This is a genomic window from Paenirhizobium cremeum, assembly GCF_047553425.1.
Taxonomy (GTDB): Bacteria; Pseudomonadota; Alphaproteobacteria; order Rhizobiales; family Rhizobiaceae; genus Allorhizobium; species Allorhizobium cremeum.
Map to the genome: position 1 here is coordinate 1,663,976 of NZ_CP180217.1, position 55,582 is coordinate 1,719,557.

Sequence of the window (55,582 nt, forward strand, 5' to 3'; positions counted from 1 at the left end):
TCATCGAAGCTTTCGAGAAGATCCTCTCGGGAGAAGGCCCGGCCGCGCGCAAGACCATGCACCAGCTTGCCGATGCCTTGAGCGGCAAGGACCGCGACGTCGCCTTCGGTTTCTTTTCTGAACATCTGAGCGAATACCTGGTGGAAACCGCTCGGCGGCTGGCGCTTGCCGGCGATCTTGGCCGGGCGGAACGCTATGCGCGCCTGTCGACCTCGATCAACGAGCAGTTCGCAACGGCCGGCGCCTACAATCTCGACCGCAAGCAGACCATCCTCGATGCGCTGACCGCGATTTCAGGGGCTTGAATTCCAGGGGATCGCCGCGACATATGCGCGGGCGCCACGCCTGCCGTTCGCAAAACTTGCTGTTTCTAAAGGCGCAAGAATGCTCTAAGAGCGGCATGATTTCATAAAAGCGCAATCGACGCGGACAACAAGATCAGCCATGACCGAAAAGTTCTACATCACCACCGCCATCGCCTATCCGAACGGCAAGCCGCATATCGGCCACGCCTACGAGCTGATCGCGACCGACGCCATTGCGCGGTTCCAGCGGCTCGACGGAAAGGATGTCTTCTTCCTGACCGGAACGGACGAACACGGCCAGAAGATGCAGCAGACGGCAAAGGCAGAGGGTATCTCGACCGAAGAACTGGCCGAACGGAATTCCAACGAATTCCGGGCGATGGGCAGGATGCTGAACTCGTCTAACGATGATTTCATCCGCACGACCGAGGCCCGCCACCACGAGGCATCGCAGGAAATCTGGAAACGGATGGCCGCCAGCGGCGACATCTACAAGGACAGCTATGCCGGCTGGTACTCCGTTCGCGACGAGGCTTATTACGCCGAGGACGAAACCGAACTGCGCGCCGATGGCGTTCGCTACGGACCGCAGGGCACGCCGGTAGAATGGGTGGAAGAGGAGAGCTATTTCTTCAGGCTTTCCGCCTATGAGGAGAGGCTGCTGAAGCTTTACGAGGAGCAGCCCGATTTCATCGGCCCGGTCGAGCGGAAGAACGAGGTCGTTTCCTTCGTCAAGTCGGGCCTCAAGGACCTTTCGATCTCGCGCACGACGTTCGACTGGGGCATCAAGGTGCCGGACGATCCGAAGCACGTCATGTATGTCTGGGTCGATGCGCTGACCAACTATATCACGGCCACCGGCTATCTGACGGATCAGAGCGGTCCTCGGGCGAAATACTGGCCGGCCGACGTTCATATCATCGGCAAGGACATTATCCGCTTCCACGCCGTCTACTGGCCGGCCTTCCTGATGTCCGCCGGCCTGCCGCTGCCGAAGAAGGTTTTCGCCCACGGCATGGTGCTGAACAAGGGCGAGAAGATGTCCAAGTCGCTCGGCAACGTGGTCGATCCGGCGAACCTGGTGAACCATTTCGGTCTCGACCAGATGCGCTATTTCCTGCTGCGCGAAGTCTCCTTCGGACAGGACGGCAATTACAGCGAGGAAGCGATCGCGACCCGCATCAATGCTGACCTCGCCAACGGCATCGGCAACCTCGCCAGCCGTTCACTGTCGATGATCGTCAAGAACTGCGAGGCGAAGATCCCGGAGCCGGGCGAACTGACGGACGCCGACAAGGCCATGCTGGCGACCGCAGACGCGATGATCGCCACCTGCCGCGAAGAGATGAGCCGTCTTGCGCTGCATAAGATCGTTGCGACGATCATGGGCACGGTGAACGAAGCCGACCGCTATTTCGCCGCACAGGAGCCCTGGGTTTTGCGCAAGACCGACACGGCCCGCATGGCGACCGTGCTCTACGTCACGGCCGAGGTGGTGCGCCAGATCGCCATCCTGTTCCAGCCGATCATGCCGGCCTCATCGTCCAAGCTGCTCGATCTCGTCGCGGTGCCGGAAGACAGGCGCAGCTTCGCCTTCCTCGGCGAGGCAGGTCGACTGACGCCTGGAACCGCGCTGGAAGCTCCGGCACCGGTTTTCCCGCGTTACGTGGCGCCTGAGCCGGACGCGAAGGCTTGACCGCCATGCTGATCGATACCCATTGCCATCTCGACTTTGCCGACTTCGACGCGGAGCGCGATGAACTGGTTGCGCGGGCGCATGCGGCGGGCGTCGCGCAGATGGTGACGATCTCGACCCGCGTGCGGAAACTCGACACGCTACTGGCGCTTACCGAGCGTTTTCCGACCGTGTTCTGCTCGGTCGGAACCCATCCGAACAATGCGGATGAAGAACTGGATATTACCACCGAGGATCTGGTTCGGCTGTCGGCTCATCCGAAGGTGGTCGCGATCGGTGAAGCCGGCCTCGATTATTTCTACGACACCCAGAAGCCCGAGGATCAGAAGACAGGACTTCTGCGCCATATCGCGGCGGCGCGTGAAACCGGATTGCCGCTGGTCATCCATAGCCGCAGCGCCGATGACGACATGGCGGCTATCCTGACGGAGGAAACAGGGAAGGGGGCCTTCCCCTTCATCCTGCACTGCTTCTCCTCCGGCGAAGCGCTGGCGAAGACCGGCGTCGAACTCGGCGGCTACGTCTCCTTCTCGGGCATTCTGACCTTCCCGAAATCGACCGAACTGCGCGATATCGCCAAAGGATTGCCGCTCGACCGGCTGCTGGTCGAAACCGACGCACCGTATCTCGCGCCGAAGCGCTGGCGCGGCAAGCGCAACGAACCGTCATACGTGGTCAACACCGCCGAAGTGCTGGCGGAAACCATGGGTGTAAGCTTCGAAGAGATGGCCCGGATCACGACCGACAACGCATTCCGCATCTTCTCCAAGATGCCGAGGCTTGCATGACTTATCGCCAGCGCTTCACCATCCTCGGTTGCTCGTCGTCTCCGGGCGTACCGCGCATCAACGGAGACTGGGGCGCATGCGATCCGAACAACCCGCGCAACCGACGTACGCGCGCGTCTTTTCTGATTGAGCAGATCGGTCCCGACGGCGGTGTCACGACCGTGGTGGTCGACACAGGACCGGATTTCCGCGAACAGATGATCGCAGCCCGCGTCCAGCATATCGACGCCGTGTTCTATACTCACGCCCATGCCGACCACCTGCACGGCATCGATGACCTGCGCGGCTATTTCGTCACGCAGAACCGGCGGATTCCGATCCATGCCGAGCCCGAGACCATGCGACGGATTCGCCAGGGTTTCGGCTATTGCCTCGAAACGCCTGATGGCAGCAATTATCCGCCGATCGTCGAACCGGTCGAGATTGTCGATCTGGATAAACCGATCGAGATCGCCGGTGCCGGCGGCACCGTTCGCCTGCAGCCACTGGTCCAGCAACACGGTGACATCGTTTCACTCGGCCTCAGGATCGGAGATGTGGCTTATTGCTGCGACGTCAGCGCATTTCCGGAGGAAACCGTCGCAAGACTTGGCGGGCTCTCGGTGCTGATTATCGATGCCCTGCAATACCGGCACCATCCGAGCCATTTTTCGCTCGAACAGGCGCTTGGCTGGATCGAGCGCCTCAGACCCGCGCGTGCCATTCTCACGCATATGCACGTGCCGCTGGACTATGAAACTGTCCTGGCGGAGACGCCGCCGCATGTCGAACCGGCTTACGATCGGATGGCATTCGAGGTGGAGAGTACAGTTTCCGCCGGTAGTTTCGCTTGAAGTTATGAGCGCATATCACTGATTTCATTGAATTATATTTGCGAACCAGGCTTCACTCAACGTTGCTGGCTGTTGGCTGGGTACCAGGCTGAATTGTAACGCATAAGTTCCATAATCTATCTTATGCGATTTTAGTCTGTCGTCGAAACGGCGCCCGAACTTGCCCCGATCCTTCCGTCGCCGCCTCTTTGGAATTGCCAATCCGATAAGTTTCGCGATCTGGCTCAGGCCTTGCCGAATGCCGGGATTTCTTCCGTGTGGAGAATGGCAGCGTCTTCGTCGAAGAAAGTCGCGGTTGCCCGCGTCTCCTCGATTTCCACCAGCAGGAAGCCAAGTCTGGATGCGGAAAACGTGTCGTCGACATGGCTCGTGATCGGACGCGTGCGGGAACCGGCGCCCGATACCAGATAGCTGACCGGACCGCTCCTGATCGCCTCGAGATCGTGGTCGTGACCGCTCAGATAGATCTGCGCGCCGTATTTTTCCATCAGTGGCTTGACCCGCTCGATCAGGATCGCCGTGTCACCGTGCTCGCCTCCGGAGAATATCGGGTGATGCCCGACCAGGATCTTCCAGCTCGCCTTGCTTTCGGCCAGCGAGGTTTCCAGCCATTCGAGCTGTTTTGCCGGATCCCTCTCCAGATTGGTCATCCGCTCCCACCAGGATGCCTCCTTGAGCGGCTCTGTGTCGAGGAAGAAGAAGTCCGCCGACGCCGCGAGCGTCAAGGCCTTGCCGATGCTGTAATAGGCCGACGGCATATTCCAGCGCGTGCTCTTGGCGCTGTAATCGATCTCGGCCTGGATACTGCCGCCGTGATCGTGATTGCCGAGGACCACATACCAGGGACACTGAAGCGAGGGGGCGGAATAGATGTTCTCGAAAGCGTTCTGCCAAAGTGCGTCGGATACGTCCTTCACGCCTCTTTCATAGAAATTGTCGCCGGTGGAGATGACGAACGAAATCCGCGCCTGCTCCGCCACCTTGGCCATGGCACCCGCCACCTTGAGTGCGGCGGCGTGGTTGTCGGGCTCGCCCCAGTCACCCACGACGAGGAAGGAAAGCTTCCCGTCGGCGGCCAGCGTCGGTTTCGCGCGAAAAGAACCTGCTGCAAGAAGACCGGCGAAACCGGCCAGCATTGAACGACGGCTGAATTGCATGACGCCTGCCTCCGGAAAAGGCGCCTCTTCCCGCGCCCTGACGCTGCTGTTCCGCTAAGATAATGTCGAATTCGTGTTTATACGAGGCTTGCCATCTGGCGCAATCGCCGGCGACACACCAGATACAAGCGATGAGAGCCTCCGATTGCCGGCGGCCGCAACGGACCTTGAGTGGCAGCCGAGGGCAAGGACAGATGCGCGCCATTGTAATCGTCATCATCGCGTCGATATTGAGCATTCTCTTGTTCAAATATTCCAACAACCAGATCGGCCAGGCCGAACTGCTTGCCTCGCCCATGGAAGCCGCAGGCCCCCGTTAGGAAACGTTCCGTTACTCCGGAGGCGCGAAACACCTGTCCTCGCGGACTTTAAAAGCCGATTGCATTGAATTTTAGCGAGTGATTTAGCGGGGTCGGAACCGGTCCTGCGGTAATCATGGCGTTGCTCGAAGGTAAGGGGCAATGCGAGACATGAGAGCCATTTTCGTCGTGCTGATCGCTTTGGTGCTCAGCATTCTGATCTTCAAATATTCCGATAATTCGCTCGGAACCGGCGAGTTGCTCGCCTCGCCCGTCGACATTGCCACGCGCTCCTGAGTGCGCGCCGCCCTCACCCCATCAATGTCGTCAGCCATTCGGCCGACAGTCTCTCCTCCAGTTCGACGGCAACCGCATCCAGTGCCGCCTCCACCTCTTCGCGATAGTTGCCGATGCCGGCCGCAATACCGAAACTTTGGAGGAGTCGGGCACGGTAGAGGTCGCTTGAAAACAGTCCGTGCAGATAGGTGCCGCTGATCCGGCCATCGGGCGAAACGGCTCCGTCCGGCCGGCCGTCGATGACCACGCTGGGTCTCGCGCAATCCGGTCCCCGGGTGATGCCGAGATGGATTTCGTATCCGGAAAGCGGGGCGTCGTATTCGAGCGACCGCGCGGTACTGTTGCGAACCGTCTTTTCCGGTGCCATCTCCGTCTCGATGTCGAGCAGGCCGAGGCCGGCCACGGTCCGCCTTTCCCCCTCAAGGCCGAGCGGGTCCGAGACCGAGCGTCCGAGCATCTGGTAGCCGCCGCAAATGCCGATCACGCGGCCGCCCCGCCGCACATGGGCAGCAAGGTCGACATCCCAACCCTGCGCACGGAAATCCTCGAGGTCCCCGATTGTCGCTTTAGATCCCGGAATGATGACCAGGCCGGCGTCGGCAGGCAGGCGCTCTCCCGGACGAATGAAGACGAGTTCGATCTGCGGTTCGGCGGCAAGCGGATCGAAATCGTCGAAATTGGCGATGCGCGAAAGGACCGGCACCGCAATCTTCAGGGCGCCCCCCTTGCCTGCCGTCAGCCGTTCGAGCACCACTGAATCCTCCGCCGGAAGGCGGCCCGCGGCCTTCAGCCATGGCACGACACCCAGGCACGGCCAGCCGGTGAACCGGCCGATCGCCTCTATGCCGTCGGCGAAAAGCGACATGTCGCCCCGGAACTTGTTGATGATATAGCCGGCGATCTGCCGTCGGTCCTCTTCGGGAAGGATGGTGTGGGTGCCGACCAGCGAGGCAATGACGCCACCGCGATCGATGTCGCCCACGAGCACGACCGGAACCCCTGCGCGGACGGCAAAGCCCATATTGGCGATATCCCCTGCCCTCAGATTGATCTCCGCAGGTGAGCCGGCGCCTTCCACGATAACGAGATCGGCTCCGCGCCGGACATGTTCATAGCTTTCCATCACGGCATCGAGCAACTGCGGCTTGAGCCTCTGATAATCCCGCCCCTTCGCCTGCCCGAAAACCCTGCCCTGCACGATGATCTGGCTGCCCGTTTCCGACTGGGGTTTGAGAAGAACCGGGTTCATGTGCACCGAGGACGGCACCCGCGCGGCCATCGCCTGTAGCCATTGCGCACGACCGATCTCGCCGCCGTCGTCCGAAACGGCGGCGTTGTTGGACATGTTCTGTGGCTTGAATGGCCGCACCTTGAGCCCGCGATTGGCCGCAAGCCGGCAAAGTCCTGCGACCAGTATCGTCTTTCCGACATCGGAGCCGGTTCCCTGCAGCATGACAGCCTTGCTCATCGCGTTTCTTTCCTGTTTCTCGCAGATCGCAAAGTCATTGTTCTGCCATGTTTTAGCCGCGCCGTTGCGCCGAAGATTAACGTTGCGGCGATGCTGCGGCAGCTTGCCGCCGACGCTTGCAGGCCGGTTGTCATTTTGCGACATCGAGTGCCGACATCAGCCACAATCGCGTCGCGAAAGAGGATTATGAGCCTGATGGAAAAGACAACACAAGGCCGATGGCCGCATGCCCGGAGGACATCCAATGCTTTATATCCTGCACAACAAGAATGGCCTGAACATCGCCTGGAACGGCCGCGCTCCGAAGAACGCCTCGCGGCTGCACTGGGAAGAGCTTGTCCCGCGGAGGGCGATGTTCGCCGGACGCAACGGTCGATCCAAATAATCGATCCGGTTCGAGGCCTTGTCCGGACGGACGAACAAAAAAACGGCGCGACCTGACGGTTCGCGCCGTTTTTTGGAGAACTCAAGCACCCCGGTACGCAAAACCAGATCCGGGGCGCAGGCGGCAAAAACGCGCCGCGTGGGATAACAATTAGCCGCCTCGCGGTTACCCAAGCGTTATTTTTTCGCGCTTGCCGACAGTTTTTTTCGTTTTTTTGAGATGCTGCTTCAGACCGTCGGACGGCCTGGAAAATGCCGTTTGTGGAACAGATAAAGTCTCTTTTCGCAGCGCATTTTCACAGCCGTGCGTTCCTGGAGGGCCGTCCGCCTATCTCTTGTGCTGTCTGCAATGTTCTGTAACGGCAATTTGAAGCAAAATGAGGCGTTACAAGGGCTTGCGACATGTGCGGCCCGGTCCGGCCGCTGTCCCGGGAGGTTGATTTCTTCCGGGGAACCCGTAGGCTGACTGCGGTTGCCCTACGGCTGGAACGGGCTGCATCTCCATCCGATGCGCCCCAACGATAATCGCCGATGCAGCCATGCGGAAGCCCAGCCGTTCTTGACCCGGCTGTGCGGCCTGCCCTCTCGCAATTGGCCTGATCGGGAAGCGCAGTAGCCCGACATGCCCGTCCAGAATGCTGCAAGAGAATTAAGACTGGGAGGTCTTAAACCATGAAGAAGCTCCTCGCCTCCACTATCCTCGCCGCCGGCCTCTATGCGGCTGCCGGGTCCGCCCAGGCTGCCGAGTGCGGCGATGTCTCCATCGCGGAAATGAACTGGGCATCGGCGGGCGTTGCCGCCTATGTCGACAAGATGATCCTTGAAAGCGGCTATGGCTGCAACGTGACCGTTGTGACCGGCGACACCATGCCGACCTTCACTTCGATGAACGAGAAGGGCGAACCGGATATCGCTCCGGAACTTTGGGTGAACGCCGTGCGCACGCCGCTCGATGCAGCGATCGGCGAAGGCCGCCTGCTCCAGCTCGCCCCGCTTCTGAGCGACGGCGGCGTGGAAGGCTGGTGGATCCCGAAATTCCTCGCCGACGCTCATCCGGACATCAAGACCGTGCAGGATGCGCTGGCCCATCCGGAACTCTTCCCTGCACCGGAAGATCCGTCCAAGGCCGCCGTGACGAACTGCCCGTCGGGCTGGAACTGCCAGATTTCCACCGCCAATCTCTATAAGGCGCTCGGCGCCAAGGAAAAGGGATTTGAACTGATCGATACCGGCTCGGCCGCCGGTCTCGACGGCTCGATCGCCAGCGCCTTCGAAAAGAAGACCGGCTGGCTCGGCTACTACTGGGCACCGACCGCCATCCTCGGCAAGTACGAAATGGTCAAGCTGTCCTTCGGCGTTGAGCATGACAAGGCCGAATGGGACAAGTGCACTGCCGTTCCGGATTGCCCAAATCCGAAGGTCAATGCCTATCCGGTCTCTGACGTCTTCACCGTCGTCACCAAGCAGTTCGCCGATAAGAACGCCGTGGCCATCGACTATCTGAAGACCCGCAAGTGGGACAACCAGACCGTCGGCAAGGTTCTGGCCTGGATGGACGAAAACCAGGGTACCAACGAGGATGCTGCTAAGTATTTCCTCGAAAACTACGGTGACATGTGGACCACCTGGGTCAGCCCGGAAGTCGCCGAAAAGGTCAAGGCAAGCCTCTGATCGCCAGAAATCGGGACGGGTGCCGGTTGGCGCCCGTCCGGTCTTGCTTCGCAGGCGCATGGCCGCTTTACCGCCATTCAGGCGCCTGCAAGGTCGCAGACAGCACAAATTCCCGATTGGGAATGCTTTAAGGAATTGTCTGTGGTCTTTCCCGTTTTTCGCGGCGGTCGCGAAAAGGCGGTCAGGCTTCCGTTACGAGAAGCCACCCGTCGTTGGATGGGGTAAAAAAGGGGAACAAGATGGCTACAGCTATTTGCAGTTACCTCCCGGAACTGCTCTGCAAATTTCCGTCGATCGACGAAAACCTCATGCGTGAATTCAAGAAGACGGTGGATACCGGCTTCAAGGGCTTCGTGCGCAGCTATGGCGATGTTCTCGACACGGCGCTCGATCCGCTGCAATGGTTCCTGAACTGGCTTCAGAACCTTTTCGTCGACACGCCATGGTTCATCTTCCTGCTGGTGCTGACGACGATCGTCTATCTCGCCAGCCGCAATATCAGGATTACCCTGGGCACGGCGCTTTCCATGATCGTCATCGGTCTTGTCGGATTGTGGCAGGACACCATGATAACGCTTGCCATGGTCACCGTCTGCACCCTGATCTCGATCGTGATCGGCATTCCGATCGGCATCGTGATGGCGCGGTCGAACCGGGTGCAGGGTTTCATCAACCCGATCCTCGACGTCATGCAGACCATGCCGAGTTTCGTCTACCTGATCCCGGTCGTCATGATCTTCGGGATCGGCAAGGTGCCGGGTCTCATCGCCGTCGTGATCTATGCGGTTCCGCCGATGATCCGCCTCACCAATCTCGGTATCCGGCTGGTCGATAAGGAGGTCCTCGAGGCTGCAGATGCTTTCGGCTCCTCCCCCGGACAGAAGCTCAAGAACGTGCAGATCCCGTTGGCGTTGCCTACCATCATGGCCGGCATAAACCAGACGATCATGATGTCGCTCGCCATGGTCGTGGTGGCCTCGATGATCGGGGTCGGCGGCCTGGGCAAGAACGTTCTGCAGGCCATCACCAATCAGTTCTTCACCATCGGCTTCCTGAACGGCTTCGCCCTGGTTGCCATCGCCATCATCTTCGACCGGACGAGCCAGGCTTACGGCAAGCGGCTCCAGAAGCATACGGAGGTCATCCATGGCTAGTCAGGGCATAGAAATCCGCGGCCTCTACAAGATATTCGGGCCTCGTGGCGGCGACTATATCGACGCTGTCTACCGTGGCATGTCCAAGGCCGAGCTCAACGAGACCCACGGGCATGTTCTCGGTCTCAAGGACATCAATATCTCGATGCCCGGCGGCGGAATCACCGTCGTCATGGGCCTCTCCGGCTCGGGCAAGTCGACGCTTATCCGCCATATCAACAGACTGATCGATCCGACGGCCGGCGAAGTGCTCTACGACGGCGTCGATATCTGCCGGATGAGCCAGCAGGAATTGCGCGAGTTCCGTCGCCACAAGACGGCGATGGTCTTCCAGAAATTCGCGCTCCTGCCGCATCGCACCGTGCTGGAGAATACGGTCTACGGGCTCGATATCCAGGGCGTGGACCGGTCGGTCAGCGAAAAGACCGCCCGCCACTGGATCGAGCGGGTCGGTCTTGCAGGCTTCGAGCGACATTATCCCAACCAGCTCTCAGGCGGCATGCAGCAGCGTGTGGGCCTCGCCCGGGCGCTGACCAACAATGCGGATATCCTGCTGATGGACGAGGCCTATTCCGCTCTCGACCCGCTGATCCGTGTCGACATGCAGAGCGTCTTGCTCGACCTCCAGCAGGAACTGAAGAAGACCGTCGTCTTCATCACCCACGATCTCGACGAGGCTTTGCGGCTTGGCGACAAGATCGCCATCCTTCGCGATGGCGAGGTCATCCAGCAGGGAAGCGGCCAGGATATCGTCCTGTCCCCGGCGGATGATTATATCACCGCCTTCGTCAAGGAGGTGAACCGTGGCCGCGTCATCCGGGTAAGCACCATCATGGCGCCGCTCTCCGGTCCACCGCAAGGTCCTGCCCTCGACGGGGCGACGGTTCTGGAAGCCGCAGCCAAGTTGATGACCGGCGCTGGCCAGACGGTCGCCCATGTGGTCGATGCCTCGGGCCACCCCGTCGGCGCTGTCGACCTGCAGGCGATCATTTCGGCCATGGTGACGCCGAGCACTCATCTCGACCGGCCGATCGCCGCCGAATAGTCGCGGGATCGATATTCACGAACCGTAAAGCCCCGCGCGCATCCCGTGCCGGGGCTTTTTCGCGCCAGCCATTGCAGTCATATAAAGATTTCTTTATATGGTGGTGCATATGAGATCAGAGGACAGAACCATGGCGACCGCCACCAATCCGCTTTCCGCACTCCTGGCCGAGAAGGGCGTTCTGCTCGCCGACGGCGCCACCGGCACCAATCTCTTCGCTATGGGGCTGGAGGCTGGCGAGGCGCCGGAGCTCTGGAACGAGAGCCAGCCGGAAAAGATCGTCAAGCTCCATCAGGATTTCGTCGATGCGGGCGCTGATATCATCCTGACCAATTCCTTCGGCGGCACGCGCCACCGTCTGAAGCTGCACAAGGCGGAGGATCGGGTCTTCGGGCTCAACAGGAAGGCGGCCGAAATCGCCCGCTCGGTTGCCGACAAGGTGCCGCGCAAGGTGATCGTCGGCGGCTCGGTCGGGCCGACGGGTGAACTGCTGCAGCCGCTTGGCGCGCTGACCTTCGAGGATGCGGTCGCCGCCTTCGCCGAACAGATGGAAGGCTTGAAGGCCGGTGGCATCGATATCGCCTGGATCGAGACCATGTCGTCGCCGGAGGAGATCCGCGCGGCGGCCGAGGCGGCCGTCAAGGTTGGCCTGCCCTACATCTATACCGGCTCCTTCGACACCGCCGGCCGCACCATGATGGGCCTTGATCCCAAGGATATCCATGGTGTTGCAAAGGATATTGGCGATGGTCCGGTGGCTGTCGGCGCCAATTGCGGCGTAGGCGCCTCCGACATTCTGGCCAGCCTTCTGGACATGACGGCCGCCGATCCGGCAGCGACGGTCATCGTCAAGGGCAATTGCGGCATCCCGGAATTCCGTGGCTCGGAAATTCATTATTCCGGCACGCCGCCTCTAATGGCGGAATATGCAAAGCTTGCGCGCGATGCCGGGGCGAAGATCATCGGCGGCTGCTGCGGCACCTCGTGCAATCACCTTGCCGCCATGCGTTCGTCGCTCGACAGCTATACACCGGGGCCCCGTCCGACCATCGAGACCATCGTCGAGCGAATCGGACCGCTGCGCAACAAGACGGCCTCCCAATCGGGTGAGCAGGAAGGCGGCCGTCGCAGCCGCCGTCGCGGCTGATCCGCGGCACCTGGCAATGCCGGCTTTGCCGGCATCGCTCCGTCTGGCGGAGGTCCACGGCAAGGCTCGGGCAATCTTCGGATGGTCTTGAAGTGTTCAGGCCGTTGAACCAAACCGACAGCAAGGAGGGAGACAGTCCATGTCCGCCCAGCAGACACGTTTTCCGGATCGCGAAACCGTTGCCGACAAGCTTTCTGGCATGAGTGAGGCCGACCGGAACTTTCTCGCCCTTCTGTTCGAAAACCCGCAGCAGGACGATTGCCTGCTCGAAGGCCTTTACCTCTATCTGGACCGCGCATCCGAGGCCCGGTTCCTGAACAGCCTCAAGCTCGAGCGCTCGGGCGAATGGCTTGGCCAGAATGCACCCTCGCGGCTGCAGATGCGGCTGACGGAGGCCGCACGATCGAGCCAGCATCCCGCCTATATTGCTTTCCGTAACGGCCTGACACGATCCGGCGGTCTTGAGCGGGCCTATCCGAAAGCGGCGGTATAACCGTCTTCCTCTTTTCGCGCTTCGCGGGAAATCGTCGTCCGTCCCGCTCGGGTGGCGGCCCCGTTCGTGTGTCCGTCCACCATTACCAAGAATTCACTTCAAACCGGCCGACGACTGTGGGACACAGCGAGTAGGTTCGCGCAACCCGGTTGAGTGTCGATCCCCGGAAAGCAATCTTCAGGGGAAGTTGACACGGGTCAATACCGGCTGCGGTTTCATGCGGTACCGATACGCGAGACAACGAAAACGGGTCAGAAATGAGCAGCGACGACGACAGCACCAAGGCCACCCCAACCCCCGTGGACAGCGGCGACCTCGCAGCCATTCTTGCAAGCGGCGGCAAACGCGGAGGTGGCAGGCGCTGGCTGTGGCGGGGGCTTGCGGCCGCTGCGATCATCGGTGCGGGATATGGCTATTACCTCTACAGCAGCGAGGCGACGGCCTACACTTACACCACCTCTGCAGCAAAGAAGGGAGACCTCACGGTCATCGTGACGGCAACAGGTTCTGTCGAGCCGACGGTGCAGGTGGATGTATCGAGCGAGCAGTCCGGCACGGTGCGCGAAGTGCTGGCCGATTACAACAGCACTGTTCGGAAGGGCGAGGTGATCGCACGTCTCGATACCGCGAAGTTCGAGGCCGACGTCAAGAGCGCCGAAGCCGCCCTGCTCGCGTCCAAGGCGGCCGTTGCCAAGGCCGTGGCCGACATGAATTCCGCGCAGGTCTCGCTGGAACGGCAAAAAAGCCTGGTCGGCAACCGTGTGTCCACCCAGCAGGATCTCGATTCGGCCCGCTATACCTACGAGGCGGCCGTCGCGACGAAGGAAAGCGCCGAAGCCAACGTTCTCGCGGCCGAGGCGGAACTGGAACAGTCGAGGGTTACCCTCTCGAAAGCGACGATCATATCGCCGATCGACGGTATCGTCCTGTCGCGTGATGTCGATCCGGGCGCCACCGTTGCCGCGTCCCTCGAAGCGCCGACCCTTTTCAACATTGCCGGCGACCTCAAGGAAATGGAATTGCAGGTCGATATAGACGAGGCCGATGTGGGCCAGGTGGCGGTCGGTCAGAAGGCCACCTTCACTGTCGACGCCTTCCCGGACAAGCGCTTTCCCGCGGAAATCACCCAGATCCGTTATGCGTCGGAGACGGTCAATGACGTGGTCACCTATATGGGCATACTGGCGGTGCACAACAACGACCTGCTGCTCCGCCAGGGCATGACGGCCACCGCCGATATCGTGGTGCAGTCGATCAAGGATGCGCTGCTCGTGCCGAACACCGCCCTGCGCTATACGCCGCCGGAAAACCTGACGGCGAAGAGCAGCGGCGGAGGTGGTATGTTCAGCCTGTTCCGTCCGCCGCGCATGGGTTCGATCACGGCTCCGGAACCGGCCGGCGGGGAGCGTACCGTCTGGGTCATGCGCAACAATGTTCCGACCGCAATCAACATCAAAATCGGTTCCAGCGACGGACAGAATACGGTCGTGACCAAGGGTGACCTCTCCGAAGGCGATCTGCTGATTACCGACGCCACGGCGAAGAGCGGTTGAAGGCGGCCCCATGGCGACCCCTCCCCTCATCGAGTTCAAGCAGGTATCGAAGACCTACGGACGCGGAGAAGCGACGATCCGTGCGCTGGACCGCATCGACCTGACCATCGAGAAGCATGAGTTCGTGGCGATCATGGGTCCTTCCGGTTCGGGAAAGTCGACCGCCATGAACATCCTCGGCTGGCTGGACGTCCCGACGTCAGGCGAATACCTGTTCCAGGGGATCGCCACCTCGGGGCTGGATCGCAGCCAGCATACGTTGCTGCGGCGCCACATGCTGGGCTTCGTGTTCCAGGGTTTCAACCTTCTCGCCCGCACCTCGGCCGTCGAGAATGTCGAACTGCCGCTGATCTATCGCGGCATGGAGGCGCGCGAGCGTCGGCGTCTGGCGGAAGTCGCGCTGGCGCAGGTCGGCCTTGCGGGGCGCGAACACCATACGACGCAGGAGCTTTCCGGCGGCCAGCAGCAGCGCGTCGCGATCGCGAGGGCGATCGTCACCAGCCCGGCGGTCCTGCTGGCGGATGAGCCCACGGGCAACCTTGACACCAAGACCAGCCGCGAGATCATGGAACTCATCACCGGCCTTAACCGCGAGCAAGGCATCACGGTCATCATGGTGACCCATGAGGACGACATCGCCGCCTATGCCAGGCGCAACCTGCGCTTCGTCGACGGACGTCTCCAGAGCGACAGCCTGAACGGAGTTCGCGCCGATGTTTCTTGAGACCGTCAAACTGGCCCTGAGGGCGATCGGGCGAAACATGCTTCGCTCGTTCCTGACCGTTCTGGGCGTGGTGATCGGCGTTGCCGCCGTCATCGCCATGGTAACGATCGGCAATGGCACGACGGCGCAGGTCTCGGCTGAAATCTCCAAGCTCGGCACCAATCTTCTCTTCGTGCGCCCCGGGCAGTTCGGCCCGGGCCGTGCCAGCACGGAAGCGAAGAAATTCACCGAACGGGATATTCAGGCCATCGAGGACCAGGTCGGCGGGCTTCGGGCCGTGGCCGGCGTCAACCAGTCGACCCAGACCGTCATCTTCGGCGGCGAGAACCACTCGACCACGGTCACCGGCACCACCAGCGATTATTTCGTTGCGCAGGATTGGGACCTTGCCAAGGGCCGCACCTTCCTCGTTTCGGAGGAGCGCGGCGGACAGTCGGTCTGCGTGATCGGCGAAACCATCCGCAATGAGCTGTTCGGTTCGACGCCCGCGCTTGAGCAGAACATTCGCGTCGGCACGATCTCCTGCCAGGTTATCGGCATACTCGCGAAAAAGGGCCAGAGCGGCATGGGCAATGACCAGGACGATATCGTCGTCATGCCCCTCAAGGTCTTCCAGCGTCGCATCGGCGGATCGAGTGACGTGTCGAGCGTGATCCTTTCGGCGAAGGACGGCGTTTCCACATCCAAGGTGCAGGCCGATGTCGAGCGCTTGCTGCGCGAGCGGCGCAAGATCATCGCCGGTCGCGAGGACGATTTCACCGTCAACGACATGACCCAGATGGCCGCGACGCTCACCGGGACAACCACCTTGATGACCGGCCTTCTCGGCGCGGTCGCCGCCGTCAGCCTTCTCGTCGGAGGCATCGGCATCATGAACATCATGCTGGTGTCGGTGACCGAGCGGACCCGCGAGATCGGCATTCGTCTCGCCATCGGTGCGCTGGAACAGCAGGTGCTGATGCAGTTTCTCGTCGAGGCGGTGACGCTCTCGCTTGCCGGCGGGATCATCGGCATCCTGCTCGGCCTCGGCCTCGCCTATGGAGCGGTAAGCTATATGGGTGTGCCTTTCGTCACCAGCCCCTCCATTATCCTGCTGGCCTTCGCCTTCTCTGCCGCAATCGGCATGGTCTTCGGCTATTTCCCTGCGAGACGGGCGGCTCAGCTCAACCCAATCGACGCGCTGAGGCACGAATAGGCGGAAGAGTCTGGGGGCCGGCGCGTATCACGCCGATGTTGCAAGCTGCGCAAGCTGCGTCATCACCATCGCTGCGCCTGCCAGACGCTTGTCCGGCGTCGGCAGGTCGCGGGTGAGGAAGACGCTCTGGTCCGGGCGGATCTTCGCCATGGTGCCCTGCTTGGCGATGAAGCCGACGAGAGCAGCCGGGTTCGGGAATTCCTTGTTGCGGAACTGCACGACCACGCCTTTCGGACCGGCTTCCAGCTTTTCGACGTTGGCCTTGCGGCAGAGCGCTTTGATGTAGACCACCTTGAGCAGGCTCTGCACTTCGGGAGGCAGCGGTCCGAACCGGTCGATCATTTCCGCGCCGAAGGCGTCGATGTCGCCGAGTTCGGTGAGCTCGCCGAGACGACGGTAAAGGCCGAGGCGCAGATGCAGGTCCGGCACGTAATCGTCCGGGATCATCACCGACGTGCCGACGGAGATCTGCGGCGACCAGCCGGTATCGGCCACTTCATCGATACCCTTCACTTCCGCCACGGCCTCCTCCAGCATCTGCTGGTAAAGCTCGAAGCCGACTTCTTTGATGTGGCCGGACTGTTCTTCGCCCAGCAGGTTACCCGCGCCGCGAATGTCGAGGTCGTGGCTTGCAAGCTGGAATCCGGCGCCGAGCGTATCGAGCGACTGCAGGACCTTGAGGCGACGTTCGGCCGTGGTCGTCAGCACCTTGTTGACGGGAAGCGTCAGGAGCGCGAAGGCGCGCACCTTGGAACGCCCGACGCGCCCGCGCAACTGATAGAGCTGCGCCAGGCCGAACATGTCGGCGCGATGCACGATGAGAGTGTTGGCAGTCGGCACGTCAAGGCCGGACTCGACGATGGTGGTCGACAGCAGCACGTCGTACTTGCCGTCGTAGAAGGCGTTCATGATGTCTTCGAGTTCACCCGCCGGCATCTGGCCATGAGCGATGGCGACCTTCAGTTCCGGCACGTCGGACTGCAGGAAGGCCTGGATATCCGCGAGATCGGCAAGCCGCGGGCAGACGTAGAAGCTCTGGCCGCCGCGATAATGCTCGCGCATCAGGGTTTCGCGGATCACGAGCGGATCGAAGGGCGAGATGAAGGTGCGCACCGCCATGCGGTCGACCGGCGGCGTGGTAATCAACGAAAGTTCGCGCACGCCGGTCATGGCAAGCTGCAGCGTCCGCGGGATCGGGGTCGCCGAAAGCGTCAGCACATGCACGTCGGTCTTCAGTTCCTTCAGCCGCTCCTTGTGCTTGACGCCGAAGTGCTGCTCCTCGTCGATGATGAGAAGTCCGAGATTGGCAAACTGGATACCCGCGCCGAGCAGCGCATGGGTGCCGACCACGACATCGGTCTTGCCTTCCGCAACCTCCTTCTTCACGAGGTTGAGCTCCTTCGTACCCACCAGACGGGATGCCTGCTGCACCCGGATCGGCAGGCCGCGGAAGCGCTCGGAAAACGTCTTGAAATGCTGGCGGGCAAGGAGTGTCGTCGGAACGACGACGGCGACCTGTATGCCGTTCATGGCGGCGATGAAGGCGGCACGCAGCGCCACTTCGGTCTTGCCGAAACCGACATCGCCGCAGACCAGCCGGTCCATCGGCCGGCCGGCGCCGAGATCGCCCCGCACCGCCTCGATCGCGTTCAGCTGGTCTTCCGTCTCGTCATAGGGGAAACGGGCGGCGAATTCGTCGTAAAGGCCTTCCTGCGTCGTCAGAACCGGTGCGGTGCGTGTCATGCGCTCGGCAGCGACCCGGATCAGGGCGCCCGCCATGTCGAGCAGCCGCTTCTTGAGCTTGGCCTTGCGCATCTGCCATGCGCCGCCACCGAGCTTGTCGAGCTGCGCGTCACTCGCCTCGGAGCCGTACCGCGACAGAAGATCGATGTTCTCGACCGGAAGGAACAGCTTGGCGTCGTCGGCATATTGCAGTTCGAGGCAGGCATGCGGAGCGCCGGCGGCCTCGATGGTGCGAAGGCCGACGAAACGGCCGATGCCGTGTTCGGCATGAACGACGATCGAGCCCTCGTCGAGGCCCGCCACTTCCGAAATGAAGTCGGCTGCCCGCTTGCGCCGCTTGGAACGGCGCACCATGCGGTCGCCGAGAATGTCCTGTTCGCCGACGACGACGAGATCGCCGGATTCGAAACCGCCTTCCAGGCTGAGAACGGCCGTTGCCGCCTCGCCCTTCTTCAGGCCGTCAATGTCCTTGAGGGCTGCAATCTGCTTGAGATTGGCGAGCCCGTGCTCGGCGAGCACCTGCAGCAATCGGTCGAGCGAGCCTTCCGACCAGCCGGTAATCAGCACCTTGGAGCCGGAAGCCCTCTTATCGGCGATGTATTTCACCGCCTGGTCGAAGACGTTCACACGCGCCTGACCGTCAGCCTCTCCGGCCTCGACCGCATTCTTCGCCCAGCGGGGGCCCGGCCGCGCCGGTATCTCGATCACCCGGCGCGCTTCACCGTCATGTTCGGCAAAGGGTGTGAGCCGCAGGGGTTCATGTGCATCCAGCATGCGTGCGAATTCGCCGGCGCCGAGATAGAGCCGTTCGGGCGGTACCGGCTTGTAGGGCGTGCCCTGCCCCAGATGGCCCTTGCCGGGAGTCCCGGAATTCAGTCGCGCCTCGTAATAGTCGCGGATCAGCTTGGCGCGTTCTTCCGCCGCTTCCTTCACCGTATGGTCGGTGACGATGCGGAAGCCTCGAAGATAGTCGAATACCGTTTCCAGATGATCGTGGAACAGCGGCAGCCAGTGTTCCATGCCGGCGTAGCGGCGTCCTTCGGAGACGGCGGAATAAAGCGCATCGTCGCGGGTCGCCGCGCCGAACAGCGAAAGGTAGTTCTTGCGGAAACGGCTGATGCTTTCCGGGGTCAGCGTCACCTCGCTCATCGGATTGAGATCGAGGGATCGCGCCTGTCCGGTGGTGCGCTGGCTGGCCGGATCGAAGAAACGGATGCTTTCCAGCGTATCGCCGAAGAAATCGAGGCGAACCGGTTCCTCCGAGCCCGGCACGAAGACGTCGAGAATGCCGCCGCGGACGGCGAACTCGCCGACCTCGCGCACTGTCGGCACCCGGTCGAAGCCGTTGCGTTCGAGCCTTGCTGCGATATCGTCCATCCGCACCTGGTTGCCGGGCTTGGCGGAAAACGCCAGATGCTCGATCACGTCGGCCGGCGCGAGCTTCTGCAGCATGGCGTTGACAGTGACGAGGACGATGGCCGGATGCGGCTTCCTCGCATGCGCGATCAGCCCGGACAAGGCGGCGAGACGGCGTGCCGAGACATCGGCCGATGGCGATACTCGGTCATAGGGCAGGCAGTCCCAGGCGGGTAACGTCAGAACCGGAATATCCGGCGCGGCGAAGCCGAGCATCTGTTCGATATCGGCCATGCGCTGGCCGTCCGACAGCACAAAGGCGACAGGCTGCCCCTGCCGCGCAATCTCGGCGATCAGGAACGCGACCATGCCATCCGGCACATGCGAGATCGTCAGCCCGGACCTGGCGGCGGCGATCGTCTTGGCATCGAGTAGCGAGATCATTCCGGGCGTCCGGCGGTGTCCATGGTAACCGGCGAGAAATCTGGGCGACAGGCCATGATCCGCTCGAAGAGCGGGGTCTTCAGGTGATCCGGAACGGGGGCCGCTTCCGTGATCCACTTGATGAGGTCCTGATCTTCCTCGGCCATGATGCGCTCCAGCTCGTCGAGCGTCGCCTCATCCATCGTGCCGATTTCCGCTTCCGCGAACTGTCCGAGGATCAGGTCCATCTCGCGAATGCCGCGATGCCAGCAGCGAAACAGAATGCGACGGCGGCGCGGATCGAGATCGGCACTGCTGAGGGTCAATCCTGTCATGTCGAAACACCTTCCTGTTGATGCGCCTCTATAGCCGCTCGATCGGGAAATGTCAGCCTTGCCAAGGCGGTAATTCTCGGGCCATTTTGGCGCCCATCATGCGGCCAGCGCTTCTCGACCCCCTGTTTTCCTCCGTTGCCTCGCTTTCCGGCGTTGGGCCCAAGCTTGCGCAATTGCTGGCGAGCCTGCTGGGCCGGGAGGACGTCGAGGATGCGCGCGTCGTGGATCTCCTGTTTCTGGCGCCTCACCGGCTGATCGATCGCCGCAACCAGCCCGGCATCGCCCTTGCCCCGCAGGGCGCTATCGTCACCGTGACCGGCCGTGTCGACCGCCACCAGCCGCCGCCGCGCGGCAAGTCCAACATGCCCTATCGCGTCTTCCTGCACGATCCGACCGGCGAACTGGCGCTGACCTTCTTCCGCGCCAAGGGCAACTGGCTGGAAAAGGCGCTGCCGATCGATGAGGAGGTCATAGTCTCCGGCAAGATCGACTGGTTCAACGGCCGTCCCTCCATGGTGCATCCCGACGTGATGATGAAGGCGAGCGAGGCGGAGAACCTGCCGCTGGTCGAGCCGGTTTATCCGCTGACGGCCGGCCTGTCGCCCAAGGTGCTGCGCAAGGCGGTGGAGCATGCGCTGGAGCGCGTTCCCGACCTGCCGGAATGGGCCGATCCCGCCTTGACCGTCCAGCAGTCCTTCCCGACGCCGAGGGAAAGTTTCCGCCAGTTGCATCATCCCCGCGATGCGGCCGACGTCGATCCTCAGGCGCCTGCCCGTCGACGGCTCGCCTATGACGAGTTCCTTGCAGGCCAGGTATCGCTGGCGCTCGTTCGCCAGCGCCTGCGCAAGGTGCCCGGCACGCCGGTTCGTCCGAATGGAGAATTGTCGTCGAAGATATTGGCCGCCCTGCCCTTTTCCCCGACTCGCAGCCAGACGGAAGCGATGGGCGATATCCTCAAGGACATGGGTTCCGATACCCGCATGCTGCGCCTGCTGCAGGGTGATGTCGGCGCCGGCAAGACGCTGGTTGCCCTGCTTGCCATGGCGGCTGTCGTCGAAAGCGGCGGACAGGCGGTGCTGATGGCCCCGACGGAAATCCTCGCCCGTCAGCACTATGCGACGGTCTCGAAATTCGCCGCCGCAGCAGGCCTCCGTATCGAGGTCCTGACCGGCCGCACCAAGGGCCGCGAGCGCGATACGATCACCGAACGCATAGCCTCCGGTGAAGCCCAGATCGTCATCGGTACCCATGCGCTCTTTCAGGACACGGTGAGCTACAAGAACCTCATGCTGGCCGTTGTCGACGAGCAGCATCGCTTCGGCGTGCATCAGCGCCTGCGGTTGACCGCCAAGGGCATCTCGCCCCACATGCTGGTGATGACGGCAACGCCGATCCCGCGCACGCTGGTGCTGGCCGCCTTCGGCGACATGGATGTGTCCAAGCTCACGGAAAAACCCGCCGGCCGCAAGCCGATCCAGACGGTGACCGTATCGAGCGAGCGCACCGGCGAGATCGTCGACCGGCTGCGCGCTGCCATTGCCGATGGCAAGAAAGCCTACTGGATCTGCCCGCTGGTCGAGGAATCCGATGTTTCCGACCTGATGTCGGCCGAGGAGCGCCATGCGGTGCTTTCGAAAGCCATCGGCGCGCCTATCGGTCTCGTCCATGGCCGCATGAGCGGCCCGGAAAAGGATGCGGCCATGCTTGCCTTCAAGTCGGGCGAGACCCGCCTTTTGGTGGCGACCACGGTCGTCGAGGTCGGCGTGGACGTTCCCGACGCATCGATCATGGTGATCGAACACGCCGAGCGTTTCGGTCTGGCACAATTACATCAGCTCCGTGGCCGCGTCGGTCGCGGCGACGAGGCATCGACCTGCATCCTGCTCTACAAGGGACCGCTGTCGGAGAACGGCCGCGCCCGCCTCTCGGTGCTGCGTGACAGCGAGGACGGTTTTCTCATTGCAGAAGAGGACCTGAAGCTGCGGGGCGAAGGCGAATTGCTCGGCACCCGTCAGTCCGGAACGCCCGGCTTCAAGATCGCCAGCCTCGAGGCCCATGCCGATCTTCTGGACATCGCCCGCAAGGATGCGAGCTATCTTCTGGAGCGCGACCCCGATCTGGAAAGCCCCCGCGGTCAGGCAATCCGGGTACTTCTCTACCTCCATCGCAGGGACGAGGCGATAAGGTTTTTGAGGGCGGGATAGGATCTCGAAATTGCCTTTTGACTCCGGCATTACGCCGCCGGTTTCGAGACCTTCGGCGTATTGTCCCTTGACGCCGGCCATTCCGGTATCACGAGGCCGCCTGAAATCAGCAGCTTGGCCCCCTCCTCCGGCGTCATGTCGAGCATCTTGATCTTGTCGCGTGGCACGAACATCAGGAAACCTGCAGTCGGCACCGGTGTTGGCGGCAGGAAGACGGCAACCATCTCAACGCCGTCCTCGTTCAGCTTTGCGGCGATTTCTCCCTGGGCATCGGTCGCGATGAACACGAGCGCCCACATGCCCGGGCTTGGAAACTCGATCAGGCCGACCTTCTTGAACGAGGACGACTGGTCCTTCAGCACGCTTTCGAAGATCTGCTTGACACTCTTATAGATGGTGCGGACGAGCGGCGTGCGATGGAAGATCTGCTCGCCGAAATCGACGATCGACCGGCCGATCAGGTTCTTGCCGAGAAAGCCGATCAGCGTGATGACGACCAGCGCGATCAGCAGGCCGAGCCCCGGTACCGCGAATTTCAGGTAGCTTTCCGGGTTGTAGCGCTCGGGGATATAGGGCTTCACCCAGCTGTCCGCCCAGTGGATGAAGGTCCAGGTCAGCCAGATGGTGATCGTCACCGGCGCGCAGATGATGAGGCCGGTCAGGAAATTGTTTCTGAGCCGCGTTGCGACGGAGATGCGGTCGGAAGTCTCGTTCATCGCTCGCTGTCTATGTTGCGTCGCCGTAAAATCCCGGATGGAAGGCGACAATGCCGGAGGGTACTGGCCCACGCAAGGGCAATGCCAGTAAATATTCCGGTGAAACCCCCTCCACTTTCAGGGTCGGGCAGGAAGCAAAGCCGAAGCGCTTGTAATAGTCGGGATAGCCGACAAGGATGCAGCCTCGGGCATTGAGCGCCTTCAGGCGCCGCAGTCCTTCGTTGATAAGGGCGGAGCCGATGCCCTGTCTCTGTCGATCGGGTTTTACCGACACCGGTCCGAGCCCGTACCACCCGGTCTCACCGCTCGGGAACGTCACCGGCGAAAAGGCGACATGACCGACGATCTCGCCGGCCTCCTCTGCAACCAGGGAAACCGTCAGGGCACGGGCAGTGCGCAGCCGTTCGATGATCTGTGGCTCCGTCTGGTCGCTGTAGGGCATGTCGGCAAAGGCAGCCGCGGTGACGTCCCCGATCGCAGCTTCGTCACCGGCCGCCTCGTCCCGGATCATCATTCCACGGTGACCGACTTGGCGAGATTGCGTGGCTGGTCGACGTCGGTCCCCATGAAGACCGCCGTGTGATAGGCAAGCAACTGGATCGGCAGGGCGAAAACCATCGGCGAGATGATCTCGGCGACGTTGGGCAGCACGATGGTCGCCATGGTCTCAAGCTTGGAGGCTGCCGCCCCCTTCTCGTCGGTGATAAAGATGATCCGGCCACCGCGGGCCGCCACTTCCTGCATGTTGGAAACCGTCTTCTCGAAGAAGCGGTCGTAGGGCGCGATCACGATCACCGGCATGTTTTCGTCGATCAGCGCGATCGGGCCATGCTTCAGTTCCCCGGCCGCATAGCCCTCTGCGTGGATATAGGAGATTTCCTTGAGTTTCAGCGCGCCTTCCATGGCGAGCGGGAAGCTTGTGCCGCGGCCGAGATAGAGCACGTCCTTGAACTTGGACAGGTCGCGGGCGAGGCTTTCCATCTGCGGCTGGATGCTGTTCAGCACCTGGCTCATGATGCGCGGCATTTCGGAGAGGCTCTTGACCAGTTGCTTCTCTTCCTCAGGCGAAACGGTGCCGCGCGCCTTGCCGGCGGCAATTGCAAGCGAGGCGAGCACTGCGAGCTGGCAGGTGAAGGCCTTGGTCGAGGCGACGCCGATTTCCGGGCCGGCGAGGATCGGGAAGATCGCATCGGATTCCCGGGCGATGGTCGATTCCTTGACGTTGACGATCGCGCCGATCTTCAGGCCCTGCTCATGGCAGTAGCGCAAGGAAGCGAGCGTATCCGCGGTCTCGCCGGACTGCGAGATGAACAGCGCCGCCTGATCCTTGTAGAGCGGCATTTCGCGGTAACGGAATTCGGAGGCGACGTCGATCTCCACTGGCAGGCGGGCATAATGTTCGAACCAGTACTTGCCGACGAGGCCCGAGAGATAGGCCGTGCCGCAGGCCGAAACGGCAAGCCCGCGCAGGGACTTGAAGTCGATGGCCGCATCGACCGGCTTTACCGTGTGGCCGTGGAAGTCGACATAGTTCGAAAGCGCGTGGGAGATCACTTCCGGCTGTTCGTAGATTTCCTTTTCCATGAAATGCCGGTGGTTGCCCTTGTCGACGACGAAAGCGGTCGCCTGCGAGATCTGGTGCGGGCGTTCGACCGGATTGCCGGCGAAGTCGATGATCTCGGCGCCATTCCGGTGCAGGATCGCGCAGTCGCCATCGACCAGATAGGCGATCTCGTTGGTGAAGGGAGCAAGCGCAATGGCGTCGGAGCCGAGGAACATCTCGCCCTTGCCGAAGCCGACCGCCAGCGGAGGTCCGAAACGCGCGGCCATGATCGTGTCGGGATCGTCGGCGAACATCACGACCAGCGCATAGGCGCCGGTGACTTGGTTCAGCATCGCAAGCATCGCCGCACGGTTGTCGAGACCCTGCCGGCGGTACTTCGCGATCAGTTGGGCGACGACTTCCGTATCGGTCTGGGTGGAGAACACGGCGCCGTCGGCGATCAGTTCGTCCTTGAGTTCGGAGAAATTCTCGATGATGCCGTTGTGCACCACGGCGACGCCATCGACGAAATGCGGATGGGCATTGGTTTCGTTCGGCACGCCATGGGTCGCCCAGCGGGTGTGAGCGATGCCGATGGTGCCGGGGAGCGGTTCGCCATCGAGCTTCTTTTCCAGATTGAAGAGCTTGCCCTCGGCCCGACGGCGCTCCATCACGCCGTTGTCGATGGTCGCGACGCCGGCGGAATCATAACCGCGATATTCGAGCCGCTTCAGCGCATCGACGAGGCGTTCCGCAACCGGCTGGTTACCGACAATACCGACAATACCGCACATAGATTTCTCCGTCTGGGTGAACTCGTGCGCCAGTCCTATCGCTTTTCGCGATTTCCGCAATCGGACCGGCGGTCACATTCGGTTTCGCTGCGTTACGCAACCGCAGCATTCAGGATTTGCCGGCACGGGCGGCCTTCAGTGCCTGATTGCGTTCGCGGATTGCCTTGGCGCGTTCCGGCTTGATTTCCTGCCGGGCGCGTCCGAGCGCCAGCGCATCGGCCGGAACGTCCTCTGTAATGACGCTGCCGGAGGCGACGAACGCATCGTCCCCGACGGATACGGGCGCCACCAGAGCCGAGTTGGAGCCGATGAAGGCGCGCGCCCCGATATGGGTCTCGTGCTTGTTGATGCCGTCGTAGTTGCAGGTGATCGTGCCGGCGCCGATATTGGCGTCCGCACCGACCGTCGCGTCGCCGATATAGGTCAAGTGATTGACCTTGGCGCCCTTGCCGATCTCGGCCTTCTTCACCTCGCAGAAATTGCCGACCTTGGAGCCTTCCGCCAGATTGGCGCCGGGCCTCAGGCGCGCAAAGGGTCCGACCGATGCGCCGGCCGCCACATGGGCGCCCTCGATATGCGAAAAGGCATGGATGACAGCGCCCCCCTCGATCACCACGCCGGGCCCGAAGACGACGTTCGGCTCGATCAGGGTATCCTGTCCGATCACCGTGTCGTACGAGAGGAAAACGGTTTCCGGCGCGATCATCGAAACGCCGGAAATCATCAGTTCATGCCGGCGACGTTCCTGCCACAGGCGTTCGATGGCAGCGAGTTCCGCGCGATTGTTGCAGCCGGTCAATTCGGCCTCCGGTGCGTCGACGGCGACCGTGCGACCGCCAAGCGCGCGGGCGATTTCAACGATATCGGTCAGGTAATATTCACCTTTGGCGTTGGCATTGCCGATCCGCGAAAGAAGATCGAGCGCCTTCTTGCCGTCGATTGCCATCAGTCCGCTGTTGCACCATGTGACGGCGCGCTCTTCCTCGCTCGCATCCTTTTCCTCGCGAATGGCGACGAGCTCGCCGTTTTCGACGAGGAGACGGCCGTAGCCGGTCGGCCTGTCGGTGTGGAAGCCGATGACGGCGACGTCGTTGCCCTTCGCCAGCGCCTCGCGCGCGGCGATCAGCGGTGCGGCGGTAATCAGCGGCACATCGCCATAGGCGACGAGGATATCGTCATAGCCGCGGAAAATCGCCTCGCGAGCCGCCAGCACCGCATGACCGGTGCCGAGCCGCTCCGTCTGCACGAAGGGCGTGACGTCGACGCCCGCGACGCTCGCGGCCTTCGCAACCTTTTCCGCATCGCGGCCGACGACGAGAGCGACGTCCGCGATACCCGAAGCGGCGATGGTGGCCATCACATGGGCGATCATCGGCCGGCCCGCCACCGGATGCAGCACCTTCGACATCGAGGACTTCATGCGGGTGCTTTCGCCTGCGGCGAGGATGACGGCGAGACAGCTGCGGCTCATGGTTGCTCCGGCAAGGTTCCGATTCAGGAAATTGTTGTTCGGCCCGGTACATAGCAGCAAGGCTTCACCGGAACAAAGAACAAAAAGGGCGCCGCAGGACGGCGCCCTTTTCAAAAATCATTGCGGCCTGAAATTATTGCGGCAGCTTGTCGTCGACGCCTTCGACATAGAAGTTCATGCCGAGCAGCGTGCCGTCATCGGCTTTCTCGCCTTCCTTCAGCCACGGCGAGCCGTCCTGCTTGTTGATCGGGCCGGTGAACGGATGCAGTTCGCCCGACTTGATCTTGGCTTCGGTCGCTTCGGCCAGCGCCTTCACGTCATCCGGCATGTTGGTGTACGGCGCCATCGTCAGGATACCGTCCTTCAGCCCGTCCCAGCTCTGCTGCGTCTTCCAGGTGCCGTCGAGAAGCGCCTGGGTGCGCTTGATGTAATAGGCGGCCCAGGTGTCCTTGATCGCGGTCAACTGGGTGTTCGGACCGGCGGCGATCATGTCGGAAGCCTGGCCGAAGGCCTTGATGCCGCGCTCCTGTGCAACCTGCATCGGGGCGGTGGTGTCGGTGTGCTGGGTCAGGATGTCGACGCCCTGGTCGATGAGAGCCTTGGCGGCGTCAGCCTCCTTGCCCGGGTCGAACCATGTGTTGGCCCAGATGACCTTCATCTTGAAGTTCGGGTTGACCGACTTGGCGCCAAGTTCGAAGGCGTTGATGCCCATCACGACTTCCGGGATCGGGAAGGAGGCGATGTAGCCTGCGAGGCCCTTTTCGGACACCTTGCCGGCGATGACGCCCTGAATGTAGCGACCTTCATAGAAGCGGGAATTGTAGGTTGCGACGTTGTCGGCGGTCTTGAAGCCGGTTGCGTGCTCGAACTTCACGTCGGGGAACTTGGCGGCAACCTTGATGGTCGCGTCCATGAAGCCAAAGGACGTGGTGAAGATCAGCTTGCAGTCGGAACGGGCAAGACGCTCGATGGCGCGCTCGGCGTCCGGACCTTCCGGAACGCTTTCGAGGAACGGCGTGTCGATCTTGTCGCCGAAGTGAGCCTGCAGCTCCTGCCGGGCGATGTCATGCGCCTGCGTCCAGCCGCCGTCGGTCTTGGTGCCGACATAGACGAAGCAGACCTTGGTCTTGTCTTCCGCTGCGGCGGTGCCGGCGAGACCGCCGAGCGCGGCGGTCGTGGCAGCCAGTGCCAGAAACAGTTTCTTCATGATAACCCCTATCCTGGTTTGTTGATTTTGTTGAACTTTACCGATCCGGCACGAAAGGCTTGCCAAGCGAGGCCGGTGTGTTGATGAGCGTCGTGCGCCGATTATGGGAAATTATAATCAGGACGACAATGGTCGCTGCATAGGGCAGCGCCGAGAGAAACTGCGAGGGTAAACCAATGCCGAATGCCTGCGCATGCAATTGCCCGATCGTGACGGCGCCGAAGAGATAGCCGCCGGCCAGCAGCCGCCAGGGCCGCCAGGAGGCGAAGACCACCAGCGCGAGCGCGATCCAGCCGCGTCCTGCGGACATGTTCTCCACCCATTGGGGCGTATAGACGAGCGAAAGTTGCGCGCCGGCGAGACCCGCGCAGGCGCCGCCAAACATGACGGCGAGATAGCGGGTACGGATCACATGGATGCCGAGCGTATGCGCCGAGGCGTGATTGTCGCCGATGGCGCGCAGCTTGAGCCCCGCCCGCGTCGCGAACAGGAACCAATTGACCCCGACGACCAGCAAAATCGACAGGTAGAAGATCAGGTCCTGCTTGAACAGCAGCGGCCCGAGGAAGGGAATGTCGGCAAGCAGCGGAATGGTGATCGGCTGCAGCTTGACGCCCGGCACGCCGACGAAGCTCTCGCCCAGCATGCCCGAGACGCCGAGGCCCAGAATGGTCAGCGCAAGGCCGGTTGCCACCTGGTTGGCGACAAGCGTGAGCGTCAGGAAACCGAAGAGCAGCGAGAAGACGGCACCCGAAGCGATTCCGGCGAGAATGCCGAGAAACGGGGAACCGGTTGTGTGGGCGGCTGCAAAGGCACAGACCGCGCCGATAATCATCATCCCCTCGACGCCGAGGTTGAGCACGCCCGAGCGTTCGGTGACGAGTTCGCCGAGTGCGGCGATGACCAGAGGCGTGGAGGCGGTGATGACGGTGAGGAGGATGGCTTCCAGAATCATCATGCACCTTTGCCGATCACAGACCGGGCCTTGGACGCCACGATCCGGATCTTGTAGTGGATCAACGTGTCGCAGGAGAGCACGAAGAACAGCAGCAGTCCCTGAAAGACGCGGGTCACCTTGTCGGACACCCCGATCGAAAGCTGAGCCCCCTCGCCGCCGAGATAGGTCAGGGCCAGCACGAGGCCGGCAGCGATGATGCCGAGCGGATTGAGCCTGCCGAGGAAGGCGACGATGATCGCCGTGAAGCCGTAGCCCGGCGAAATCGACGGCTGCAGGTGTCCGATGGAACCGGAGACCTCGGAAATCCCGGCAAGTCCGGCAAAGGCACCCGAAAGCAGCATCGAGAACCACACCATGCCGCGGGACGAGAAGCCGGCGAAGCGCCCTGCCCGTTCCGACTGTCCGAGCACCACGACCTGAAAACCCTTCAGCGTGTAGCGCATCATGAACCAGATGCCGACGGCGGCAATGATGGCGAAGGCAAAGCCCCAATGGGCGCGGCCGGAGGCAAGCATCTCGGGGAGCACGGCTTCCGTCACGAAGCTGCGGCTCTGGGGAAAGTTGTAGCCCTGCGGGTCGCGCCACGCGCCGCGCACCAGCCAGTCGAGGAAGAGCTGCGCGATATAGACCAGCATCAGGCTGGTCAGGATCTCATTGGTGTTGAAGCGGGTTTTGAGCAGCGCCGGAATGGCGGCGTAAAGCGCGCCGCCGAGTGCCCCCATCGCCATCATCAGCGGCAGCAGCAGCGGCGAGTGCCATTCGTAGAAGACGACCGGAAGGAACGAACCGGTGATCGCGCCGATGGTGAACTGCCCTTCCGCGCCGATATTCCAGTTGTTCGAGCGATAACAGATCGATAGCCCCACCGCGATCAGGATCAGCGGGCCGGCCTTGATCGCAAGCTCGTGCAGCGACCAGACCTCGAGCAGCGGTTCGATGAAGAAGCTGTAGAGCGCCGATACCGGGTCCTTGCCCAGCAGCGCGAACATCACGCCCCCGAAGAACACCGTCAGCGCCAGCGCCAGCAGCGGCGAAACGATGGCGAACAGGCCCGACATGCGGGCGCGCTTTTCGAGTTCAATGCGCATCGGCAGTCTCCAGCCCGTGCATGCCGCCCATCAGCAGGCCGATCTTTTCGCGTGTCATCGTTGCCGCCGGATAGGCCTCGGACAGCTTGCCCTCGGAAATGGCGGCAATGCTCGTCGCCACTTCGAAGATCTCGTCGAGATCCTGGCTGATGACCACCACGGCGGAACCAGAGCGGGCAAGATTGACGATCGCCTGCCGGATGCGGCTGGCCGCCCCTGCATCCACGCCCCAGGTCGGCTGATTGACCACCAGGACCGCCGGCTGCCGGTCGAGTTCGCGACCGACGATGAATTTCTGCAGGTTGCCGCCGGAAAGCGAACCGGCGGCCGGATCGACGCCGCTCTTGCGTACATCCATCGCCTCGGAAATCCGCTGCGCCGCCTTGCGAACCGTGTCGTGGCGGATGAGCTTCAACGCTCCCCCGGCGAGAAAGGCCTGGGCGTCGGAACGATTGCGCGCAAGCAGCAGGTTGTCCGACAGCGAAAGCGCCGGAACCGCGGCATGGCCGTGACGCTCCTCGGGAACGAAGCCGGCGCCCATCAGCCTGCGCGCCGAGATGCCCAGCCGCCCGACCGCCCGGTCGCGAATCCGGACAGCCTCGTTGTCATCGACCGCATGCTCGCCCGAAAGCGCGTCGAAAAGCTCGCCCTGACCGTTGCCGGCGACACCCGCGATCGCCAGCACCTCGCCGGCTCTGACCCTGAGGGATACGTCCTTGAGCGCCATTGCAAAGGGTGTGCGCGGGCTGACCGACAGGTGCCGCGTCTCCAGCAGCACTTCGCCGGTCGGCGTGTCGTCGTCGCGATGCACGCCGGCCACCTCCGAACCCACCATCATGCGGGCAAGCGAGGCTGGCGTCTCCGCGCGCGGATCGCACTGGCCCGTCACCTTGCCATGGCGCAGAACCGTGGCGCCATCGCAGATGCGCTGAACCTCTTCCAGCCTGTGGCTGATATAAAGCACCGAGCGCCCTTCGGCCTTGAGCTTGAACAGGGTTTCGAACAGCTTGTCGGCTTCTTGCGGGGTGAGGACCGATGTGGGCTCGTCGAGAATAATCAGCCGTGGGTTCTGCAGAAGCGCGCGCACGATCTCGATGCGCTGGCGTTCGCCCACGGAGAGATCGGCCACATGGGCCTCCGGATCGAGCGGCAGGCCATAGGCCGTGGAAAGCTCGGCGGCCTTCTTCGAGATTTCGGAGATCGATACGGCTTCGTCGAGCGCCAGCGCGATGTTTTCCGCAACCGTCAGCGCCTCGAACAGCGAAAAATGCTGGAAGACCATGCCGATGCCGAGCTTGCGGGCGGCAGCCGGAGACGGGATGGAGACTTGCTCGCCCTGCCAGGAAATCGTGCCGGCGGATGGCGCGAGAATGCCGAACAGCATCTTGACCAGGGTCGATTTGCCGGCGCCGTTCTCGCCGAGCAGCGCATGGATTTCGCCACGGCGGATATTCAGGTCGATGCCGTTGCAAGCGGTGAAGCTGCCGAACAGTTTGGTAAGCCCCTGCACTGCAAGAAGCGAATCGGCCGCCGTCATGTCGGTATTCGACACGTGTCCCCCTTGTTATTGTCCCCGGATCTTGTCCCTGGTCCGGATCGATGCCGTCATATTGATAACGCGTTTGCCGCGTCCGGCAACTGATGTCGCAGACTTTTTAGGTTTTTTTGCACTGCATTATCGGTGCTTGATGCGCCGGCTGCCGAGAGCCGGGAAGAGCTGCAGCACACCGCCGATGCAATAGAGGTAGAGGCCGGACGCGGAGAAGGCGATCTTCAGCCAGAACGGCGTCTGGAAATGCAGGAGCAGCGCATAGATCCCGAGCGCGCTCCACAAGAGAAACAGGCCGAGATTGAGAGGGCGCAGACGCTCGACACGCACCGGATGCAGGAAGTGGATCGGCAGGAAGGTCAGGATGACGGAGATCGTCACGATGATAAGCGCGGTATTGGCATCCGCATCTATGACGAAGAGGGTGAAGATGACCATGTTCCAGACGACCGGAAAGCCCGAGAAGAAGTACTCGTCTGTCTTCATGCCGGTATCGGCATAATAGATCGCGCTCGACACGACGATCATGCCCGCCGCGACGAAGGACCAGGGCTCCCCGATCATGCCGCTCTGGTAAAGCGCGAACGCCGGCAGGAGTACATAGGTGACGTAGTCGATGATATTGTCCAGCGTGTCGCCGGACCAGTTCGGCAGCACGTCCTTGACGCGCACCTTGCGGGCGATCGGCCCGTCGATGCCATCGACGAGAAGCGCAAGGCCAAGCCACCAGAACATGTCGACGAATCGCTGTTCGGCTGCGGCGACGACACCGAGGAACGCGAGGAAGGAGCCCGATGCTGTCAGGATATGGACGGAGAAGGCACGGATTTCGGCATAAGGAACCCGCCGGTAATTGAAGATCTTCATGTTCGCCGTGTCGCCCCCTTCAGACTGCGCATCGGTATCCGATGAAATCCGCGCTTTTGCAACTGCAAGCGCGTGGCCTCCTGTGTTTTGTCAAGGTTCCTCCGGCCATCCGGCGGTGCGATGCGCCAAATCGGCCCATGGATTTCGCCGGTTCACCAGACTAGAATGCATGTCGGAAGAATTGGATGCATGACATGACACATTTCGATATCGCCGTAGTCGGCGGAGGGCTCGCCGGTTCCGTTGCCGCTATCGCGCTCGCACGGGCGGGACGCAGCGTCGCCCTGATTGCGCCGAAGGCGGCGGCGACCGATGGCCGCACAACGGCGCTGATGGATCAGTCGATCCGCATGATGGAGCGGCTTGGCCTGTGGGACGCAATTCTGCCGCATGCGGCAGCGCTTTCGACGATGCAGATCATCGACGGTACGAAGCGACTTTTGCGCGCCCCGACCGTCGCCTTCCGCAGCGCGGAAATCGGGTTGGAAGCCTTTGGCTACAATATTCCCAACACTGCGTTGAACGATGTCTTGGGCAAGGCCGTGGAGGCCGAAACCCGGATCGCGGTTTTCCGTTCCATCGCAGAGGACATTGCTGTCGATGCCGACAGGGTCAGGATCGCGCTTGCCGGCGGTGAGGAACTGGAGGCCGATTTCGTCATCGGCGCCGACGGCCGCAAATCGAAGACGCGTGAGGCGGCGGGCGTCGGTGTCCGCACATGGTCCTATCCGCAGACGGCGGTGGTGCTGAATTTCGCCCACACGCTGCCGCATCAGAACATCTCGACCGAATTCCATGGCGAGAGCGGTCCTTTCACCCAGGTGCCCCTGCCCGGTTTACGCTCCAGCCTCGTCTGGGTGGTCGACCCAAAGGAGGCCGAGCGTCTGCTGGGTCTTTCCCTCGCCGCCCTTTCCGAGGCGGTCGAAACCCGCATGCAGTCCATGCTGGGCAAAGTCACCGTCGAGGAAGGCGTTCAGGCCTGGCCGCTTTCCGGCATGACCGCCAATCGTTACGGCAAGGGCCGCGCGGCCTTCATCGGCGAAGCCGGCCATGCCTTTCCGCCGATCGGCGCACAGGGTCTGAACCTCAGCCTTCGCGATATCGCCACGCTTGAAGATATTCTCACGGACCGCTCTGGCGCTCGTATCGACGCCCGCGCCGGCGATCGTTTCGACGGACGTCGCAAGCTCGATGTATTGTCGCGCACGGCAAGCGTCGATCTCCTGAACCGTTCGCTTTTGTCCAGCCTGTTGCCGGTCCAGATGCTGCGCGCCACCGGCCTGCAGATCCTTGCAAGCTTCGCACCGCTCCGAAATCTGGTGATGCATGAGGGCGTTGCGCCCGGCCACAGCCTTAGCGCCTTCCCGAATTTCCTACGGGAAAAGATCCGGCGGTAAGGCGCCGGATTTGATCGCGTAGAGCAGGCCCGAGACCGACAGCACCGAAATGAGCGTCGTAATCAGGATCGTCGCCGAGGCGCGCTCCTGCCAGACCCCGTATTGCTGGCCGATCACGAAGACATTGGTGGCCGTTGGCAGCGATGCGAGCAGCACCGCGGTATAGACCCACAGCGGGTCGAAATTGCCGGCAAGGCTCAGCACGAGATAAACAAGCAGCGGATGGATCAGGAGCTTGATTGGAACGATGTAGCCGAGCTCGACGGGAACGCGCTTCAGGGGCCTGAGCGCCAGCGTCACACCCATCGCGAACAAGGCGCAAGGCGCGGCCGCCTGCGCCAGATAGTCGATCAGCCGCTGCAGCGCGAGCGGCGGTTCGAACGACAGTGCGGCGGCAAGAAAACCGATGGCCGTTGCGATGATGAAAGGGTGATAGGCGATCTTCCTCGCCACATCGAGCGCCACCCGCGCGGGCCGGCGTTCCTCCCCGCCGGCAAAGGCCATCAGCGCGGGGGCAGCGATGAAATGGGCAGCGTTCTCGAAGCAGAAAATCAGCGCCACCGGCACGGTCGCCGCTTCTCCGAAGGCAAGCAACGCAAGACCGGGACCCATGTAACCGATGTTGCCGTAAGCACCGGCGAGCGCCTGTACCGTGCAATCGGCGATCGAATTGCCGCGCACGAGCCTTCCGATCAGGAAGACCAGCAGGAAGATCCCGTAGGTAGCGGCCATCGCGGCGGCGATGAAATCGATACGGGTCAGTTCGGAGATCGGCGTGCGCGAAACCAGCTTGAAGAACAGCGACGGCAGCGAGACATAGATGACGAAGAAGTTCAGCCAGCCGAGCGCGCCGGCTTCATGCTTCGACAGCTTTCCGGAAATATAGCCGATCAGGATCAGCCCGAAGAAGGGCAGAACCAGCGCGATGATGTCCCCCATGGCCGCCTCTCCTCCACGCCCCCGGCCGGTCGCATGCGACCTATATAGCAAATCCAGCAAAAGTGGGAACCGGTTTTGCGTCCGGAGTTGCGTGAAAACAAAGAGATAGAGCATTGGAGGCGAGACTGTTTTCGCCGGAAATGCTCTATCTTTTGGCTTAGCCGATTTGCGAGAGGATTGGAAAGGTCTGCTGGAACCAGATCGCCAGATTGGAGACGAAGCCGAACATGAAGGCGAGGCCCGTCAACACGAGCAGCGCGCCCATTGTCTTTTCGACGAGGCCGAGATGGCGACGAAATCGCGAGAGAAAACGCATGAAGGCGCCGGAAAAGGCGGCCGCGATCCAGAACGGCACGGCGAGACCGAGCGAATAAATGGCAAGCAGCAAGGCCCCTTCGCCAACCGTATCGCGCGAGGCGGCGACGCCGAGGATCGCCCCCAGCACCGGTCCGATGCAGGGTGTCCAGCCGAAGGCGAAGGCGAGCCCCATGATATAGGCGCCCGAAAGGGTCGCCGGCTTGCCGCCCCCTGAAAAGCGCATTTCGCTCGACAGCAGTCCGATTCGGAAAAGGCCGAGGAAATTCAAGCCCATGACGATGATGATGAGGCCGCCGATCTTGGACAGGAGGTCGAGATGCTGCCGGAGCATCGTACCGATCGTCGAAGCCCCGGCCCCGAGCGCGACGAACACGGTCGCGAAGCCGAGCGTGAAGATGAAGGCGGAGAGCATGACCGCTCGCCGCGCCCGCGCATCGCCCTTGCTTGTCGCGCCGGTCCTGAACTGGTCGACGGAAATGCCCGCCATGTAGCAGAGATAAGGCGGCACCAGAGGCAGGACGCAGGGGGAAAGAAACGAAAGCGCACCGGCAAGCAAGGCACTGACGAAGGAAATCTCGGCTATGGACACGAAAGGCGGCTCCGCTGCGGGCTGTTTCCGCCCTTCCTAACGCCGCTCCGCACCGCTTGCCAATCACCTTTGCGTTCGCTGCGACAATCATGCATTTTAGCGCGTGAGAGCGCAATTTTTCGGGTTGACCCGGCGAGGTCACCTGCATATGTTCCGCCCACTTCCGCGGGGGCCTTGAAAACCCTGACTGGGAGCGCGTAGCTCAGCCGGTAGAGCAACTGACTTTTAATCAGTAGGTCCAGGGTTCGAATCCCTGCGCGCTCACCATTTCTAGACGTCCCCCCCCAATTTTTGAGGGTTTTCTAATACGATTCTTGACGTGACCGGAACCGCTGGATTATCGAGATACATCGATGATCCTCCTGGTAGGGCGGCAGTCTTGGGCATTCATACCAAACTCGGGCGTGTCGCGCGCCGCGCAGGTGTTCTTTACCGTTTTCCCTGGTCCGTCCTGTTTGGTTCGAAACCGACCGCGGACCAATTCATCTGGCACAAATGCCCTGCTCCCTTTTGGCCCCGCAAGACTGTCGACGGGCGGCGCACCTCCATAGTCGGGCAGACATGGCGACGCTGGGACGGCACGCATTGGCTCTATCGGCGTACGGACCGTGATCTGGACGACTTCGTGGATGAGTGGCCCTAGGCATGCACCCATCAGCGCCTGATGATGAAGGCGAATTATCACGCTTTTGAGCGTTGGGAGGCGCTCTTCGATAGCCAGAAGCACGCGCCAGTACAACGGCTTGAAACAATTTGTCACCGTCGGCAGGCTTGCAAGAATATTCGATTAAAACTATCTGCTTTATCTGTTTCAATTCGCCAGGTGGTGGTATTTTCCATCTCGGTTTCATGGATTTCCGCTATGCTCACCAAAAAAGGCAAGTACGGGCTGAAGGCACTGGTCGACCTTGCCCAGTTGGCGCCCGGCGAAACGGCCTTCGTGACCGAGATCGCCACCCGTAACAACATTCCGAAGAAGTTTCTCGACACCATTCTTCTGGAATTGCGAAACAATGGCATGCTGCGCTCCAAGAAGGGACCGAACGGTGGCTACTCCCTGTCCAAGCCGGCGAACGAGATCATGATCGGTCAGGTCATCCGGGCCCTGGACGGTCCGCTTGCGCCCATCCGCTGTGCCAGCCGCACGGCCTTTGAAGCCTGTGACGACTGTTCCGATCCCATCGGCTGCCAGGTACGTCTGTCGATGACCGAAGTGCGCGATGCGATCGCCTCCATCCTCGACAACATGACGCTTGAACAATTCGTGAGCCGCAAAGGCAGCGACGTCGAGGACGGCGTTCTTTCGCTCTGAAAGCCGATATCGCTTCGGACATTTTTCACGCTTTGTCAGCCGCCGGCCCGCAGCGAAACAGGAAGACTTCGGTCAAGGGCGGTCTGAAAACACCGCCCCTTGAACCAGTGTTTAGAGCGCAACCGTCAGCAACGCCACGAAGGCGACGGAACCGATAACGGCTGCAACGCCGCACATGTTGCTCCAGGTTGCCGGGAACCGGCGCGAGTCAACGCAGCGCGAACGCCTGGATTGCGTTTGTACGTAAGCCATGCTGGTCTCCAGATCAAAGAACCGGGAAAAGGCCCCAGAAGAAGATTTCGTGACGGGCCGGGCGATCCAGATCGGCATCGTCGTCGGCCGGGCTTTCCCGACGGGTCTCGGATGTCGTCTTGACCCTGTCGTCTTCTGCCGAGGACGGTGCGATCGCAGCCCCCCTGCGGGAAAGGCCGAACAGGTCGAAGGAGAAGAGTTCGATACCGTATGGCATTGCGGGATCCTCCTTGAACTCACTCGACATTGAGCTTGGTTAACAGTTTCGCAGGCAAATTCCACATGGTCAATATTTTCTACAAAATTTGTATTCTATATTGCGGCAATCCGGGAGAAAGATGATCCGCTTTGCTCCCTTTGCGCGGAATAACCGCCGGGAAGCGGAAATGTTCAACCGCATCCCTCTTCAGAAACTGGCGCTAAGCGCGGCGGGCTTCCTTCCTGCCGGCGAGCGATCCGGCGACGGGGTGTTCTCGCCTTTCAGGAGATCGAGAAGTTCGTAACCGGTCGGCCAGCGGCCGTAGCCGCTGCGGATATTGATATGCCCCGCATAACCGATATCGACGAGGCCGCTGCCCCACAGCCGCGCCATTTTCCGGGTGGTGGCGAAATCCATGTAGGGATCGTCGAGACTGCCGACCACGAGGCTCGGAAAAGGCAGTCGCCGCTGCGGCATCTCGCCGAAGTTCACGACGCAGGGGTGAAGCCGCTCCACCTCGACGAGATCGCACGGGGCGACCAGCAGGGCGCCCCTCACGCGGGAGGCAAGCGGGTTGTCGGCAAGGTTGGCGGTCAGGATACATCCGAGGCTGTGGGCGACGATCCAGACATCGTCATGCTGTGACAGCACTTCGCCGAGGCGCTTTTGCCAGCTCGTCAGATCGGGGCAGGTCCAGCTGTCCTGCTCGACGATGACGGCGCCGCGCCGGTCATGCACCCAATGCCACTGCCAGTGGCCGCCGCCGGAGCCGTTCAGCCCCGGAACAACGAGTGTCGTTTCAGTCCTGATGCTATCCGGAACCTTCATCATCTGGCCTTCCCGTTGGAATACCGCAGGATTATGCCGCAGCGCGAAAGCTTCGCTAAGAAAGCCCGGCCTATTGTCGATTGAATTTGTAGAAAAGCATTGCGCCTCCCCTGCCGCGCCGTCGTGGCGCCTTCCGCAGGGGCTTTACTGCGGAACGGTTCCGATCACCGCGATGATCGGTCCGAGCGGAAAGAATCGGTCCCGCCGCCCCTCGGAGGGAATGAGTGCGCTCGAAATCGTACCGTCAAGGTAGAGCGCGTTGCCGCAAGCCAGTTCGTCGCGAAACAGCAGGGCGAAGCCATGAAAGTTGACGGGGTCCCGGCTGATGGCGAAATGCACCCTGCCCCCGGCGTCCACGCCCACGCCATTGCGGATCTTGCGGCTGTCGCTGTCGGGCAGGAAACGCGGATGAAGCCTGCCGTTTATCACCAGCATCGGGCCGGACTGGGTGGCATAATCGGCTTTCGGTTTCTCCCGCAGATAGGTCTGCGTTTCCAGGACGCCCGCTCGCCCGCCCGCCACATAGAACACGCCGTTCGGCAGGAGGTGGAAATTGCCCCATCCCGCCCGCGTGCTGATAGCTTGTCGCTCGATGCCGTTCTCGACCAACAGCCCGACCGGCGACAGGTCGTCGTGATACATGCCGCCATTCATGGCGAAGATCGGATAATGCCGCTCTCTCCAGAGCTGGAGCGCGAGAGAATCGAAATTGCCGTACGGCATGCCCGCGGGGTCCGAATGGTAGATCCTTAACCTCGAATCGCTCCTGAAGCTGCAGACCGTATAGCGCACGCCGTCGCGGCTGAGCGCCCTGCAGGGAGAGGCGGCAGATGCCGCCGATGCGGATACGACGGTCAAAAGCACTGAAAACCAAAGAAAAAACAGAGGCATGAAAATTTCCGCGGTGGAATGGACGTCTCTCTTCGCCCCTTTGGCAACGGCAGATTCCGTTCCTCGGCCGGAGCGAAGAGTGTTAACGAACGCCTTTCGTTCTTTACCTTTCATTAACCATAACTGCCAAGAATGACCATCACGCGGCATGCAACGCCGCCTCAGCCCCCGCAGAGCGATGACTTGGCTCGGACCCTTTTTTGATGAAGGAAAAGACATGCCAGTAATTACGTTTGCCAATACCAAGGGCGGTGCCGGAAAAACCACGGCCGCACTCATTCTTGCAAGTGAACTCGCCGCTCGCGGCAATCGCGTGACCGTTTTCGATGCCGACCCGCGCGGCTGGATCAGCCGCTGGCACGCACTCGGCAACGCCAACGGCCTGCTGTCCGTAGCCCCGGTCACCGAGGAGACCATCGAGGCCGCAACCGTCAAGGCGAAGAAGCGCGGCGGCTACATCCTGATCGACCTTCCCTCGAGCCAGGACGCATTGCTGGCCAAGGCCGTCGGCCTCGCCGACCATGTGCTGATTCCGGTCCAGGGCTGCGCCATGGACGCCCAGGGCGGCGCCGAAGTGCTCGAACTCCTGAAGGCGCTCAGCGATACGTGCGAAGTCCGTATTCCCCATTCCGTCGTGCTGACGCGCGTCAATGCCGCCGTCACCACCCGTGCGCTCGGCGCCGCCAAGGAATTTCTCGGTCGTCGCGGCATTCCGACGCTCTCTACCGCGCTCGCCGAGCGTGCCGCCTATCGCGACATCTTCGACAAGGGTGGGTTGTTGCATACGCTCGATTCCCGCGAGGTATCGAACCTGCACAAGGCGATTGAAAACGCCGTTTCCTTTGCCGACGAAGTTCTCGCCCAGCTTCCCCAGCGCTCCGTGCGCACCGTCAGCCGCAAGGCTCCGGCACTCAAGGCCGCCTGACGGCAAAGCCTATCCGGAAGGAAGGCGAAGCGCTTCCATGTGGAAGCGCAGTTGCGCTTCCGGATAGCGATAATGCGATCCGACCGGGCAAGCGGCGCGCGCGAGGCATCCCCTTGCCATGCAGCCCGCCTTGCCCTCGGTCGTGACGAGATGGCTACGGCAGCCGGCGACGTCGAAACGATCCCGCAAAACGGCTGTCACGGGACAGGTCGAAAGACACGGCTTGTCCGGACACGCCTCGCAGATCTCCCGATCCGATGGAGGGCGTGCCTCCCCTTCGATCTCCCCGGCAAAGCCCAGCGCGCCGCGATAGCCGTGCCAAAGCCCGTATTGCGGATGGATCAGAATGCCGAGGGGCGATGCCCTCAGCCCTTCCGCCTGCATCGCCCATTGCTGGAACGGCTGGTATGGCTGATCGGAGGGATAATAGGGCGTTGCACCGAAATGTCGGGCGATATCGCCGATAACCGCCTTCGACCAGGCATCGAGCGGATGCTCGCCTCCCCGATCCGCCTGTCTTTGCCGCCAGTTGCAAAATGCTTCCCAGAGCGATCCTCCGACATTGCCGATCAGCACCACGGCTCGTGCATGCCCGCCGCCCGAAAGCGCCGGACCGCCCTGCCCGCCGGGAAAATGCACAACGCCCCGCACATGCAGCCCGTGCTGGCCGAGCGCCGGGACCATATCGGCGAGAACGGGCGAAGGGCCGCTCATCGCGGCCCCTCGTATTTATAATGCGGCCGCCAGACCTCCTTCTGGATCATGTCGGCGACCAGCACTGACCCGCCTTGCTCCCTGGCGGAATCGGGATACCTTCAGGAGAAGGCGTCCGGCATCGAGTCCTTGCGCTTGGCGATATAGGCGAGCAATGCCTCGTCGATTGCCGGGTCGAGCGGCGGAGCCTCATAGGATTCGAGCCAGGAACGGCACAGCGCGTTGGCGCGGTCCTCGATGCGCTTGCGGCCCTCCACTTCCCATTGCTCGAACGAGTTGTTGTCGGCGAGCGCCGAACGGTAAAAGGCCGTCTGGAAATTCGCCTGCGTATGTGCGCAGCCGAGATAATGGGCACCGGGACCCACTTCGCGGATCGCGTCCATCGCCTGCCCGCTCTCGGAGAGATCGACGCCCTGTGCAAGCTTCTGCATCATGCCGAGCTGGTCCTGGTCGATCATGAACTTCTCGTAGCAGGCGGCAAGACCGCCTTCGAGCCAGCCTGCGGCGTGCAGCACGAAGTTGGCGCCGGCAAGCAGCGTCATGTTGAGCGTGTTGGCGCTTTCGTGAGCCGCCTGGGCATCCGGAACCTTGGATGCGCAGAGCGAACCGCCGGTACGGAAGGGCAGACCCATGCGCCTTGCAAGCTGGGCCGCGCCGTAGGAAACCAGCGCCGGCTCCGGCGTGCCGAAGGTCGGCGCGCCCGACTGCATCGAGATCGAGGCGGCGAAGGTGCCGAACAGCACCGGCGCGCCGGGGCGGATAAGCTGGGTGAAGGACGCGCCGGCCAGCACTTCGGCAAGGATCTGCGTCAGCGTGCCGGCAACCGTGACCGGGCTCATGGCGCCGGAGAGGATGAAGGGCGAGATGACGCAGGCCTGATTGTGCCGGGCGTAGACCTTGGCTGCGCCGAGCATGGTCTCGTCATAGACCATTGGCGAGTTGGCGTTGATAAGGTTGACGAGCACCGTATTGTTCTCGACGAAATCGTCGCCGAACAGGATCTTGCACATCGCAACCGAATCCTCCGCCCGTTCCGGAGCGGTGACCGAGCCCATGAACGGCTTGTCGGAATACTTGATGTGGCTGTAGACCATGTCCAGGTGACGCTTGTTCACCGGAATGTCCACCGGTTCGCAAACCGTGCCGCCCGAATGGTGCACGGACGGCGCCATATAGGCGAGCTTCACGAAATTGCGGAAATCCTCGAGCGTCGCATAGCGGCGATTGCCGTCGAGGTCGCGAACGAAGGGCGAGCCGTAATTTGGCGCAAACACGGTGGCCTTGCCGCCGATCTGCACGCTGCGTTCCGGATTGCGGGCATGCTGTGTAAAGACGGAAGGCGCCGTCTTCAGAAGTTCGCGGCAGAGCCCCTTGGGAAAATGCACGCGCTGACCTTTCACGTCGGCTCCGGCTTGTCTCCAGAGTTCCAGCGCCTCGGCATCGTCGCGAAACTCGATGCCGATTTCCTCGAGAACGATGTCGGCATTGCGCTCGATGAGCTGCAGGCCTTCCTCGTCGAGCACTTCATAAGGCGCGATCTTGCGCGTGATGTAAGGCATGGCCGGACCGGCGCCGCCTCCGCTGCGCGATGCCCTGCGGGCGGCAGCCCCGCGTCCCTCGCCGCGAGCGCGGCGTCCTCCGCCCGATTGTGCCGTGATGTCGTCCATGTCTGTTTCCTCGCTCACGCGCTTGATGCGCTGCTTCTCACTCCCTCATTATGCTATTCAAATCCGCATGTGAAACCATCCTTAATGCGCCAAGCGCTTGCGTCTGACAGACATCGCTTTCATCGAGGCTTGTCTGGGCCCGTCGTTTTTCAGGATGGCCGCGTCGCTTTCGAAAAGAGTTTTTCGCGATATTGAGGTTTAACTTCCCTTCAGGCAGTCTGATCCGGCTGCGATCGGAATCGCGATAAAAAACCAAGCGGGAAGCACCATCATGTCCGACGACGAAATCATTCTTTCGGAACTCTCCGACGAAGAACTCGTGCAGCAGATGCACGACGACCTCTATGATGGCCTCAAGGAGGAGATCGAGGAAGCGACCCGTATCCTGCTGGATCGGGGCTGGGCACCCTACGACGTTCTCACCCAGGCGCTGGTCGAAGGCATGCGCATCGTCGGCATCGACTTCCGCGACGGTATCCTTTTCGTTCCGGAAGTGCTTCTGTCCGCCAATGCGATGAAGGCCGGCATGGCCATCCTCCGTCCGCTTCTGGCCGCCACCGGCGCGCCGAAACAGGGCAAGATGGTGATCGGCACCGTCAAGGGCGACATCCACGATATCGGCAAGAACCTCGTGGGCATGATGATGGAAGGCGCCGGCTTCGACGTCGTCGACCTCGGCATCAACAATCCTGTCGAAAACTATCTGGAAGCCATCGAGCGCGAGAAGCCGGATATCCTCGGCATGTCGGCGTTGCTCACCACGACCATGCCCTACATGAAAGTCGTGATCGACACGCTCAAGGAGAAGGGCATGCGCGACGACTACATCGTATTGGTCGGCGGCGCGCCGCTCAACGAGGAGTTCGGCAAGGCTGTCGGCGCCGACGCCTATTGCCGTGACGCCGCGATTGCGGTCGAAACGGCGAAAGAGCTCATTTCCCGCAAGCACAACAGCCTCGGCGCCCGCGTCTGAGACGCCCTCGGGCGTCAGGTCCCGACATGGAAAAGCGCCGGCTGCATTGCGGCCGGCGCTTTTTGATTGGCGGCAGGCGCCAGACTGGCCCCGAGCCAGGGAAATAACAGGGCAGCGTGGGCGTTCCTGCCGTTGCCGCTGTGGCGCACGCCGCCCTATATAAGCGTGCGGACTGCCTTACTGGGCTGCCCTTTCGACATCCTGGCCGGCAGCCTGGGTCGCGTTGACGGCATTGGCGGTGTCCTTGCCCATCCCACGGATGGTATTGCCACAGCCGGCAAGGGCGAGGCCTGAAACGATGAGGACGGCGGCGGTGGTCAGTGTCTTGAAGGTCATGATCGGAAGCTCCATGAAAAATGGTGATGGAACAATTGCATCGGATACCAGCGTGAAACGCGGCAAGGCGAAAAAGGTTCACGTCATCGCCTGTGGCGCAATCGCCCGGGAGATTCTTGCTGTTTCACGCCTTGGCCAGCTCGCCCATCTGGAGCTTTCCTGTCTGCCCGCGATCTGGCATGCGACGCCGGAGAAGATCGCACCCGGCGTGGAGGACGCCATCGTCCAGGCCCGCGAGAACGGCGCGGAAAGGATCTTTGTCGCCTATGCCGATTGCGGCACCGGCGGTCTTCTCGACAAGGTATGCGAACGTCTCGGCGTCGAGCGCCTTTCCGGACCGCACTGTTATTCGTTCTTTGCCGGCAACGAGGCCTTTGCCGCCCGCTGGGAAGACGATGTGACGGCCTTTTTCCTCACCGATTTCCTCGCCCGCCAGTTCGAAGCCTTCGTCATCCAGCCGCTGGGGCTGGACCGCCATCCGGAACTGAAGGACATGTATTTCGGCAACTACACCAAGCTTGTCTATCTCTCGCAGGAAGAGGATGCGGCGCTGCAGGAAAAGGCCCGGTCCGCGGCCGATTATCTCGGCCTCGCCTATGAATACCGCTTCACCGGTTATGGCGACCTGCAGAAGGAACTGTCGGTCCTCTGAGGGAGAGGCGGAAGAGCTCGCCCCTTCCCTAAGGTTACTTCACGGAATTCGCGACGCTGCGTCCGGCGTCCTTCGTTGCATCGACCACGCCTCCGACGTCCTTACCGACGCCGCGAATGGTGTTGCCGCATCCGCCGAGTGCGATGAGTGCGAAACCGAAAACGACAGCCGTGGAAATCTGCCTTGCCGACATGAGAACCCTTCCCGATGGAACAATATGACTGATCCGCGTCCATGGCACCGGCTTTGGACAAATGCAAGGCGGTTTGCCTTCCCCCGATACGGTGATTAACCGGACTTTCAGCGATCGGCGCTAAACAGGGCGCCTGCGCATCGCCGGGAGACAGCTCCCGGATGACGGCGGCGGAAACATGTCATGCAAAAGTACCGGATGGTCCTGCGATAACGGCATGTGCTGAAAGAACGATAAAGCGGGGGGAGCGGACAATGGCAGGCATTGCGGAAGCGTTCGTCGCGTCATCTCATCTTTTGGAGGCGTCGAAGTGACCGAACGCTCGCCGACCGTTCTTCTTCTCACGGCCGGAGGCACGAACCCGGCCATTGTCGCGAACGCGCTCGCCACCCGGTTTCCCGGCCTGCAGGTGGTGATCGAGGCATCGGAATCGAAATGGGGCATCACCCGGCGTCGCGCCCGCCGCCTGGGCTGGCCGAATGCACTCGGTCAGCTTGCGACGATGATTGCCGCGCGGCTTCTCCGCCGGTTGGCTGCAAGACGCACCTCGGACCTCGTCGCATCGAGCGGCTACAGCGGCGAGTTTTCTTCGGCCATTCCCCAGCACGAGGTTTCCTCGATCAATGACGAGAGCTGCGTTGCACTGGTGCAGGCGCTCCAGCCCAAAGCCATCCTCCTGGTCAGCACGAGGCTGATGTCACCGGCGGTTCTCGCCGCCATGCCCTGCCCGGTTCTCAACCTGCATGCCGGCATCAATCCAGCCTATCGCGGCCAGATGGGCGGCTACTGGTCGCTGGTGGAAGGAGACCGGGGAAATTTCGGTGCGACTGTCCATCTGGTCGATGCCGGAACCGACACCGGCGGCACGCTTTATGAAGTCCGGACTTCGCCGCAAAAGGGCGATTTCATCTCGACTTACCCTCTCGTCCTGACAATTGCTTCGCTCGACATTACCCGACGCGCCGTCGAAGATGCGCTGTCAGGGCGGCTTGCCCCGTATCAGCCCGGCGGTCCTTCGGCACTGCGCTTTCCGCCCGCCATATGGGACTGGCTGCGTCACGGTCTTGCACGCGGCGTGTGGTAATTCGATGCGGCGTCGCTTTTTGCCATATGCGACGTCGTCAAAAGCGCAGTCCCTTGCCTGAGCCACGTGCATTCTGACGAAAAAGGGGAGTGAAGACATGGCCGACAGGATCGTTGTCTACTGGCGGGACATACCCGCCCAGGTCATCGTCAAGCAGGGCAGGAAAACGGCGAAACGGGAGTTGTCCCTGCGGTTTACCGAGGCGATCGACATGTGCGCCATGCGCACTGGCGCTGCCGAAACCGACGATTATCTCGCCGAATGGCGCAAGGGCGATCCGACCCCGGTCGGCGACGATCTCGAAGCGGAAGCGGAAAAGGCTGCGGCCGAGCTGGAGGCAGCCTACGACAAGGCCCGTCTCGTGGCTCTCGTGCATGCCGGAGGGCGCGACAATGGCTGAGGTGAAGCCGCTCAAGGGCAATGCCGCCCCCGCCGCCAAGGCCGCTTCCGGCGCCTATACGCCGGCAGGTGTGTCGCCGAACCGCCGCGCCCGCCGTTCCTACACCATCCGCCTCTGGTCGGTGCGTCACTCGCGTTTCCTCGAATGGTTTTACGCGCGTTTCGCCAATGCCTTTCTCTTTCTCCGCCCGCTCTGGAAGAAGCTCGGTTATGCCCGTGTCGAGCGGCCGGTGACCTTTGTCGAGCGCAACGTCAAGGGCCTGCTGTTCGACTGTCGCATGTGCGGCCAGTGCGTCCTGTCTTCGACGGGCATGTCCTGTCCCATGAACTGCCCGAAGCAGCTCAGGAACGGCCCCTGCGGCGGCGTGCGCGCCAACGGCAATTGCGAGGTCGAGCCTGACATGCCCTGCGTCTGGGTTCAGGCCTGGGCCGGATCGCGCAACATGGTGCATGGAGACGCGATCATGAAGGTGCAAAAACCGGTGAACCAGTCGCTGCGCGAGACATCGTCATGGCTGCGCGTCACCGCCGAGGCCGCCGAAACCCGCGAAGCTCTTTCGAAGGATGCAAAGGCATGAGCCCCGATATCAACCCGCATGATCCCGGCGCGCCGCTCGATCCGCTTCCCGGTCACTCCTCCCGCGGTCGTCTCGAACGGGTCCTGCGCCGCGGCGAATTCGCCGTTACCGCCGAACTCAACCCGCCCGACAGCGCCAATCCGCAGGATGTCTACGAGCGCGCGGCCGTGTTCGACGGCTGGGTCGACGGTATCAACGCGGTGGACGCCTCCGGCGCCAACTGCCACATGTCCTCGGTCGGCATCTGCGCCCTGCTGACGCGCATGGGCTATGCCCCGATCATGCAGATCGCCTGCCGCGACAAGAACCGCATCGCTATCCAGGGCGACGTTCTCGGCGCGTCTGCCATGGGCGTGCAGAACATCATGTGCCTGACCGGCGACGGCGTGCAGGCCGGCGACCAGCCCGGCGCCAAGCCCGTCTTCGATCTCGACTGCATGTCGCTGCTCGAAACCGTGCGCACCATGCGCGACCAGTCGAAGTTCCTCTCCGGCCGCAAGCTTACCGCACCGCCGCAGGTCTTCCTCGGCGCCGCCATCAATCCGTTCGCACCGCCTTACGATTTCCGGCCATACCGCCTCGCGAAGAAGATCGAGGCCGGCGCACAGTTCGTGCAGAGCCAGTACTGCTTCGACGTGCCGATGTTCCGCGAATACATGAAGAAGGTCCGCGATCTCGGCTTGCATGAGAAATGCTTCATCCTCGTCGGCGTCGGTCCGCTTGCCTCGGCCAAGACGGCCAAGTGGATCCGCTCCAATGTCCCCGGCATCCATATTCCCGACGCCGTCATCAAGCGTCTGGAAGGTGCGGAGGACCAGAAGAAGGAAGGCAAGCAGCTCTGCATCGACATCATCAACGAGGTGAAGGAGATCGAGGGCATTTCCGGCGTCCATGTCATGGCCTATCGCCAGGAGGAATATGTCGCCGAGATCGTGCATGAATCGGGCGTTCTGAAGGGCCGCAAGCCGTGGAAGCGCGAAGCGAGCCCCGTTGATGCGCTTGTCGCCGAGCGCCTGGAGGCAATCCGCGAGGAAAGGCTTGAAGACCAGCAGCAGCTCGCAGAAAAGGCGGCCCATCATCCCCCTCACCATAGCCATTGAGCGCGGCGTTCGGCCACGCCCCGCCGCCGACCTTGTAACCCATTTACCGGCACGCTAGACCTCAGTGACGCGCGCCCGACCGGAGGACCGAAATGACCCGCACCATCGTTGCATCCGCAACCCGAGAAATCATCATCGGCTTCGACCAGCCCTTCTGCGTCATCGGTGAGCGCATCAATCCGACCGGCCGCAAGAAGCTTGCCGCGGAGATGATCGAGGGCAATTTCGACACCGTCATCAAGGATGCGCTGGAACAGGTCGCCGCCGGCGCCACCATGCTCGACGTCAACGCGGGCGTCACCGCCGTCAACCCGAACGAGACCGAGCCGCCGCTCCTCGTCAAGACCATGGAAATCGTCCAGGGCCTCGTCGACGTGCCGCTTTCGATCGACAGTTCCGTGACCGCTGCCATCGAGGCCGCGCTCAAGGTCGCCAAGGGCCGGCCGCTCATCAATTCCGTCACCGGCGAGGAGGAAAAGCTCGAAGCCATCCTGCCGCTCTGCAAGAAATACGACGTGCCGGTCGTTGCGATCTCCAATGACGAGACCGGCATTTCGCAGGACCCTGACGTTCGCTTCGCTGTCGCAAAGAAGATCGTCGAGCGCGCCGCCGATTACGGCATCAAGCCGCATGACATCGTCGTCGACCCGCTGGTCATGCCGATCGGCGCCGTCGGTTCGGCCGGCCTTCAGGTCTTTGCCCTGCTGCGCCGCCTGCGCGATGAACTGAAGGTCAACACCACCTGCGGCCTGTCCAATATCTCCTTCGGCCTGCCGCATCGCCACGGCATCAACTCGGCCTTCATCCCGATGGTCATCGGCGCCGGCATGACGAGCGCGATCATGAACCCCTGCCGCCCGCAGGAGATGGAAATGGTCCGCGCTGCCAACGTCCTGAACGGCACCGATGAGAATTGCTACAACTGGATCAAGACCTACCGTGACTACAAGCCGGCCGAAGGCGGCCATGCGGCTCCCGCCGCGGCCCCGGTCGCCGCCTCGGGCGGCGGTGGTCGCCGCGGCGGCCGCGCCGCCCGCGTGGGTGGCGGTGCTGCCAGCGAGTAATGGTAGGCCTTTACCTGAGCCATATCCGATAAGATCACCCGCAGGCATCGCCTTCGGGTGATCTTTGGTTCTCGGCAAGCGGGAACGGAACACAGCAACAATCTGGATCGCGTTCCTTGACGACGCTGGAAAGATAGACATGACCGAAGCCTCCAAAGATCACCTCGTCCTCTTCATGCCGTCCGGCAAGCGCGGCCGTTTCCCCGTTGGAACGCCCGTTCTCGACGCGGCACGCTCGCTCGGCGTCTATGTCGAGAGCGTCTGCGGTGGCCGTGCCACCTGCGGCCGCTGTCAGATCGAGGTGCAGGAGGGCAATTTCGCCAAGCACGGCATCGTGTCCTCCAACGCGCACATTTCGCCGATCGGGCCGAAGGAGGAGCGCTACGACCGCGTCCGGGGTCTCCCCGAGGGCCGCCGCCTCTCCTGCTCGGCCACCATCCAGGGCGACCTCGTGGTCGATGTGCCGCAGGATACGGTCGTCAACGCGCAGGTGGTCCGCAAGGCCGCGACCGACCGCGTGATCGAACGCAACCCGGCCGTCCACCTCTGCTATGTCGAGGTCGATGAACCCGACATGCACAAGCCGCTCGGCGATCTCGATCGGCTCAAGGTCATGCTGGAAAAGGACTGGGGCCATTCCGATCTGCAGGTCGCGCCTTATCTGCTTCCCGAGATCCAGAAGATCCTGCGCAAGGGCAACTGGGCGGTGACCGCCGCAATCCACCGGGACAGCCCGACTTCGCGTCCGACCGTCATCGCGCTCTGGCCCGGCCTGCACAACGAGGCCTATGGCCTCGCCTGCGACATCGGCTCGACCACCATCGCCATACATCTGGTGTCGCTGCTGTCAGGCCGCATCGTCGCATCTTCGGGCGCATCCAACCCGCAGATCCGCTTCGGCGAGGATCTGATGAGCCGCGTCTCCTATGTGATGATGAACCCGGATGGACGCGAGGCCATGACCAAGGCCGTGCGTCAGGCGATCAACGAACTCACCGACAAGGTCTGCGCCGAAGGTGGTGTGTCGCGCACCGACATCCTCGACAGCGTCTTCGTCGCCAACCCGATCATGCACCACCTCTTCCTCGGCATCGATCCGACCGAACTTGGCCAGGCGCCCTTTGCGCTCGCCGTCTCCGGCGCGGTCTCCTGCGAGGCGAAGGACATCGAGCTTGCCCTCAATCCGGGTGCCCGCACCTATCTCCTGCCCTGCATTGCGGGCCATGTCGGCGCTGACGCGGCAGGTGCGACGCTTGCCGAGGGTCCGCATCGGCAGGATCGCATGATGCTGCTCGTCGATGTCGGCACCAATGCCGAGATCGTCCTCGGCAACAGCAATCGCGTCGTCGCCGCCTCCTCGCCCACCGGTCCCGCTTTCGAAGGCGCGGAAATTTCCTGCGGCCAGCGCGCGGCCCCCGGCGCCATCGAGCGCGTCCGCATCGATCCGGCTACGCTTGAACCCCGCTTTAAGGTCATCGGTGTCGAGCAATGGTCGGACGAGCCGGGCTTTGCCGAGGGGGCCGAAAAGGTCGGGATCACCGGCATCTGCGGCTCGGCCATCATTGAGGTCGTCGCGGAAATGTATCTCTCCGGCGTCATCTCCGCCGATGGCGTGGTGGACGGTTCTCTTGCCGCCCGCAGTCCGCGTATCCTGCCGAATGGGCGCACCTTCTCCTACCTGCTGCATGATGGCGCGCAGAAGATCAGCGTGACGCAGAACGACGTGCGCGCCATCCAGCTTGCCAAGGCGGCGCTCTATGCCGGCATCAAGCTGCTGATGGAAAAGCAGGAAGTAGAGACGGTCGACACCATCCGTTTCGCCGGTGCCTTTGGCTCCTTCATCGATCCGAAATACGCGATGGTGCTTGGTCTCATTCCGGATTGCGATCTCGCCGAGGTCAAGGCGGTCGGCAATGCCGCCGGAACCGGCGCCCTGATGGCGCTTCTCAACCGCGACCACCGGCGCGAGATCGAGGAAACGGTCCGCCGGATCGAGAAGATCGAAACGGCGCTGGAGCCCCATTTCCAGCAATTGTTCGTCGATGCCATGGCCTTGCCGAACAAGGTCGACGCCTTCCCTCATCTCTCGACGGTGGTGACGCTGCCCGAGCCCAAGGCCCTTGCCGACGATGCCGGCGGCGAAGGCGGCGGGCGGCGGCGGCGCAGGAGCCGCGAGTAGTACCAAAGGGTTGCTGATTGCCTCGCGAGGAAAAGGTTGTCGGATGATGTCGTCGGACAACCTCAGTTTGATGGCAAAGGTCTTCGTTGCAAGCCGATGCATGCTTTCCCGTCATGCCGGACTTGTTCCGGCATCCAGCAGCGCGATGTCCATCGCGTGCAAGACTCTTTTGCGATCAAGGACTTGATCGCGCTGGTTCCCGGCTCAAGGCCGGGAGGACGGCAGTGGGCGAAGCGCCGTCGGAGCACAAGACACAGTCCGTGAAGAGTTTGTCAGCGGTCTGAGGCTGTCGGAAGGGATCGACCGACAACCTTCGGGTCAGAACACCGATTTCAAACCGAGGCGCCCGGTATAACCCACCGACTCGTCGGTATAGACCGTGCCCTCGATCCCCCCGTAGATACTCATCGCTTCCTTGATCTGAACGTCGAACGAGGCGCCCAGTCGGAAACCGACGACGTTGCGTTGGGCAGAGTCGCTCAAGGTGAATTCCGAACCGTCCAGGGTAGCGGAGTAACCGTCATCGCCCATATTCTGCGTGTCGATAACCGCGCCGGTGAAGGTGAATGCGGCGGTCCGGCCGGATTCCAGCATTGTCTTGCGTGTAAGGTCCATCTGCAGACGGCCTTCGAGCGAATGGGTGTCGCGGGAATCGTAGCTGATGTTCTGCGACGAGCCGCTTTCCGTATAGTCCTCGTAGAAGGCGCCGACATAGCGCAGCCTTGCGCTGGGTGTAAGCGACCACTCCGGAGCTATGTCATAACTCCTGCTTACGGAAAATTCCGGCGAAACGTACCATCCCCAGAAGTCGCCTTCCGCCCATTCGCTGCCAGCGTTGACCGAGCGGCGCGTATCGTTGTCGATGGCGCCAATGGTCAGCGATGCGTTGAGCAGGAAGCCGTTGACGGGAGCGGCCCCATAAATCCCGACAAATCCAGTCTGGCCGTCGAGCGAGTTGCTGTTGTCGCTGAGGTCGGCATTGACCGCGCCCGCGCCGGCAAAAAGACCGAGGCGCGCATTGTCGAACTGCCTGTCCACACCGGCGATCAAGCCGTAGTGATAGATATCGCTCTCGAAGTTATCGGAGGTGCCGGGTTGATGCCGCCCGCCACCGAAGACGCGGGCCCAGAAGAGGTTGCCGGACCGGTCGAGGGCCACGCCGTCGCTGATCCGGGCGATGGCCTGCTGAGCCGGCGTGGCCTGCTTCGTCTCGCCGTAGGCAAGCGGCTCGGTTCCCGGGGCGCCGCCGGGAATCTCGTCCGGGCGCTGCAGGTCGAGCGCCAGAATGCTGCCGATCACGTCGGAGACGGAATCGGTATATTGGCTCGCGATATTGGCGACCGGCGTGGCGCTCACCACGTTGATGGTCCCGGTCGTATCCGCATTGCTGAGCACCAGGACCTGTGAGGAATTGTTGAGGGTGATCGTGTTGGCCGCCGACAGATAGTTGGCGGCTGGAATACGGTAGCTGCCCGCTCCGAAGGTCGTGGTGTTGCCCGTAGTGGCGTTATAGTCGACAACGCCTTCGAAAACGGAGCCAGGCAAGATATTCAGCGTATTGCCGCCGCTGCCGTAGAAGACCGAGGCCTGCTCGCCCCTGATCGTTCCGGACGATGTGATGCTGTTGCCGGACCCGTCGAGGTAAACGCCGTAGTTCGACGCCAAAATCGTGCCGGTGTTGGTGAGGCGCGCCCCGCGCAGGGTAACGCCGTCGCCTTCGAGAGCTGTAACCGTGCCGCTGTTCTCAATGGAGATCTGTCCGTCGCCGGTCACCGCATCGATACCGCTTTCACCGGTGATCTTGCCGCTGTTGACGATGGAGATATCGCCAAGATCGGCCTCGGCCGTCACGGCCGTGTCGTCGGGAGCATCGATCGTACCGGTATTGGTGATCGAAATGTCGCCGGAGTTTTCGGCATAGGCCTGTATGCCGAAATGCCCGGCACCGGCGTCGGTGATCGACGTGTCGTCATAGGCGCCCGCCCAGCCGCTGTTCACGATCGTCACGTCGCCGTCGGTGCTCCAGGCCTGCAGGGCGATATCGTCCCTGGCCGTGACGCTGCCGGAATTGTAAAGCGACACGTCGCCCGAGGCAGACCATGCGACAAGTCCCTGTCGCGTGGCGGATGTCACCGTCCCGGTATTCGTTATGGTCGAAAGGCCGTGATAATTGATGCTGCGTATGCCGGCGGTATAGGCATCCACCACCCCGTTGTTGACGATGGACACCAGCGCTGGCGACGCATCGCTGTCGTTGTAGCCCCCGTCCCCGTAAAGTCCCCGCTCCGTCGCCGACGTGACATGGCCGTTGTTGACGATCGAGACGCTCCCCTGGTTTGTCGTGACCGTGATGCCCGGACCCACGACGTTCGCGGTAACCGTTGCATCGTTCACGATCGAAATGTCGCCGGACACGTCGTTTCGCAGCCAGACCGCACCGAAGCCGCCGGCCGATGTGATGGACACGCCCTCGCCGAGATAGACATTAAGCGTGTGGTCCGGCGCATGGGTTTGCGAATAAACCGCGCTGTAGCTCGGATTGTAGATCGTGGTGTTGCCGGTGATGGTGAGCGTCTGCTCCGTCGGCGTCACGGAAGCGCTGGACGGTGCCAGTTCGACGCCGACCGTTGTTTCGTCACTGACTGTGAGCGAAGAAGTCCCCGCCCCGGCATATCCGCTGATGAACCCCGCATCGCAGCGCGTGAGGCTGAATGTACCGGAAAAACTGCAACTTGCCTGCGCCTCGCCGTGCATCACCGGGACCATGGCCCCGAGCACGGAAAAGGCGAGAATAAAACCGGATCTGTACATGATGGCGGAGGGGAGCAGATTTTTTGGAAATACCATTTTTGATTCTCAAGTCAGCGACAGCGACAATGAATCAATTCTTAATATGCTCTCGTTGCACTAAACAATTGCTCCCCTCGATTGTTGAACAGGTATCGAGTGGATGGAAAGAGATATAATATGTTTTGCAAATCAATACGATAGATCGATTCCCTTGCATCTTTCGGCGACCGCATCGCGTGTAACGCCCCAAAAAAGTCAAGATTGGGCTGCGCGGCGTAACAGGTGGTCCGGTCTCGGATCAGAAGGGCGCGGCGCAAGGAAATCCGGATTGAGGGCGATTTAGGCCGCCAATCCGATCATTTCCGAAAAGGCGAAACGCACGCTGTCGGCGACGGCGCCTATGGTGTCGCTCGTCTCCGCTCCGGTCAGCAGCCGGACTTCGAAGGAGCCGAGATCGGGCAGGCCGTGCTTGCTGCCGAGTGCCACCATGTCGTCGGTCAGATAGCTCCGCGGCAGGGGCGCCACGGCGAGATCGGCGATGACCGCGGCGCGCTGCGCCATCGTGTGGGCCGAGAGGTAGGCGATGCGATACTGGCGCTTTTCCTTTTCCAGCCGCGCCAGCGCGTCCGCGCGCCAGCAGCACCCGTCCTCCCAGATCGACACCGGCAGCGGATCGCGCAGATGCGCGGTGCCGCACTTGGCTCCCGCCCACACGAGTTGCTCGGTATGGATCACCTCGCCTTCATGGCTGACGATGCCCGGAGCGCAATTGATAAGCGTCAGGTCGAGCCTCTGCTCCTGCAGGCGGCGGCGCAGTTGGGAGGACGTGTCCACCGTCAGATCGACCATGATCGCCGGGTAGACTTCGGCGAAACGGCGCAGGATCGTCGGCATGAAGCGTTCGCCGATGTCGTCGGGAGCGCCGAGACGGACGACCCCCTTCATCTCCGGCATGCGGAAACGGCCGACCGCCTCGTTCGAGAGGGCGAGCATCCGTCGGGCATAGGGCAATAGCGTCTCGCCGCTTTCCGTCAGCGTCACCGACCGTGCATCGCGCAGGAAGAGCGTCGCGTTCAACTGCTCTTCCAGTTTCTTGATCTGCATCGAAACGGCCGACGGGGTGCGAAACACCCTGTCTGCGGCCGTGGTGAAACTGCCCGTCTCCGCAATCGCCACGAATGTGCGCAGGATGTCGTTATCCAGCAGCGGCAGGGGTTGGCGAATTGTCAGGGTCATCGCGCAATCCTCAATATAATTGAATATGAAGACCATATCATTTCATTTGATTGATAGTCAACTCGCCCCCATATTTACCAGCAAGGGTTGGTAGCGAGGAGATGTCGATATGCTGATAGCCATCATTACGCGCCTGATTAATGCCACCGGAGCACAATCATTGGTGGTTTCCCTTTTGCAGGGAAGACAGCGTGCGAAGCTCGCACGCGAGATGGAGCAGCTTCCCCGCCGTCTTCAGCGCGATGTCGGCTGGCCGCCGCGGAAGAAACGGGCAAGCGACGTGTAGCAGAGTTCGTATCATCAATATTCATGATGATACCGTTGAAAAACATTCGTTGGATTGATGACGCATTAAGGTGCAAAACGAATGGGCCGGATGAGGCGCACACGAAAAGGAGAATGCTATGACTATGGTAATGGATGAGGCACGGTTTTCCCGGCGCTCGCGCCGGTCATGGGCAGCGGCCGGGATTTCGGCAGGTCTCGTTTCCGTGATTGCCGCCT

At 62.0% G+C, this 55,582-nt stretch carries 54 protein-coding genes and 1 tRNA gene (2 of these 55 cut by a window edge); 30 read left to right on the forward strand and 25 right to left on the reverse strand.

The window, feature by feature from the left end; genetic code table 11:
- The 4 genes from ACLBKR_RS08400 to ACLBKR_RS08415 all read left to right on the forward strand — a co-directional run.
- Positions 1-305 carry the end of a DNA polymerase III subunit delta' gene (locus ACLBKR_RS08400; RefSeq protein WP_112831450.1) on the forward strand. Its footprint begins 724 nt before the window's first position, so 305 of the gene's 1,029 nt are visible here — the last part of the coding sequence; its start codon lies off the left edge, out of view; the stop codon is at positions 303-305.
- Between the two features lie 139 nt (positions 306-444).
- Entirely contained in the window at positions 445-2,001 is a 1,557-nt protein-coding gene (gene metG / locus ACLBKR_RS08405) for a methionine--tRNA ligase (protein WP_112831449.1), read from the forward strand.
- Positions 2,002-2,006: 5 nt separating this feature from the next.
- On the forward strand, positions 2,007-2,789 hold the full coding sequence (locus tag ACLBKR_RS08410; protein ID WP_112831448.1) for a TatD family hydrolase: 783 nt from the start codon (positions 2,007-2,009) through the stop codon (positions 2,787-2,789).
- Positions 2,786-3,622 (forward strand): MBL fold metallo-hydrolase, encoded by an 837-nt coding sequence (locus tag ACLBKR_RS08415; RefSeq protein WP_414901368.1) that lies wholly within the window; start codon positions 2,786-2,788, stop codon positions 3,620-3,622. Before ACLBKR_RS08410 ends, ACLBKR_RS08415 begins: the two co-directional genes overlap by 4 nt.
- A gap of 224 nt (positions 3,623-3,846) precedes the next feature.
- Here the strand turns inward: ACLBKR_RS08415 and ACLBKR_RS08420 are convergent, their stop codons facing one another.
- The gene (locus ACLBKR_RS08420; protein ID WP_113485963.1) at positions 3,847-4,779 is read right to left on the reverse strand and encodes a purple acid phosphatase family protein; all 933 of its coding nucleotides are present in this window, start codon (positions 4,777-4,779) and stop codon (positions 3,847-3,849) included.
- 194 nt (positions 4,780-4,973) lie between these two features.
- On the opposite strand from ACLBKR_RS08420, the gene ACLBKR_RS08425 reads away from it, so the two are divergent.
- On the forward strand, positions 4,974-5,099 hold the full coding sequence (locus tag ACLBKR_RS08425) for a hypothetical protein (protein ID WP_280519999.1): 126 nt from the start codon (positions 4,974-4,976) through the stop codon (positions 5,097-5,099).
- A gap of 141 nt (positions 5,100-5,240) precedes the next feature.
- Complete coding sequence (locus ACLBKR_RS08430; protein WP_280520000.1) at positions 5,241-5,375, forward strand: hypothetical protein; 135 nt, start codon at positions 5,241-5,243, stop codon at positions 5,373-5,375.
- 13 nt (positions 5,376-5,388) lie between these two features.
- Here the strand turns inward: ACLBKR_RS08430 and ACLBKR_RS08435 are convergent, their stop codons facing one another.
- Positions 5,389-6,843, reverse strand: a complete 1,455-nt coding sequence (locus ACLBKR_RS08435) for a cobyric acid synthase (protein ID WP_113485980.1) — start codon at positions 6,841-6,843, stop codon at positions 5,389-5,391.
- A gap of 244 nt (positions 6,844-7,087) precedes the next feature.
- Here ACLBKR_RS08435 and ACLBKR_RS08440 point away from each other — a divergent pair, with 244 nt between their 5' ends.
- The 9 genes from ACLBKR_RS08440 to ACLBKR_RS08480 all read left to right on the forward strand — a co-directional run bounded on the left by ACLBKR_RS08440 (position 7,088) and on the right by ACLBKR_RS08480 (position 16,209).
- Positions 7,088-7,228 (forward strand): hypothetical protein, encoded by a 141-nt coding sequence (locus ACLBKR_RS08440; RefSeq protein ID WP_162757446.1) that lies wholly within the window; start codon positions 7,088-7,090, stop codon positions 7,226-7,228.
- Positions 7,229-7,899: 671 nt separating this feature from the next.
- Positions 7,900-8,898, forward strand: a complete 999-nt coding sequence (locus ACLBKR_RS08445; RefSeq protein ID WP_112831445.1) for an ABC transporter substrate-binding protein — start codon at positions 7,900-7,902, stop codon at positions 8,896-8,898.
- Between the two features lie 239 nt (positions 8,899-9,137).
- Positions 9,138-10,052 (forward strand): ABC transporter permease, encoded by a 915-nt coding sequence (locus ACLBKR_RS08450; RefSeq protein ID WP_112831444.1) that lies wholly within the window; start codon positions 9,138-9,140, stop codon positions 10,050-10,052.
- Positions 10,045-11,097 (forward strand): quaternary amine ABC transporter ATP-binding protein, encoded by a 1,053-nt coding sequence (locus ACLBKR_RS08455; RefSeq protein ID WP_113425808.1) that lies wholly within the window; start codon positions 10,045-10,047, stop codon positions 11,095-11,097. Before ACLBKR_RS08450 ends, ACLBKR_RS08455 begins: the two co-directional genes overlap by 8 nt.
- A 130-nt stretch (positions 11,098-11,227) precedes the next feature.
- Complete coding sequence (gene bmt, locus ACLBKR_RS08460; protein WP_414901374.1) at positions 11,228-12,244, forward strand: betaine--homocysteine S-methyltransferase; 1,017 nt, start codon at positions 11,228-11,230, stop codon at positions 12,242-12,244.
- A 139-nt stretch (positions 12,245-12,383) separates the two neighbouring features.
- A complete protein-coding gene (locus tag ACLBKR_RS08465; RefSeq protein ID WP_113341040.1) occupies positions 12,384-12,737 on the forward strand; it encodes a hypothetical protein in 354 nt (117 codons plus the stop codon).
- Positions 12,738-12,994: 257 nt separating this feature from the next.
- Complete coding sequence (locus ACLBKR_RS08470) at positions 12,995-14,290, forward strand: efflux RND transporter periplasmic adaptor subunit (protein WP_414901376.1); 1,296 nt, start codon at positions 12,995-12,997, stop codon at positions 14,288-14,290.
- A gap of 10 nt (positions 14,291-14,300) precedes the next feature.
- Positions 14,301-15,014 carry an ABC transporter ATP-binding protein gene (locus ACLBKR_RS08475; protein ID WP_112831439.1) on the forward strand — a complete coding sequence of 238 codons (714 nt, stop codon included), beginning with the start codon at positions 14,301-14,303 and terminating at the stop codon, positions 15,012-15,014.
- Positions 15,004-16,209, forward strand: coding sequence for an ABC transporter permease (locus ACLBKR_RS08480; protein WP_113341042.1), 1,206 nt, complete (start codon positions 15,004-15,006; stop codon positions 16,207-16,209). The genes ACLBKR_RS08475 and ACLBKR_RS08480 overlap by 11 nt, the downstream gene beginning before the upstream one ends.
- 27 nt (positions 16,210-16,236) lie before the next feature.
- On the opposite strand, the gene mfd is transcribed toward ACLBKR_RS08480, so the two are convergent.
- Positions 16,237-19,752 (reverse strand): transcription-repair coupling factor, encoded by a 3,516-nt coding sequence (gene mfd, locus ACLBKR_RS08485; protein WP_414901380.1) that lies wholly within the window; start codon positions 19,750-19,752, stop codon positions 16,237-16,239.
- On the reverse strand, positions 19,749-20,066 hold the full coding sequence (locus ACLBKR_RS08490; protein ID WP_112831435.1) for a succinate dehydrogenase assembly factor 2: 318 nt from the start codon (positions 20,064-20,066) through the stop codon (positions 19,749-19,751). The genes mfd and ACLBKR_RS08490 overlap by 4 nt, the downstream gene beginning before the upstream one ends.
- A 98-nt stretch (positions 20,067-20,164) precedes the next feature.
- Here ACLBKR_RS08490 and recG point away from each other — a divergent pair, with 98 nt between their 5' ends.
- On the forward strand, positions 20,165-22,270 hold the full coding sequence (gene recG, locus ACLBKR_RS08495; protein WP_112831434.1) for an ATP-dependent DNA helicase RecG: 2,106 nt from the start codon (positions 20,165-20,167) through the stop codon (positions 22,268-22,270).
- Positions 22,271-22,299: 29 nt separating this feature from the next.
- Here recG and ACLBKR_RS08500 read toward each other — a convergent pair whose 3' ends face one another.
- From ACLBKR_RS08500 to pcsA, 9 genes are all read right to left on the reverse strand, one after another.
- Positions 22,300-22,986 carry a DUF502 domain-containing protein gene (locus ACLBKR_RS08500; protein WP_112831433.1) on the reverse strand — a complete coding sequence of 229 codons (687 nt, stop codon included), beginning with the start codon at positions 22,984-22,986 and terminating at the stop codon, positions 22,300-22,302.
- A 10-nt stretch (positions 22,987-22,996) separates the two neighbouring features.
- Positions 22,997-23,500 (reverse strand): GNAT family N-acetyltransferase, encoded by a 504-nt coding sequence (locus ACLBKR_RS08505; RefSeq protein WP_414901383.1) that lies wholly within the window; start codon positions 23,498-23,500, stop codon positions 22,997-22,999.
- Complete coding sequence (glmS, locus tag ACLBKR_RS08510) at positions 23,497-25,323, reverse strand: glutamine--fructose-6-phosphate transaminase (isomerizing) (RefSeq protein ID WP_414901385.1); 1,827 nt, start codon at positions 25,321-25,323, stop codon at positions 23,497-23,499. The genes ACLBKR_RS08505 and glmS overlap by 4 nt, the downstream gene beginning before the upstream one ends.
- Positions 25,324-25,432: 109 nt before the next feature.
- The gene (glmU, locus tag ACLBKR_RS08515; protein ID WP_414901387.1) at positions 25,433-26,794 is read right to left on the reverse strand and encodes a bifunctional UDP-N-acetylglucosamine diphosphorylase/glucosamine-1-phosphate N-acetyltransferase GlmU; all 1,362 of its coding nucleotides are present in this window, start codon (positions 26,792-26,794) and stop codon (positions 25,433-25,435) included.
- Between the two features lie 133 nt (positions 26,795-26,927).
- Positions 26,928-28,001 (reverse strand): BMP family ABC transporter substrate-binding protein, encoded by a 1,074-nt coding sequence (locus ACLBKR_RS08520; protein ID WP_414901389.1) that lies wholly within the window; start codon positions 27,999-28,001, stop codon positions 26,928-26,930.
- A 37-nt stretch (positions 28,002-28,038) separates the two neighbouring features.
- Positions 28,039-28,959 (reverse strand): ABC transporter permease, encoded by a 921-nt coding sequence (locus ACLBKR_RS08525; protein WP_113457863.1) that lies wholly within the window; start codon positions 28,957-28,959, stop codon positions 28,039-28,041.
- A complete protein-coding gene (locus ACLBKR_RS08530) occupies positions 28,956-30,047 on the reverse strand; it encodes an ABC transporter permease (RefSeq protein WP_113457864.1) in 1,092 nt (363 codons plus the stop codon). Before ACLBKR_RS08530 ends, ACLBKR_RS08525 begins: the two co-directional genes overlap by 4 nt.
- Positions 30,037-31,584 carry an ABC transporter ATP-binding protein gene (locus ACLBKR_RS08535; protein ID WP_113341049.1) on the reverse strand — a complete coding sequence of 516 codons (1,548 nt, stop codon included), beginning with the start codon at positions 31,582-31,584 and terminating at the stop codon, positions 30,037-30,039. The genes ACLBKR_RS08530 and ACLBKR_RS08535 overlap by 11 nt, the downstream gene beginning before the upstream one ends.
- A 138-nt stretch (positions 31,585-31,722) precedes the next feature.
- Positions 31,723-32,463, reverse strand: a complete 741-nt coding sequence (gene pcsA, locus ACLBKR_RS08540; RefSeq protein WP_112831425.1) for a phosphatidylcholine synthase — start codon at positions 32,461-32,463, stop codon at positions 31,723-31,725.
- Between the two features lie 194 nt (positions 32,464-32,657).
- Between pcsA and ACLBKR_RS08545 the strand changes: the two genes are divergently transcribed.
- The gene (locus tag ACLBKR_RS08545; protein WP_113438273.1) at positions 32,658-33,860 is read left to right on the forward strand and encodes a UbiH/UbiF family hydroxylase; all 1,203 of its coding nucleotides are present in this window, start codon (positions 32,658-32,660) and stop codon (positions 33,858-33,860) included.
- Here the strand turns inward: ACLBKR_RS08545 and ACLBKR_RS08550 are convergent.
- Positions 33,837-34,799, reverse strand: coding sequence for an AEC family transporter (locus ACLBKR_RS08550; protein ID WP_113438206.1), 963 nt, complete (start codon positions 34,797-34,799; stop codon positions 33,837-33,839). The two genes, ACLBKR_RS08545 and ACLBKR_RS08550, sit on opposite strands and share 24 nt — an antisense overlap.
- Positions 34,800-34,956: 157 nt before the next feature.
- Positions 34,957-35,706 carry a cytochrome c biogenesis CcdA family protein gene (locus tag ACLBKR_RS08555; RefSeq protein WP_113438205.1) on the reverse strand — a complete coding sequence of 250 codons (750 nt, stop codon included), beginning with the start codon at positions 35,704-35,706 and terminating at the stop codon, positions 34,957-34,959.
- Between the two features lie 191 nt (positions 35,707-35,897).
- Here ACLBKR_RS08555 and ACLBKR_RS08560 point away from each other — a divergent pair.
- Together ACLBKR_RS08560 and ACLBKR_RS08565 are read left to right on the forward strand one after the other, a co-directional pair.
- Positions 35,898-35,973: transfer RNA gene (locus ACLBKR_RS08560), tRNA-Lys, on the forward strand.
- Positions 35,974-36,568: 595 nt separating this feature from the next.
- Positions 36,569-37,018, forward strand: a complete 450-nt coding sequence (locus ACLBKR_RS08565; protein ID WP_112831412.1) for an RrF2 family transcriptional regulator — start codon at positions 36,569-36,571, stop codon at positions 37,016-37,018.
- A 111-nt stretch (positions 37,019-37,129) separates the two neighbouring features.
- Here the strand turns inward: ACLBKR_RS08565 and ACLBKR_RS08570 are convergent, their stop codons facing one another.
- The 4 genes from ACLBKR_RS08570 to ACLBKR_RS08585 form a co-directional block, all read right to left on the reverse strand.
- Positions 37,130-37,270: a hypothetical protein gene (locus tag ACLBKR_RS08570; RefSeq protein WP_162708384.1), complete on the reverse strand. Its 141-nt coding sequence runs from the start codon at positions 37,268-37,270 to the stop codon at positions 37,130-37,132.
- A 13-nt stretch (positions 37,271-37,283) separates the two neighbouring features.
- Positions 37,284-37,487, reverse strand: coding sequence for a hypothetical protein (locus ACLBKR_RS08575; protein ID WP_112831411.1), 204 nt, complete (start codon positions 37,485-37,487; stop codon positions 37,284-37,286).
- Positions 37,488-37,676: 189 nt separating this feature from the next.
- On the reverse strand, positions 37,677-38,300 hold the full coding sequence (locus ACLBKR_RS08580) for an RBBP9/YdeN family alpha/beta hydrolase (protein WP_414901395.1): 624 nt from the start codon (positions 38,298-38,300) through the stop codon (positions 37,677-37,679).
- 141 nt (positions 38,301-38,441) lie between these two features.
- On the reverse strand, positions 38,442-39,188 hold the full coding sequence (locus ACLBKR_RS08585; RefSeq protein WP_113448569.1) for a phosphodiester glycosidase family protein: 747 nt from the start codon (positions 39,186-39,188) through the stop codon (positions 38,442-38,444).
- 217 nt (positions 39,189-39,405) lie between these two features.
- On the opposite strand from ACLBKR_RS08585, the gene ACLBKR_RS08590 reads away from it, so the two are divergent.
- On the forward strand, positions 39,406-40,113 hold the full coding sequence (locus ACLBKR_RS08590) for a ParA family protein (protein ID WP_113443757.1): 708 nt from the start codon (positions 39,406-39,408) through the stop codon (positions 40,111-40,113).
- 9 nt (positions 40,114-40,122) lie between these two features.
- On the opposite strand, the gene ACLBKR_RS08595 is transcribed toward ACLBKR_RS08590, so the two are convergent.
- Entirely contained in the window at positions 40,123-40,827 is a 705-nt protein-coding gene (locus ACLBKR_RS08595; RefSeq protein ID WP_414901398.1) for a ferredoxin, read from the reverse strand.
- A gap of 101 nt (positions 40,828-40,928) precedes the next feature.
- Complete coding sequence (locus tag ACLBKR_RS08600; RefSeq protein ID WP_112831407.1) at positions 40,929-42,494, reverse strand: trimethylamine methyltransferase family protein; 1,566 nt, start codon at positions 42,492-42,494, stop codon at positions 40,929-40,931.
- A gap of 271 nt (positions 42,495-42,765) precedes the next feature.
- Between ACLBKR_RS08600 and ACLBKR_RS08605 the strand changes: the two genes are divergently transcribed.
- Positions 42,766-43,467: a corrinoid protein gene (locus ACLBKR_RS08605; RefSeq protein ID WP_112831406.1), complete on the forward strand. Its 702-nt coding sequence runs from the start codon at positions 42,766-42,768 to the stop codon at positions 43,465-43,467.
- Between the two features lie 177 nt (positions 43,468-43,644).
- Here ACLBKR_RS08605 and ACLBKR_RS08610 read toward each other — a convergent pair whose 3' ends face one another.
- Positions 43,645-43,803, reverse strand: coding sequence for an entericidin (locus ACLBKR_RS08610; RefSeq protein ID WP_414901401.1), 159 nt, complete (start codon positions 43,801-43,803; stop codon positions 43,645-43,647).
- Positions 43,804-43,816: 13 nt separating this feature from the next.
- Here ACLBKR_RS08610 and ACLBKR_RS08615 point away from each other — a divergent pair, with 13 nt between their 5' ends.
- Positions 43,817-44,455, forward strand: a complete 639-nt coding sequence (locus ACLBKR_RS08615) for a DUF1638 domain-containing protein (protein ID WP_414901403.1) — start codon at positions 43,817-43,819, stop codon at positions 44,453-44,455.
- Positions 44,456-44,489: 34 nt separating this feature from the next.
- Here the strand turns inward: ACLBKR_RS08615 and ACLBKR_RS08620 are convergent, their stop codons facing one another.
- Positions 44,490-44,648: an entericidin gene (locus tag ACLBKR_RS08620; protein ID WP_112831405.1), complete on the reverse strand. Its 159-nt coding sequence runs from the start codon at positions 44,646-44,648 to the stop codon at positions 44,490-44,492.
- 310 nt (positions 44,649-44,958) lie between these two features.
- Here ACLBKR_RS08620 and ACLBKR_RS08625 point away from each other — a divergent pair, with 310 nt between their 5' ends.
- The 6 genes from ACLBKR_RS08625 (at position 44,959) to ACLBKR_RS08650 (ending at position 51,052) form a co-directional block, all read left to right on the forward strand.
- On the forward strand, positions 44,959-45,732 hold the full coding sequence (locus tag ACLBKR_RS08625) for a formyl transferase (protein WP_113439011.1): 774 nt from the start codon (positions 44,959-44,961) through the stop codon (positions 45,730-45,732).
- A gap of 97 nt (positions 45,733-45,829) precedes the next feature.
- Entirely contained in the window at positions 45,830-46,132 is a 303-nt protein-coding gene (locus tag ACLBKR_RS08630; RefSeq protein WP_112831403.1) for a virulence factor, read from the forward strand.
- Positions 46,125-46,709, forward strand: a complete 585-nt coding sequence (locus ACLBKR_RS08635; protein ID WP_414901406.1) for a methylenetetrahydrofolate reductase C-terminal domain-containing protein — start codon at positions 46,125-46,127, stop codon at positions 46,707-46,709. Before ACLBKR_RS08630 ends, ACLBKR_RS08635 begins: the two co-directional genes overlap by 8 nt.
- Complete coding sequence (locus ACLBKR_RS08640; RefSeq protein WP_112831401.1) at positions 46,706-47,809, forward strand: methylenetetrahydrofolate reductase; 1,104 nt, start codon at positions 46,706-46,708, stop codon at positions 47,807-47,809. Before ACLBKR_RS08635 ends, ACLBKR_RS08640 begins: the two co-directional genes overlap by 4 nt.
- Positions 47,810-47,901: 92 nt before the next feature.
- Positions 47,902-48,873 carry a methyltetrahydrofolate cobalamin methyltransferase gene (locus tag ACLBKR_RS08645; RefSeq protein ID WP_113457867.1) on the forward strand — a complete coding sequence of 324 codons (972 nt, stop codon included), beginning with the start codon at positions 47,902-47,904 and terminating at the stop codon, positions 48,871-48,873.
- 139 nt (positions 48,874-49,012) lie between these two features.
- Positions 49,013-51,052, forward strand: coding sequence for an ASKHA domain-containing protein (locus tag ACLBKR_RS08650; RefSeq protein ID WP_414901408.1), 2,040 nt, complete (start codon positions 49,013-49,015; stop codon positions 51,050-51,052).
- A 318-nt stretch (positions 51,053-51,370) separates the two neighbouring features.
- Here ACLBKR_RS08650 and ACLBKR_RS08655 read toward each other — a convergent pair whose 3' ends face one another.
- Positions 51,371-53,899, reverse strand: a complete 2,529-nt coding sequence (locus ACLBKR_RS08655; RefSeq protein ID WP_414901410.1) for an autotransporter domain-containing protein — start codon at positions 53,897-53,899, stop codon at positions 51,371-51,373.
- Positions 53,900-54,181: 282 nt separating this feature from the next.
- A complete protein-coding gene (locus ACLBKR_RS08660; RefSeq protein WP_113425852.1) occupies positions 54,182-55,078 on the reverse strand; it encodes a LysR family transcriptional regulator in 897 nt (298 codons plus the stop codon).
- Positions 55,079-55,187: 109 nt separating this feature from the next.
- On the opposite strand from ACLBKR_RS08660, the gene ACLBKR_RS08665 reads away from it, so the two are divergent.
- Entirely contained in the window at positions 55,188-55,364 is a 177-nt protein-coding gene (locus ACLBKR_RS08665; RefSeq protein ID WP_162758827.1) for a hypothetical protein, read from the forward strand.
- A gap of 118 nt (positions 55,365-55,482) precedes the next feature.
- A protein-coding gene (locus ACLBKR_RS08670) for a hypothetical protein (protein WP_414901413.1) crosses the window boundary here: on the forward strand, positions 55,483-55,582 show its 5' end (the start). It continues 116 nt past the right edge of the window; 100 of the gene's 216 nt are visible here — the first part of the coding sequence; it begins with the start codon at positions 55,483-55,485; its stop codon lies off the right edge, out of view.

What these genes read in the sequence shown, in the direction of transcription:
- metG (WP_112831449.1), top strand. Translation starts at nt 445, where the DNA reads ATGACCGAAAAGTTCTACATCACCACCGCCATCGCCTATCCGAACGGC.
- ACLBKR_RS08410 (WP_112831448.1), top strand. Translation starts at nt 2,007, where the DNA reads ATGCTGATCGATACCCATTGCCATCTCGACTTTGCCGACTTCGACGCG.
- ACLBKR_RS08415 (WP_414901368.1), top strand. Translation starts at nt 2,786, where the DNA reads ATGACTTATCGCCAGCGCTTCACCATCCTCGGTTGCTCGTCGTCTCCG.
- ACLBKR_RS08420 (WP_113485963.1), bottom strand. Translation starts at nt 4,779, where the DNA reads ATGCAATTCAGCCGTCGTTCAATGCTGGCCGGTTTCGCCGGTCTTCTT.
- ACLBKR_RS08425 (WP_280519999.1), top strand. Translation starts at nt 4,974, where the DNA reads ATGCGCGCCATTGTAATCGTCATCATCGCGTCGATATTGAGCATTCTC.
- ACLBKR_RS08430 (WP_280520000.1), top strand. Translation starts at nt 5,241, where the DNA reads ATGCGAGACATGAGAGCCATTTTCGTCGTGCTGATCGCTTTGGTGCTC.
- ACLBKR_RS08435 (WP_113485980.1), bottom strand. Translation starts at nt 6,843, where the DNA reads ATGAGCAAGGCTGTCATGCTGCAGGGAACCGGCTCCGATGTCGGAAAG.
- ACLBKR_RS08440 (WP_162757446.1), top strand. Translation starts at nt 7,088, where the DNA reads ATGCTTTATATCCTGCACAACAAGAATGGCCTGAACATCGCCTGGAAC.
- ACLBKR_RS08445 (WP_112831445.1), top strand. Translation starts at nt 7,900, where the DNA reads ATGAAGAAGCTCCTCGCCTCCACTATCCTCGCCGCCGGCCTCTATGCG.
- ACLBKR_RS08450 (WP_112831444.1), top strand. Translation starts at nt 9,138, where the DNA reads ATGGCTACAGCTATTTGCAGTTACCTCCCGGAACTGCTCTGCAAATTT.
- ACLBKR_RS08455 (WP_113425808.1), top strand. Translation starts at nt 10,045, where the DNA reads ATGGCTAGTCAGGGCATAGAAATCCGCGGCCTCTACAAGATATTCGGG.
- bmt (WP_414901374.1), top strand. Translation starts at nt 11,228, where the DNA reads ATGGCGACCGCCACCAATCCGCTTTCCGCACTCCTGGCCGAGAAGGGC.
- ACLBKR_RS08465 (WP_113341040.1), top strand. Translation starts at nt 12,384, where the DNA reads ATGTCCGCCCAGCAGACACGTTTTCCGGATCGCGAAACCGTTGCCGAC.
- ACLBKR_RS08470 (WP_414901376.1), top strand. Translation starts at nt 12,995, where the DNA reads ATGAGCAGCGACGACGACAGCACCAAGGCCACCCCAACCCCCGTGGAC.
- ACLBKR_RS08475 (WP_112831439.1), top strand. Translation starts at nt 14,301, where the DNA reads ATGGCGACCCCTCCCCTCATCGAGTTCAAGCAGGTATCGAAGACCTAC.
- ACLBKR_RS08480 (WP_113341042.1), top strand. Translation starts at nt 15,004, where the DNA reads ATGTTTCTTGAGACCGTCAAACTGGCCCTGAGGGCGATCGGGCGAAAC.
- mfd (WP_414901380.1), bottom strand. Translation starts at nt 19,752, where the DNA reads ATGATCTCGCTACTCGATGCCAAGACGATCGCCGCCGCCAGGTCCGGG.
- ACLBKR_RS08490 (WP_112831435.1), bottom strand. Translation starts at nt 20,066, where the DNA reads ATGACAGGATTGACCCTCAGCAGTGCCGATCTCGATCCGCGCCGCCGT.
- recG (WP_112831434.1), top strand. Translation starts at nt 20,165, where the DNA reads ATGCGGCCAGCGCTTCTCGACCCCCTGTTTTCCTCCGTTGCCTCGCTT.
- ACLBKR_RS08500 (WP_112831433.1), bottom strand. Translation starts at nt 22,986, where the DNA reads ATGAACGAGACTTCCGACCGCATCTCCGTCGCAACGCGGCTCAGAAAC.
- ACLBKR_RS08505 (WP_414901383.1), bottom strand. Translation starts at nt 23,500, where the DNA reads ATGATGATCCGGGACGAGGCGGCCGGTGACGAAGCTGCGATCGGGGAC.
- glmS (WP_414901385.1), bottom strand. Translation starts at nt 25,323, where the DNA reads ATGTGCGGTATTGTCGGTATTGTCGGTAACCAGCCGGTTGCGGAACGC.
- glmU (WP_414901387.1), bottom strand. Translation starts at nt 26,794, where the DNA reads ATGAGCCGCAGCTGTCTCGCCGTCATCCTCGCCGCAGGCGAAAGCACC.
- ACLBKR_RS08520 (WP_414901389.1), bottom strand. Translation starts at nt 28,001, where the DNA reads ATGAAGAAACTGTTTCTGGCACTGGCTGCCACGACCGCCGCGCTCGGC.
- ACLBKR_RS08525 (WP_113457863.1), bottom strand. Translation starts at nt 28,959, where the DNA reads ATGATGATTCTGGAAGCCATCCTCCTCACCGTCATCACCGCCTCCACG.
- ACLBKR_RS08530 (WP_113457864.1), bottom strand. Translation starts at nt 30,047, where the DNA reads ATGCGCATTGAACTCGAAAAGCGCGCCCGCATGTCGGGCCTGTTCGCC.
- ACLBKR_RS08535 (WP_113341049.1), bottom strand. Translation starts at nt 31,584, where the DNA reads ATGACGGCGGCCGATTCGCTTCTTGCAGTGCAGGGGCTTACCAAACTG.
- pcsA (WP_112831425.1), bottom strand. Translation starts at nt 32,463, where the DNA reads ATGAAGATCTTCAATTACCGGCGGGTTCCTTATGCCGAAATCCGTGCC.
- ACLBKR_RS08545 (WP_113438273.1), top strand. Translation starts at nt 32,658, where the DNA reads ATGACACATTTCGATATCGCCGTAGTCGGCGGAGGGCTCGCCGGTTCC.
- ACLBKR_RS08550 (WP_113438206.1), bottom strand. Translation starts at nt 34,799, where the DNA reads ATGGGGGACATCATCGCGCTGGTTCTGCCCTTCTTCGGGCTGATCCTG.
- ACLBKR_RS08565 (WP_112831412.1), top strand. Translation starts at nt 36,569, where the DNA reads ATGCTCACCAAAAAAGGCAAGTACGGGCTGAAGGCACTGGTCGACCTT.
- ACLBKR_RS08570 (WP_162708384.1), bottom strand. Translation starts at nt 37,270, where the DNA reads ATGGCTTACGTACAAACGCAATCCAGGCGTTCGCGCTGCGTTGACTCG.
- ACLBKR_RS08575 (WP_112831411.1), bottom strand. Translation starts at nt 37,487, where the DNA reads ATGCCATACGGTATCGAACTCTTCTCCTTCGACCTGTTCGGCCTTTCC.
- ACLBKR_RS08580 (WP_414901395.1), bottom strand. Translation starts at nt 38,300, where the DNA reads ATGATGAAGGTTCCGGATAGCATCAGGACTGAAACGACACTCGTTGTT.
- ACLBKR_RS08585 (WP_113448569.1), bottom strand. Translation starts at nt 39,188, where the DNA reads ATGCCTCTGTTTTTTCTTTGGTTTTCAGTGCTTTTGACCGTCGTATCC.
- ACLBKR_RS08590 (WP_113443757.1), top strand. Translation starts at nt 39,406, where the DNA reads ATGCCAGTAATTACGTTTGCCAATACCAAGGGCGGTGCCGGAAAAACC.
- ACLBKR_RS08595 (WP_414901398.1), bottom strand. Translation starts at nt 40,827, where the DNA reads ATGAGCGGCCCTTCGCCCGTTCTCGCCGATATGGTCCCGGCGCTCGGC.
- ACLBKR_RS08600 (WP_112831407.1), bottom strand. Translation starts at nt 42,494, where the DNA reads ATGGACGACATCACGGCACAATCGGGCGGAGGACGCCGCGCTCGCGGC.
- ACLBKR_RS08605 (WP_112831406.1), top strand. Translation starts at nt 42,766, where the DNA reads ATGTCCGACGACGAAATCATTCTTTCGGAACTCTCCGACGAAGAACTC.
- ACLBKR_RS08610 (WP_414901401.1), bottom strand. Translation starts at nt 43,803, where the DNA reads ATGACCTTCAAGACACTGACCACCGCCGCCGTCCTCATCGTTTCAGGC.
- ACLBKR_RS08615 (WP_414901403.1), top strand. Translation starts at nt 43,817, where the DNA reads ATGAAAAATGGTGATGGAACAATTGCATCGGATACCAGCGTGAAACGC.
- ACLBKR_RS08620 (WP_112831405.1), bottom strand. Translation starts at nt 44,648, where the DNA reads ATGTCGGCAAGGCAGATTTCCACGGCTGTCGTTTTCGGTTTCGCACTC.
- ACLBKR_RS08630 (WP_112831403.1), top strand. Translation starts at nt 45,830, where the DNA reads ATGGCCGACAGGATCGTTGTCTACTGGCGGGACATACCCGCCCAGGTC.
- ACLBKR_RS08635 (WP_414901406.1), top strand. Translation starts at nt 46,125, where the DNA reads ATGGCTGAGGTGAAGCCGCTCAAGGGCAATGCCGCCCCCGCCGCCAAG.
- ACLBKR_RS08640 (WP_112831401.1), top strand. Translation starts at nt 46,706, where the DNA reads ATGAGCCCCGATATCAACCCGCATGATCCCGGCGCGCCGCTCGATCCG.
- ACLBKR_RS08645 (WP_113457867.1), top strand. Translation starts at nt 47,902, where the DNA reads ATGACCCGCACCATCGTTGCATCCGCAACCCGAGAAATCATCATCGGC.
- ACLBKR_RS08650 (WP_414901408.1), top strand. Translation starts at nt 49,013, where the DNA reads ATGACCGAAGCCTCCAAAGATCACCTCGTCCTCTTCATGCCGTCCGGC.
- ACLBKR_RS08655 (WP_414901410.1), bottom strand. Translation starts at nt 53,899, where the DNA reads ATGGTATTTCCAAAAAATCTGCTCCCCTCCGCCATCATGTACAGATCC.
- ACLBKR_RS08660 (WP_113425852.1), bottom strand. Translation starts at nt 55,078, where the DNA reads ATGACCCTGACAATTCGCCAACCCCTGCCGCTGCTGGATAACGACATC.
- ACLBKR_RS08665 (WP_162758827.1), top strand. Translation starts at nt 55,188, where the DNA reads ATGCTGATAGCCATCATTACGCGCCTGATTAATGCCACCGGAGCACAA.